The organism is Xanthomonas sp. LMG 12459 (genome assembly GCF_009192905.1).
Taxonomy (GTDB): Bacteria; Pseudomonadota; Gammaproteobacteria; order Xanthomonadales; family Xanthomonadaceae; genus Xanthomonas_A; species Xanthomonas_A sontii.
The window spans coordinates 1-56934 of record NZ_NSGT01000086.1 but is presented as its reverse complement, the minus strand read 5'-3'; the positions used below and the strand labels follow the sequence as shown (position 1 = coordinate 56934).

The following is a 56934-nucleotide window of genomic DNA, read 5'->3' as shown; positions in this document are numbered from 1 at the left end:
AGCGATTGCCCGAAGGCGATGCGATCGACCGCGATCGCCACCACCGGATAGATGAACGACAGCGCGCCGATCATTGCTGTGGGCAGTTTCTGGATGGCGCCGTACAGCAGCACGTACATCACCCCGGTGTTGACCACGCCGATCACGACCAGGTCCAGCCACTGGCCGGGACGGGCAGGCAAGGCATCGAAATGCACGAACGGCGCCAGCAACACGATGCCGATGCCCAGTTGCAGCAGCGCGAGCAGATGCGGCGGCGTGCCTTTCAGGTGCTTGGTGACGATCGACGACACCGCGTACAGAAACGCGGCACCGAGCGCCAGGGCGACGCCCTGCAGGTACTCGCCCGGCACCGCGAGCACCGCAGGCGCGATGCGCACCACGCCCACCAGACCGACGAACGCCACCGCCAGCCACCCCACGGTCGAGGCACTGATGCGCTCGCGGAACACGAGCGCGCCGAGCCCGACCAGCATGAACGGCTGCGTGTTGTAGACGGCGGTGGCCATCGAAATCGACGCGCGGCCGTAGGCGGCGAACAGCAGCAGCCAGTTGCCCACGATCGCGATCCCGCCGAGCAGCACCAGCGCCAGCATCCGCGGCGAGAACGCCTTGCGCCGCAACAGGCCCAGCGCCGCGCAGACGATGAGCAGCGTGGCCGCGCCGAACAGGCAGCGGAAGAACACCACGTTGAACGGCGACTGCCCCGACGACACCACCAGCCAGCCGATCGTGCCGGACATGAGCATGGCCACGACCATCTCGGCCGCACCACGGCGAATCTCGTTCGAGGCCATCCCGGTTCCTTTCAATGCTGCGAACAGCCGTCATTGTAGAAACCGCAATTCCGCGAAAATATGCTTAAAATTAGGCCAATTACGGAATTTACCTAAAAAATGAAGGCCACCATGCAAATCCGCCTTTCCCCTCCCGCCATCGCCCCACTCGACGCGATCGACCGCGCCATCCTGGCTGCATTGGCGCAAGACGCGCGCATGGCGACCAGCGAACTGGCCCGGCAGATCGGCCTGTCGGCCCCGGCGACCGCCGACCGCGTGCGCCGGCTGCAGCACCAGGGCGTGATCGCCGGATTCACGGTCGAGCTCGATCCGCGCGCGCTGGGCTACACCTTGCAGGCGATCGTGCGGGTCAAGCCGCTGCCGGGGCAGTTGCACCTGGTGGAGGAACTGCTGCAGCGCATCCCGGAATTCGTCGAGTGCGACAAGGTGACCGGCGAGGACTGCTTCATCTGCCGGCTGTACCTGCGCAACATCGCGCACCTGGACAACATCCTGGCAAAAGTCACCGATCGCGCCGAAACCAACTCCGCCATCGTGAAGTCGACCCCGGTGCCGCGACGGCTGCCGCCGCTGGCCGAGGACGCCTAGCGCGATGCGCTAGCCACGCGGCTTGCAACAGACCACACAGCGCCAGGGGCGAAGGCCGGCGTGCGCCCCTGGCGGGCAGAAAGCGACGAGCAGTGAACCGGCGCGCGCCGAAAGTGGCATCGCGGCGAGCCCAAAACGACGCCAGGAAGCCGCTTTCACGAATCCCCATTCCCGATTCCCCATTCCCGGCCGTCGATCAACTCTTGCGCCGCGCCTCCAGCAGATCCAGGTTGCGGATCAGCCGCCGCGCGATCTCGTCGGAGATCTTGCGCTGGCGGGTCAGCTTGAACAGTTCCTGGCGTTCGGCCTGCAGGCCGGCGTGCCGCAGCTGGCGCAGCACCGCGTCCAGGCGCCGCGCCTCCTCCGGATCGCTCTCCATCGCCTCGCCGTGATCGAGATGGCGCTGGTACAGCGCGCTGACCCGGTTGGCGGCCTCGTTGTAGAGGTCGGCGTGCTCGCTGTCCTGCACCAGGCGCTGGCGCAGCTTCTCCACCGCCGCCAGCGCCGCGCGCGAGGACTCGCGGCGGGCCAGGTCTTCCTCCAGGCGGTCGGTAGGCTCTTCCGGTAGCTCCAGGCCGCGCAGCAGCCGCGGCAGGCCGATGCTGGCGACCAGCAGCGAGGTGACGATCACCGCGCTGGCCAGGAAGATCGCCAGGTCGCGCGCCGGGAACGCGGCGCCGCCGGGCAGGGCCAGCGGCAGGGTCAGCACGCCGGCCAGGGTGATCGCGCCGCGCACGCCGGCCAGCGAGGTCGCCACCACGATCCGCCACGGCGGGCTCTGCCGGTCCTCGCCGCGACGGCGCGCCTTGAGCAGGGTCCAGCGCAGCGACAGCCACACCCACAGGAAGCGCAGCAACAGCAGGCCGACGTAGATCGCCAGCGCATAGGCAGGCAGCCACCACGGGTCCAGGTGGCCGGCTTCGTCCATGTTGTGCATGGCGCCCTGCACGATGCCCGGCAACTGCTCGCCGAGCAGCACGAACATGATGCCGTTGAGGGTGAACTGCACCATGTCCCACACCGCCGAGCGCTGCACGCGCATGCTGCCCGGGGCGCGGCCGCTCAGTTCCACGTAGCTCATGGCGATGCCGGCGGCGACCGCGGCGAGGATGCCCGAGGCGTTGATCGCCTCGGCCAGAAGGTAGGCGGCGAACGGCAGCAACAGGTTGACCAGGATCGCCGCGCCCGGCTCCTCGCCGACCTGGCGCCACACCCAGCGCTGCGCCAGGCTGGTGCCGACCACTACCGCGATGCCAGCGGCCACGCCGACCAGCGCCACCCACAGGAAGGTCAGCGAGGCATCGGCCAGCGAGAACGTGCCGGTGATCGCCGCAGCCACCGCGAACTGGAAACAGACCAGGCCGGAGGCGTCGTTGAGCAGCGACTCGCCTTCCAGGATGTGCATCAGCCGCTTGGGGATCGGCGCGCGCGCGGCGATCGAGGACACCGCGATCGGATCGGTCGGCGACACCACCGCGGCCAGCGCGAACGCCACCGCCAGCGGCATGGTCGGGATCATCCAGTGGATCAGGAAGCCGGCGCCGATCACGGTGAACACCACCAGGCCCAGCGCCAGCTCCAGGATCACGCCCTTGTCGCGGAACAGGCCCTGCTTGGGGATGCGCCAGCCATCCAGGAACAGCAGCGGCGGCAGGAACAGCAGGAAGAACAGCTCCGGCTCCAGCGCATAACCCTTCTTGAACACGCCGGCGATGATCGCGCCCAGGCCGATCTGCACCAGCGGCAACGGCAGCGAAAACGGCAGTACGCGCACCAGGTAGCCGCTGGCCACCACGGCCAGCAACATCGCCAAGACCACTTCGATCGAATGCATGCTCGTCCGGACGGCGGCGCCACGCCGGCGGCGCCGCCCATGAATGGGGGAGCCTGCAAGCAAAGCGCACCGCGGCGGCGATGTCCAGTGGGGCGGGCGGCGTCCAGGCTACTATCCGGCCACAGAGCCGGTGGCGGACACCGGCGCCTTTTCGCCGGAGACCGCATGCTCACCATCCAGGAACTCAACCGTTTCATCGACGAACACGCGGCGGAAGGCAGCATTCCGCGGATCTGGGAGCTGATCGGCGACCACTTCGTCCAGGCCCAGGCCGGCCTGCCGGCCGAGCACGCGATGGAGCGACGCGAGCTGTCCTTCCACGACCATGTGCGGCTGCTGGGTTATCTGTGCCTGCTGCTGGAGGGCGTGCCGGGCGATCTGGTGGAGATCGGGGTGTGGAAGGGCAAGTCGCTGGTGCTGATGAACGAGGTGTCTGGCCGCCAGCGCCGGGTGATCGGCATGGATCCGTTCGCGCTGCCGAATCAGTTCGAGGAGTTCAACCACTATCGGCAGCAGTTGCTGCCCAATGCGCGCTTCATCCGCGGCTATTCCGAATTCTGCGCCGAACATTTCTACGCCATGGAGCCGAAGGTGGCGCTGTTGCACATCGACGGCGGCCACACCGGGCGCAACGTGTTGCTGGATTTCCTGCTGTACGGGCCGAGCGTGGTCTCCGGCGGGTTCGTGGTGTTCGACGACTACGGCGACTGGGAATACTCGCCGGAGGTCGGTCCCGCGGTGGACCTGCTGCGCGCCGCCGGCTACTTCGGCGACTTCCATGTGCTCGGCTGCGCCCACGGCTTCGAGAACAGCTATGTGCTGCAGCGCCGCTGAGCCGACGCGCCTTGACCCTCCAGCGCGTGCCGGCAGCGCAAAGCGGCGTTCCGAGAACGTCATCGCCGGGATGATCCCGGCCAACCAACAGGACAAACATTTCCGACACACCGATCATCGATCCTGGACCCTGAGCCCGACAGCCACTCAGGGTGCGAACGTCGCGGCGCGTCCGAAGCTGCAGCCGCGCTCAACCATAACGGCATGGCAGATAGCATGCCGCCAATTCATCGCCGAGGCGGCCACCCATGAAAAACACAACCGCCAAATGGCGAAACCATGACTATCTGGCGAGCATCATCGACAGCATCGATTCGATCGCGGCTGGACGGCCGATCATTCGCGACGCTGATCTTTCCGGCATCAGCATCGGCCCATCTGCCATCCTGGAGCAGTTAAAAGCCGCAAATCTCTTCGAATCGAGGATCAGCAACACCGATCTGTCTTACTCGAAAATATCCGGAAGTGCGAACGATAGTTTCTTCATGAATGTCAGCTTCGAAAGTGCCAGCTTGAACGGAGCCCTTTTGTGCAGATCGGAAATAAAAAACTGCAACTTTTCAAAAAGCAAGCTTGCGATCAACATGGATGATGCGATCTGCGAAAAAACCGATTTCGTCAAAGCCAGGTTTTCCGGTGGATCTTGCGGAGTGGAGTACGGCGGCCGCCGGGTAAAATTCATGGACTGCGATTTTACCGGCGCTGTCTTTGACAGAGTCGAATTCAGAGCATCGACATTCATCAACTGCATCTTTGCCGATGCGAGATTCAAGAAATGCGACTTGCGTGGCGCCAGGTTTGAGGCTGGCGTTCTGCCATTGGCAGCCCAGTTTGAGGACATGGACATCCCTTCTCAGTGTCGGTGACCTCATCGGGGCAGGCCGACGATGAGGCCTGCCTGCACCCATACAGACCGTTCGCTGGAGCGCTGCCCGGCCTTGCGGCTGCACCACAGCGCGACAGTGCGCTCGCCTGAGCCGCCCTGGATGCGAGCGACGGTACCCGCCAGCCCCCCCCTGTTCATCATTATCTGGATGGCGTGATGCAACCGCGCCGGCGCAGGCCGCGTAAAGACAGGTGCACGGCCGACTGGCCGCGCATCCCTTTCAAGGAGCAAGCCCATGAAGATCCACTTGCTGTCCCTGGCCCTCGCCGGCCTCGTCTCCCTGCCCGCCATGGCCGCCCCCAGCCAGGCCGCGATGCACGACCACGCCGCGATGAGCGAAGCCAAGCCGAATCCGATGGTCGGCGGCGCGCCGATGTACGCCACCAAGGACATCATCGACAACGCGGTCAACTCCAAGGATCACACCACCCTGGTCGCCGCGGTCAAGGCCGCCGGCCTGGTGGACACGTTGAAGGGCGCCGGCCCGTTCACCGTGTTCGCACCGACCAACGCCGCCTTCGCCGCGTTGCCGGCCGGCACGGTGGACACGTTGCTCAAGCCGGAGAACAAGGAAAAGCTGACCCAGGTGCTGACCTACCACGTGGTCCCCGGCAAGCTCGATGCGGCGGCGCTGCTGGCGCAGATCAAGGCCGGCGGCGGCAGCGCCAAGCTGACCACCGTGCAGGGCGAAACGCTGATCGCCAAGACCCGCGGCGGCAAGGTCACGCTCACCGACAGCAAGGGCAATACCGCGCACGTCACCACCGCCGACGTGATGCAGAGCAACGGCGTGATCCATGTGGTGGACAAGGTTTTGATGCCGTAAGCACGCGTCGGGGGGTGCATTGGCATCGCGGGGGCGGCTACGGCCGTCCCCGTTTTGCACGCCCATGCAGCCAACAGCGACCGCGCGCCACGCCGACAACGCCCGGACCACGCGCACGAACCGTCAGTCGCCGGCACCGCCTGCGTGCGGCATCGGCACCTGCGCTGCCAGCACACGCAAGTCATCCACGAAGCCTTGATAGGCGGCCTCGCCCGCCTCGCCGCCGCGCTGGCGCAGCACCCACGACGGATGCACGGTAGCCAGCGCGCGGGTGCCCTCGTCCAGCGCCTGCCATTGCCCGCGCTGGGCCATCAGCTTGAAGCCGCTGCCCAGCACCGCGCGCGCCGCGGTCACGCCGAGGCACAGCACGATACGCGGGCGCACCCGCGCCAGTTCGCCGGCCAGCCACATCCGGCAGGCCTCGACATGGGCGCGCTCGGGATTGCGGTGCAGCCGCGCCTTGCCGCGCTGCTCGAAACGAAAATGCTTGACCGCGTTGGTCACGTACAGACTTGCACGTTCGACGCCCAGTTCCTGCAGCGCGCGATCGAACAAGCGCCCGGCCGGGCCGACGAAGGGACGCCCGCTCAGGTCCTCCTCGTCGCCGGGCTGCTCGCCCACCACCATCACCGCGGCATCCTGCGGACCTTCGCCGAACACGGTCTGGGTCGCCGGCTGCCACAGCGGACAGCGGCGGCAGTCGCGCGCCGCCGCGCGCAGCGCGTCGAGGCTGTCGTCGGCGGCCACCACCGGCGCCGGTGCCGGCGCGGGAATGCGCCGCCGCACCGGCTCGGGCGCGCGCTCGGCCATCTCGCGCACGCGCTGCCCGGCGTCGCGGATCAGCGTGGGCAGCAGTTGCGCTTCCGGCAGGTGCTTCCAGTATTTCTGCGGCATCTCCTGGCGCATCATCGTCGGGTTGAGCCGCGCCGGATTGAAGATGTTGGCGTAGTAGGTGCGCCACAGCGTGTCCTGCGCATCGTCGGCCGGCGCATCGGCGCGCTGCGCGCCGGCACCGAACTGCAGCGTCTCGCCGTCCCAGCGCACGCTGCGGTACGGGGTGAGGATCGCCCAGCGCATGCCGGCGAAACGGCGTGCGAAGAACGGCGCCACCCGATCGACGATGTGGTGCTCCGGCTCGAACCAGGCGATGTAGGCCTCCTGCTCGCCCGGCACCTCGCGGAAGCGCACGAACGCCTTCATCTTGTGGCTGTCGCGGCGCACCGCCTGCGCCCATTGCTGGGCGCGGTGCACATCGGCATCGGTGACCCGCTGCAGCAGCGCGCGCTCGCCGCCGGCGATGCGCCACAGCAGGCGGTACAGCAGCGCATGCCGCTGCGGATCGCGATGGCACAACACCGCACCGGCCAGCGCCAGGAAGTCGGCCGACACCCGCGGCGGCGGCACCTGCGTCGGCAACGTCGCGACGTCGGTCCCGACCAGCAGGCCGCCCTGCGCATCGCCGTCCCAGGCCAGCGTCTCCGGCGCCACCTGCGCACACCACGCCGCCCGCGCCACCGCCCGCCACGCCTCCAGGCTCCACGGCGGCACCACCTCAGCCTGGAACATGCCCCGCTCCACGCATCAGCTCACCGAAACGAATGCAGAACACGGCAACACAACCGCCAACACAGCATCCGCAACCATCGCCGCGCGTGCAGATGTTGCTGTTGCTGTTGCTGTTGCTGTTGCTCGTGATGTTGCTTTTAAAACTTCCCGCCTTAAAGCGAGCCGAGCACCGGAGTGGCGAGCGGCCGAAGAGGCGCCCTTGTTTGAGCGAAGCGAGTTTGGGCGCCGTGCCGCTCGCCGCGAGGAGCGCAGGGGACCGGTGCGGCCGTATCGCACCGGCTCGTGTCAGGCGGGAGCGGTTTTGGTGACTTTTGCCAAGACAAAAGTCACTCGCGCCCGTAGGCGCGAAAGCCTTTGATGTTGCAGTTGCAGTTGCAGTTGCAGTTGCCGTTGCAGCAAGCATGGCAACACCCCACCCCACCGCGTCAGTCAAACAAGCCCCCCTGCCGCGGTGCCGGCGCCAGTTGCGCACGCAGCCGCTGCGGATCGTCCAGCCGCTGCCGCGGATGGTGATCGAGCACACTGACGAACGGCAGCAACTTCTTCAGCGGCACTCTCAGCCGCGCCAGATCCTCGACCCGCAGCCGCGCATGCCGCCGCGCCAGCAGCAAGCGCTCGACGTTGCGGGTGCCCAGCCCCGGCACGCGCAACAACAGTTCGCGCGCGGCGGTATTGAGATCCACCGGGAATCGCTCCGGGTTGCGCAGCGCCCACGCCAGCTTGGGGTCCACGTCCAGATCGAGCATGCCGCTGGCCGCAGGCGGGGCGATCTCCTCCACCGAGAAATCGTAGAACCGCAGCAGCCAGTCGGCCTGGTACAGGCGGTGCTCGCGCTGCAGCGGCGGCGCCAGCAGCGGCAGCTTGGCCGAGGCGTCGGGAATCGGGCTGAACGCGGAGTAGTAGACCCGGCGCAGGCGATAGTTGCCGTAGAGATTGTGGCTGGTGTGCAGGATCGCGCGGTCGTCCGCGCCGTCGGCGCCGACGATCATCTGCGTGCTCTGCCCGGCCGGGGCGAAGCGCGGCGGCTTGGCGCGGACGCGGGTTTCGGCCTTGCGTGCTTCCTTGCTCTCCTCGATGCGCCAGCGCAATTCGCCCATCGCCGCACGGATGCCGCCGACGTTCTTCTCCGGCGCCAGTTGCGCCAGGCCGCGCTCGGTCGGCAACTCCACGTTGATGCTGAGCCGGTCGGCGTAGCGGCCGGCGGCGGCGAGCAGCTCCGGCGCCGCGTCGGGAATGGTCTTGAGATGGATGTAGCCGGCGAAGCGGTGCTCCTCGCGCAGCTGCCGCGCCACTTCCACCAGTTGCTCCATGGTGTAGTCGCTGTTGCGGATGATGCCGCTGGAGAGGAACAGGCCTTCGATGTAGTTGCGCTTGTAGAAATCCAGGGTCAGCTTGACCACTTCGGCCGGGGTGAAGCGCGCGCGGCGCACGTTGCTGGACACGCGGTTGACGCAGTACGCGCAGTCGAAGACGCAGAAGTTGGTCAGCAGGATCTTCAGCAGCGACACGCAGCGCCCGTCGGGCGTGTACGAATGGCAGATGCCCATGCCCTCGGTGCTGCCGATGCCGCCGCTGCGCAGCGAATGGCGCTTGTCGGCGCCGCTGGAGGCGCAGGACGCGTCGTACTTGGCCGCGTCGGCGAGCACGGCGAGTTTTTCGAGGGTATTCACCGGCCGACGATGCCGGGTCCGCGTCTCAAACGGTGAGACGCGGATGCGCTGCGGCCTTCACCGCGATGAATCGCTCAGGTCGATCTCCTGGCGTTCAGGTCGCCACGCGCGCCGCGGCGCCGTCGAAGCGGTAGATGTCCATCGCCAGCAGGCCGGCGTCGATCCCCGCATCGATGCGCTGCGCGCCCAGCCCGTCCGCGCCGGCCGCACCCATCGCCACATAGATCGGCAGCCAGTGCTCGTCGGTGGGATGCGCGCGCTCGGCGAACGGCGCCTGCCGGCGGTAGTCGAGCATCGCCGGCACGTCGTCGCGGCGCAACGCCTGCTCGGTCCATTCGATGAACGGACGCACGTAGGGCACTTCCTTGCCCTCGGCGTAGCGGCCGAAGTCGTGCAGGTTGTGGGTGATGCTGCCCGAGCCGATCACCAGCACGCCGTCCTCGCGCAGCGGCGCCAGTGCGCGGCCCAGGGCCAGATGGTGCTCCGGACCGAGTTCCGGCTGGATCGACAGCGGCACCACCGGGATGTCGGCCTGCGGGTACAGCAGCGACAGCGGCACCCACACGCCGTGGTCCAGCCCGCGGCGCTCGTCCAGCACCGGCGCCAGCCCGGCCTGCGCCAGCAGCTCGGCGACCTGCTGGGCCACGGCCGGCGCGCCCGGCGCCGGGTACTGCATCGCGTACAGCGCCTGCGGGAAGCCGCCGAAGTCGTGGATGGTCTGCGGCTGCGCCGCGGCGCCGACCAGCGGCCGCCGGCCCAGCCAGTGCGCCGAGGCCAGCACGATGGCGCGCGGCCGCGGCAGCGTCGCCGCCAGTTCGGCCAGCCGCGTGCCGACCAGGCCGGGCTGCAGCGCGGTCATCGGCGAACCGTGCGAGATGTACAGGGAAGGCAAACGCGCCATGGCAGGTCTCCACAGTGGGGGGCGGCACTGGCGCGCGCGGCCAGCGCCGGGCGTTCGTGCAGGCGACCAGGGTATTTCCGCCATCTGCGGGAATAAATTACCCTGCCGCCGACGATCCATTTCAGGAACCGAAACAATGGACACGCTGGAGGCGATGCGGGTCTTTGTCGCCGTGGTCGACCGCAACGGCTTCAACGCCGCCGCCGACGCGCTGGGCATTTCCACCGCCAGCGTCACCCGCCAGGTGGCGTGGCTGGAACAGCGCCTGGGCTCGCGCCTGCTCAACCGCACCACCCGCCGGGTCAGCCCGAGCAGTGTCGGCGCGGCGTATTACCAGCGCTGCCAGTTGCTGCTGGCCGAGTTCGACGACATGGAGGCGGCGGTCGGCGAGCAGGCGCTGACGCCCTCCGGCACGCTGCGGATCAACGCACCGTTCAGTTTCAGCGTCGCCCGGCTGGGTCCGCGCCTGGCCGGCTACAGCGCGCGCTATCCGCAGGTCGCCCTCGATCTGTCGCTGTCCGACCGCCTGGTGGACATCGTCGAGGAAGGCTACGACCTGGCGATCCGCATCACCCGCCAGGTGGCGCCCACCTTGATCGCGCGCAAGCTCGGCGAAGTGCAGGCGTTCCTGTGCGCGTCGCCGGACTACCTGGCGCGTGCCGGCACCCCGCAGCTGGCCGCCGACCTCGCCGGCCACGCCTTCCTCAGTTACAGCTACGTGCAGGACGACCTGACCCTGCACGGCCCCGACGGCGCGACCCAGGTGCGGGTGGCCGGCACCCTGCGCGCCAACTGCGGCGACGTGCTGCGCGAGGCGGCCATCGCCGGCATGGGCGTCACTGTGCAACCGGACTTCATGGCCGAAGCGGCGCTGGAGGACGGCCGCCTGGTGCGGGTGCTGCCCGACCATGAGATCGGGCCGATCGGCGTCTACGCGGTGTACGCCAGCCGCAGCCACCTGGCGCCGAAGGTGCGCAGCTTCATCGACTACCTGGTCGAAGTGGGCATCGATCGCACGATGCGCTCCCCGGCCGAGAGCTGAACCGCGGCGCGCGGACCGGACACAACATCCCGCCGATGGCGCTGATCGCGGCGGCCGCGCATGCGCACAATGCCCCCGCTTTTCCCCCTCACCTTCAGGAGTCCGCGTATGAGCAAGATCGCGATCGTCTACTTCAGCGGCTACGGCCACACCGTCAAGCAGGCCGAGGCCGTGCACGCCGGCGCCGCCAGCGTCGGCGAAGCCACGCTGTACCGCATCGACCAGGACGGCAACCTGCCCGACGGCGCCTGGGAGGCCATCGGCCAGGCCGACGCCATCGTCTACGGCAGCCCGACCTACATGGGCGGCCCGGCCTGGCAGTTCAAGAAATTCGCCGACGCCAGCTCCAAGCCGTGGTTCGCGCAGGCCTGGAAGGACAAGATCGCCGCCGGCTTCACCAACTCGGCCTCGGTCAACGGCGACAAGTTCGCCACCATCGAATACTTCTGGACCCTGGCCCAGCAGCACGGCCAGATCTGGGTCGGCACCGGCCTGCTGCCGTCCAACACCAAGGCGCACGGCCCGAACGACGTGAACTGGACCGCCGGCTCCGGCGGCGCGCTGGCGATTTCGCCGTCCGACGCCTCCCCGGACGAGGCGCCACGCAGCGGCGACCTGGAGACCGCGCGCCTGCTCGGCAAGCGTGTGGCCGAGTTCGCGGCCAAGCTCAAAGGCTGAGTCTGGCGGTGCCGCCCGCAAAGGGCGGCACCCTGCATCGCGATCGCAGCGGTCTCCGGGCGAGGCGATGCCCCTTCGGCGCCCGGCCTTGCCGGTCGGGCGCGTCTTCGAGGCAACAATGCCCTCGCGCTGCGGCGCTGCCGCGTGTTCTCTGCATCCCGATCTCGCCATGCACCGGCCCTCGGCCAGCGCCATCGCGCTACACCGTGCCACCCACTGGATGCGCCGCACGCAGATGATCGATGAACACCCGCAGCTTCGGCGGCAAGTGTTCGCGCGCCGGGTAGTAGATGTGCCAGCCGGCGAACGGCGCGTGCCAGTCGTCCAGCACCCGCTGCAAGCGGCCGGCGGCGACGTCGGCGGCCACCTGCCATTCGAACGCCTGGCCCAGGCCCAGCCCACGGCGCGCGGCGTCCAGGCCGACCGCGGTGTCGTTGACCACCAGCCGTCCGCTGACTTCGACCAGGAAATCGTGGCCGTCGCGGGTGAACTCCCAGGCCTGCAGGCGGCCATCGGTGCGGCGCCAGCGGATGCAGTCGTGCGCGGCCAGTTCGGCCGGCGTGCGCGGCACTCCATGCACAGCGAAATACGCCGGCGCGGCCACCACCGTCTGCCGCTGCGGCGGGCCCAGCGGCACCGCGATCATGTCGCGCGCCAGGCTCTCGCCCAGGCGGATGCCGGCATCGAAGCCGCCGGCGACGATGTCGGCCAGGGTCCGGTCCGAATACAGCTCCACGCTGACCTCCGGATAGCGGGCCAGGAACGCCGGCAGCTGCGGGCACACCAGTTGCTCGGCGGCCACCAGCGGCAGGTTGATGCGCAGCGTGCCGGCCGGGCGGTCGCGCAGGAAATCCAGGTCGGCGAAGGCCGCGTCGATCTGCGCCAGGCCCGGCGCCACCCGCTGCAGGAAGCGCTCGCCATGCTCGCTCAGGCCGACCCGGCGGGTGGTGCGGTTGAGCAGGCGTGCGCCCAGCTGCGCCTCCAGCGCGCGCAGCGTCTGCGACAGCGCCGAGGGCGAGACGCCCAGCTCGGCGGCAGCGCGGGTGAAGCTGCCATGGTGGGCGACGCGGACGAAGGCGACGACGGCGGACAGCGGCGGTGGACGGTGCATGGCGAACGGGCGGCAATGGAAGGGCGAACGCGGCGGGCGAACGGCCATTGTTTAGCACACCTTCAAAGCACATGTGGATTACCTGGATTTATCCGTTGCGACATGGCGCCTACAGTGCCCGCACCCTCACTCCGGAGACCGCCGCGATGGCCCTCGATCATTACCGCCTGCTCGGCCGTTCCGGCCTGCGCGTCAGCCCGCTGTGCCTGGGCACCATGACCTTCGGCGCCGACTGGGGCTGGGGCGCGGACGAAGCCGAGGCACGCCGCCTGTTCGACCTGTATGTCGATGCCGGCGGCAACTTCCTCGATACCGCCAACATCTACACCAACGGCAGCGCCGAGACCCTGCTCGGCCGCTTCGTCACCGGCCGCCGCGACCGCCTGGTGATCGCCAGCAAGTTCGCGCTCAATCCCTTCCCCGGCGACCCCAACGGCGGCGGCAACCACCGCAAGGCGCTGCTGCGCTCGGTCGACGCCAGCCTGGCGCGGCTGGGCACCGATTATCTGGACCTGCTGTACCTGCATGCCTGGGACGGCACCACCGGCATCGACGAGATCATGCGCGGTTTCGACGACTTGGTGCGCGCCGGCAAGATCCTCTACGCCGGCATCTCCGACACCCCCGCCTGGCAGGTGGCGCGCATGCAGACCCTGGCCGATCTGCGCGGCTGGACGCCGTTCGTCGCCCTGCAGATCGAATACTCGCTGGCGCAGCGCACGGTCGAGCGCGAACTGGTGCCGATGGCCGCGGCGCTGGGCATGTCGGTGCTGGCCTGGTCGCCGCTGGCGATGGGCGTGCTCACCGGCAAGTACGGCGCCGCCGATCTGGCACGGGTGCGCGCGGCGGCCTCGGGCGGCGCGCAGGTCGATGGCGTGGGCCGCGCCGAGGTCGCGCATTCGCAACGCACCTTCAACGAACACGCGCTGGCGGTCGCCGAGACGGTGGTGGCGCTGGCCACCGAGCTGCAGCGCTCGCCGGCGCAGGTGGCGCTGGCCTGGCTGCTGGCGCGCGGGGCGATGCCGATCGTCGGCGCGCGCAGCGTGGCGCAACTGCAGGACAACCTGGGCGCACTCACCCTGCACCTGGATGCCGAGGCGCTGCAGCGGCTGGATGCCGCCAGCGCGATCGAACTGGGCTTCCCGCACGACTTCCTGGCCTCGCCCAACCCGCAGGCGCTGCTGAGCGGCGGCACCCGCATCCAGCCGCGCTGAGCGCGGCGTCCTGCCCCTTCGCACACGAGCACCATTCCATGGCATCCATCGCGAACGCGTTGCCGAGCAACATGACCCTGGCCGAGGCCGAAGCGGCCGGCATCGCGCAGATCGCCGCGCTGATGGGCCCGCAGCAGGGCGCGGCGATCCGCGCCCTTGCCGACGACGCGGACACCGCGCTGAGCGGCCGCGGCGCCGCCATCGCCTTCGCCGAGATCTACCGCGCCGACAGCGCGCTGGACCTGAAGACCCGCGAACTGGTCACGGTGGCGGTGCTGGCCAGCCTGGGCCACGCCGCACCGCAGTTGCGCCTGCATCTGCGCGCCGCGCAGGCGGCAGGCGCCAGCCGCGCGGAGATCTTCGCCGTGCTCGACCAGTTGTACGCCTACGTCGGCTTCCCCTCCGCGCTCAATGCCCTGGCCGTCGCCCGCGACGCGCTGGGCACGTCCTCACCCTGAGCGAACCGCCCGGCGGCCACGCTTTCCCTCCCCTCCCCCTCAGGAGCATCCTCCATGCAAACCCGCACCCTCGGCCGCAACGGCCCCCGCGTCTCCGCCCTCGGCCTCGGCTGCATGGGCATGAGCGCGTTCTACGGCGGCCGCAGCGACGACGACGCCGCGATCGCGGTCATCCATGCCGCGATCGAGCACGGCGTCAGCCTCATCGACACCGCCGACATGTACGGCCCGCACACCAACGAAGTGCTGGTCGGCAAGGCACTGGCCGGGCGCCGCGACCAGGTCGTGCTGGCGACCAAGTTCGGCATCAAGCTCGACCCCAACGACCCGGCCGCACGCGGCATCGACGGCCGTCCGGAATACGTACAGTCGGCCTGCGAGGCCAGCCTGCGCCGGCTCGGCGTGGACCATATCGACCTGTACTACCAGCATCGGGTGGATCCGAACGTGCCGATCGAGGACACGGTCGGGGCGATGGCGCGGCTGGTGGAACAGGGCAAGGTGCGCTTCCTCGGCCTGTCCGAAGCCGCCGCGGCCACCATCCGCCGCGCGCACGCGGTGCATCCGATCACCGCGCTGCAGAGCGAGTACTCGCTGTGGTCGCGCGATCCGGAACACGACGGCGTGCTGGAGACGGTGCGCGAGCTGGGCATCGGCTTCGTGCCGTACTCGCCGCTGGGCCGCGGCTTCCTGACCGGGGCGATCCGTTCGCCGGAGGACTTCGAGGCCGACGACTACCGCCGCCATTCGCCGCGCTTCCAGGGCGAGAACTTCGACCGCAACCTGCAGCTGGTGGAGCGGGTACGTGAGCTGGCGCAGGCCAAGGGCGTGACCCCGGGGCAACTGGCGCTGGCCTGGGTGCTGGCGCAGGGCGAGGACCTGGTGCCGATCCCGGGCACCAAGCGCCTGGCCTACCTGGAAGAGAACCTGGGCGCGCTGCAGGTGAAGCTGAGCACCGAGGAGCTGGCGCAGATCGAGGCGATCTTCCCCGCCGACGCCGCCGCCGGCCATCGCTACCCGGCCGCCTCGCGCGGCGCCCTGCAGGGCTGAACCGCGCCCCCGGCCGCGACGCGGGTCGATTGCCCGCGCCGCGCCGGCCCCGCATGATGCGGGGGTGATCTCCTTCATCGTCCCCGCGCACGACGAAGCCGCCCTGATCGGCGACACGCTGGCCTCGCTGCATGTCGCCGCCCAGGCGCTGCGGCTGGACTGCGAGACGCTGGTGGTCGCCGATGCCTGCCGCGACGGCACCGCCGAGATCGCGCGCCGGCACGGCGCGCAGGTGCTGGAGGTGGAACTGCGGCACATCGCCGCCGTGCGCAATGCCGGCGCCGCCGCCAGCCGCGGCCGCCATCTGCTGTTCGTCGATGCCGACACCCGGGTCAACACCCCGCTGCTGGCCGCGGCGCTGCGCGCGCTCGGCACCGGTGCGGTCGGCGGCGGCGCGCAGGTGCGCCTGCTCGGCGACATCGCCTGGCACGAACGCCTGGCCCAGGCGCTGTTCGGCTGGCTGTTCCGCTGCACCGGCATCGCCCCCGGCTGCTTCCTGTTCTGCACGCGCAGCGCCTTCGTCGCCGCCGGCGGCTTCGACGAGCGCTACTACGCCGGCGAGGACGTGGCGCTGAGCCGCGCACTGGCGCGGCAGGGACGCTTCGTGATCCTGCGCGAGCCGGTGCACACCTCCGACCGCAAGCTGCGCAGCTTCAGCAAGCGCGAGCACCTGGGGCTGCTGTTGCGCCTGCTGCGCCGCGGCCGCAGCCTGCTGCGCTCGCGCGACGGCCTCGGCTTCTGGTACGGGCAGCGCCGCGGGCGCTAGCGCGCCGCCCATTTCCGCACAACAGATTGCGTCGGATCGGCAAAGCGGTTGCGCCCAACGCGGGCGACTTCCTACTCTCTGCAAATGCGCGAGAACGGCACCCTGGACATCAGGAACGCGGCAATGGCGGACCGGCAGGCGATCGTGACGCTGATGGCAGCACTGGACTACGCCGGAACCGAAGACTTCATCGAGGCCCGCCTGGCACAGCTCCTGGCGCATCCGGACGCGGCCTTGCTGGTGGCCGCCGCAGGAGACGACGTCCTGGGTGTGTTGTCGCTGCACTTTCTGCCGCAGTTGGCATTGGCCGGCGACATCTGCCGCATCAGCTATTTCTGCGTCGACGATCGTGCGCGCGGCGCCGGGGTGGGACAGCGTTTGCTGGCAGAGGGCGAGGCGCTGGCGCGGCAGCGCGGCTGCGACCGCCTGGAGGTGCACTGCCACAGCCGGCGGGAACGGGCGCACGCCTTCTATCGGCGGGAAGGCTTTGTCGAAGCGCCCACGTATTTCGCCAAGTCGCTGCGCGATTGAGGATTGTCTGAGGTCGCCAGCCGCAGACAGCGGCGCGATCTTCATAAGGGCGGTTGCCGGCGCCGAGCCGCTGGCAGTACGCTGCGCGCCCCTTGTGCGAGCTTTACGGATGAGCGTCCACACCAGCAGGCCCATCGCGCTGCGCATCCTCGGCACGGGCGAGTATCTGCCCGCGCAGCAGGTGCCGGCGGAGGTCTTCGACCGGCGCTGGGGCAAGCCCGCCGGCTGGACCCTGCGGCATACCGGGGTCGCCACGCGCCACTATGCGGGCGCCGACGAGCCGGCCACCGTCATGGGCGAACGCGCCGCGCGCGCGGCGCTGGACGCGGCGCAGCTGCAGGCGCACGAGATCGACTGCGTGATCAGCGCCTGCAGCCTGATGGAACAGGCGATCCCGTGCAGCGCGGCACTGCTGCATGCGCGGCTGGGCCTGCAGGGCAGCGGCATCCCCGCCTTCGACATCAACGCCACCTGCCTGAGCTTCGTCGCCGCGCTCGATCTGGCCGCCTGCGCGATCGCCGCCGGCCGCCATCGCCGCGTGCTGATCGTCTCCAGCGAGATCGCCAGCGTCGGCCTCAATCCGGACGATGCGGACACCGCACCGCTGTTCGGCGACGGTGCCGCCGCGGTGGTCGTCGGCGCCGACAGCGGCGACAGCAGTTCGCAATTGCTGTCGGCGCGCCTGGAAACCTATTCCGAAGGCATCGACCACTGCCGCGTGCGCGCCGGCGGCACCCGGCTGCGCCTGGATCACGGCGTCGAGGCATTGCGCGCCGGCTCGCAGTTCGAAATGAACGGGCGCGCCACCTACCGGCTGGCCGCGGCGAAGCTGCCCGGTTTCCTGCAGCGGCTGCTGGCGCAGGCCGGGGTCGAGCTGGCGCAGTTGCGGCGGATCGTGCCGCACCAGGCCAGCGCCAAGGCGCTGCGCCACCTGCGCGTGGCGCTGGGGCTGGCGCCGGATGCGCTGATCGAGGTGATCGGCCATCGCGGCAACCAGATGGCCGCGTCGATTCCCGGCGCCTTGCACCAGGCGATCGCCAGCGGCCGCATCGTCCGCGGCGACCTGATCGGCCTGGTCGGCTCCGGCGCCGGGCTGGCGTTCGGCGGCGCTGTGCTGCGTTACTGACATGGCCCGCGTCCTGGTCACCGGCGCGTCCGGCTTCATCGGCGCCTATATCGTGCGCGCCCTGGCCGATACCGGCGTAGCGGTGCGCGCCAGCGGTCGCGACGCCGCCAAGCTGGCGGCCTTCGCCGGCAATCCGCGGATCGAGGTCGTGCCCGCCGAGCTGTGTCGCGATGACCTGGCGCCGTTGCTGCGCGGCTGCGATGCGGTGATCCACTGCGCGGCGTTGTCTGCACCGTGGGCCAGCGCCGAGACCTTCCGCCTGGCCAACGTGGTCGCCACCGAACGCCTGCTCGCCGCCGCGCTCGCCGCGCGCGTGCGTCGCTTCGTGCACTTCAGTTCGCCCAGCATCTACTTCCGCTTCGCCGATCACTACCAGATCACCGAAGACTTCACCCCGCCGGCGCGCTGGATCGGCGGCTATCCGCAGACCAAGTGGGAAGCCGAGGAAAAGGTGCGCGCCGCCGCCGCGGCCGGACTGCCGGCGGTGGTGCTGCGCCCGCGCGCGGTGTTCGGCCATGGCGACAACGCGATCGTGCCGCGCTTGCTGGCGGTGGCGCAGCGCGGCTGGTTCCCGCTGGTCAACGGCGGCCGCGCGATGATCGATGTGTGCTGCGTGGAGAACGCGGTGACCGCGGCGCTGGCTGCGCTGCGCGCCGAGCACATCGGCGATGGCCGCGCCTACAACATCAGCAACGGTGTGCCGATCGCGGTGCGCGACCTGCTGACCGAGCTGTTCGCGGTGCTGCGCCTGCGCGTGCGGCTGCTGCTGGTGCCGCGCGGACCGGCGTTGGCACTGGCCACGCTCGGCGAGCAGATCGCGCTGCGCCGTCGCGGGCAGCCGGAGCCGCGGCTCAGCCGCTACGGTATCGGCGTGCTCGGTTATTCGCAGACGCTGGACATCGGCCGCGCCCGCCGCGAGCTCGGCTATGCGCCGGTGCTGTCGACCGAGGCCGGACTGGCCGCGCTGGGGCGGCCATGAGTGCGCCCCGGCTGCGCTGGCGGCTGTACGAGGCCGGCCACTGCACGCACCCCGAACGCGCTACGCGCCGCGGTGCGCCGCTGGCGCCGTGCCCGTTCCCGGCGCTGGCGGCCCTGCTGCAGCATCCGCAGCAGGGCGACCTGTTGTTCGACACCGGCTACGCCCGTCATTTCTTCGATGCCACCGCGCGCTTTCCCGAACGCCTGTACCGCTGGCTGACTCCCGTGCAATTGGCACCCGGGCAATCGCTGCGCGAACAACTCGCCCGCGACGGCGTGGATGCGGACCGCATCGGCTGGATCGTGCTGTCGCATTTCCATGGCGATCACGTCGGCGGCGTCGCCGATTTCCCGCAGGCGCGCCTGGCCTGCGCGCAACAGGCCTGGGACGATCTGCAGCGCCGCGGCCGGCTGGCCGCGCTGCGCGAAGGTTTCCTGCCGGCGCTGCTGCACGGCGCGCGCCCGCGCATGCACTGGATCGAGGCGCTGCCCGCGGCGCTGTCGCCCGCCGCACTGCGCGACTTCGGCACGCCGCGCGACCTGTTCGGCGACGGCAGCGTGCTGCTGGTGCCGCTGCCCGGGCATGCGCCTGGCCACTACGGCCTGTGGTTCGAGGACGCGCAGGGCCCGGTGTTCCTGATCGCCGATGCGGCCTGGTCCAGCGCCGCGCTCGCCGACGGCACGCCACCGCCGGCCCTGGTCACCCATCTGCTCGGCGAGCATCGCGTGTACCGCGACACCCTGGCGCGGCTGCATGCGCTGCGCCAGGCCGAGCCGGGCTTGCGCCTGGTGCCCTCGCATTGTCGGCAATGGCGGCCGGCACCGGCGGAGCACCCGCATGGCTGAGGCCCCCGGCGTGCTGATCACCGGCGCACGCGCGCCGGTCGCGCTGGACCTGGCGCGCCGCTTCGCCGCGCAGGGCTGGCGGGTGCACCTGGCCGACAGCGTCGCCAGCCGCATCTCCGGCTGGTCGCGCGCGGTGGCCGCGCATCACCGCGTCGCGCCCGCACGCGATGCGCCGCGCGCCTGGCTGGCCGATCTCAATGGCGTGCTCGCCCGCCAGCGCATCGACGTGCTGGTGCCGACCTGCGAGGAGGTGTTCTACCTGGCCCGCTACCGCGGCGCGCTGCCGGCGCAGTTGCACCTGCCACTACAGGACTTCGACACGCTGCGCACGCTGCACAGCAAGTACCACTTCATGGAACTGGCGCGCAGCCTGGACAGCGCCATCGACGTACCCGCCAGCGTGCGCGTGCGCAGCCTGGCGCAGGCGCGCGAATGGGCCGGCGACGCGCCGCTGGTATTGAAACCAGAATTCTCGCGATTCGGCGTGCATGTCCGGCTCTATCCGGACGGTGTGACCGCCGATGCCACGCCGCTGCCCGCGCAGGGCGACTGGGTCGCACAGCGCTACTGTGAGGGCGAGGAACGCTGCTCGTATGCGCTGGCGCGCGACGGCATGTTGCTGGCGCATGCGGTGTACCGCCCGCGCTATCGGCTGCGGCGCAGCTCCAGCTACTACTTCGACGCCGCACCGAACCCGCAGATCGAGCGCTTCACCGCGCAACTGGTGCAGGCGCTGCGCTTCACTGGGCAGATTTCCTTCGACTGGATGGTCTCCGCGCAAGGGCGCTGCAGCGTGATCGAATGCAATCCGCGCGCGACCAGCGGCCTGCACCTGTTCGCCGCGACCGATCCGCTGGTGGCCTTGCTGTGCGGCGACGCGGGCGCGGCGCCGGCGCCGTTGCGCCCGGCCGACGAGCGCGCGGCGATGCTGGGCATGCTGATGCTGGGCGTGGCGTTGCCGGCGGCGCTGGGCCAGGGCCGGCTGCGACAGTGGCGCCACGACTACGCGCGCGCCGAGGACGTACTGGCGCCGCGCGGCGACCGCTGGCCGCTGGTCGGCACGCTGTGCGACCTGGGCAGCCACGCGCGCCTGGCGCTGGCGCAGCGCTGCAGCGTGCGCGAGGCCGCCACCCGCGATACCGAATGGGACGGCGAAGCGCTGCCGCCGCCATGAGTACCGACAGCGCCGACGCCGCAGCCGCCGACTACGCCGCGAAGCTGCAACGCTTCGCCGCGCTGCACGCCGGCGGCGACGCGCAGCAGTTGGCCGACAACGCACATGCGCGCATCGAGGTATTGCAGGCGGGCGACCTGGCGCTGCCGGTGACGGTCGGCGAACGCCACCCCGGCAACGCCTGGGTGTGCTCGCCGCGCACCACCTATGCCGACTACGCCGCCGAAGAAGCCGCACGGCTGCTGCCGGGCACGCTGGCCGCGCCGGTGCGCGGCCTGTGCGGCGGCATCGGCGCGTGGCTGGACTGGGCACGGATCGACCGTGCGGTCACCCTCAACAACTGGCTGCTGTCCACCAACCTGTACCCGCCGCTGCCGCCGAGCGGCTTGCGCGCGTTGCTGGATGTCGCGCGCGCGCGCTGGCCCGACCACGCGCTGTGGTTCCGCTCGCTCAACGCGGTGGATACGCCGCAGTGGCTGCACGCGCTGCAGGCCGAAGGCTTCACCCTGATCGCCAGCCGCCAGGTCTACCTGTACGAGGACTGGCCGCGACTGCTGCGCCATCGCGACCTGGCCCGCGACCTCAAACTGGTCGAGCGCCGCGACCTGCAGCGCTGCGGCAACGACGCCATCGGCGAGGCCGACTATGCGCGCATCGCCGCGCTGTATGCGCAGCTGTATCTGGAGAAATATTCGCACTGCAATCCGGCCTACCACGCCGGCTTCCTGCGCGCCTGGCACCGCGCCGGGCTGCTGCGCTTCGACGGCTTCCGCGATGGCGACGGGCAACTGGTCTGCATCACCGGCCTGTTCGGCATCGGCGGCACCGTCACCGCCCCGATCGTCGGCTACGACCTGCACCTGCCGCAGCGGCTGGCGCTGTACCGCACCCTCACCGCCTGCGGCATCGACCATGCGCGACGGTATGGCCAGCGCCTCAACCAGAGCGCCGGCGCGGCCAGTTTCAAGCGCCAGCGCGGCGGCATGCCGGTCATCGAGTACAGCGCGGTCGATGCGCGCCACCTGCCGCTGCGGCGACGCCAGCCGATCGCCGCGCTCGGCGCCCTGACCCGGCACATCGGTGTCCCGCTGATGCGCCAGTACCGGCTATGAGGCCAGGCAGCGCCACGCCCGAAGGCGGGCCGTAATCGTTTTCAGCGTCGATCGCGCATGCCGCGTCGGCTGCCCGACACTGGCACTGGCATATACTTTGCTGCATCTGCAACACCTCATCGCCGCTGCGGCCCGGAACATCTGTGGAATGGATTGCGCATCTGGCCCATGCCGGCACCTTGCTGATCGTCAACGCATTGCTCGCGGCGGTGTCCTCGGCGATGTTCCTGGCGCTGTACGTCACCGGCCGCAAGGAACGGCACGCGCGCAGCCTGTTGCTGCTGACGCTGAGCTACGCCGTGTTCACCCTGGGCTTCGGCACCCTGCTGGCGCCGGCCTGGCACTACATGGAAGTCTGGGTCGCGCCCGCCGGCAACGTCACCCTCGACGTGGCCACCGCACTGACACTGGTGGCGGTAAACGCCTACCTGCGACGCCCACTGCTGCAGTGGACATTGCTGGTCCCGATCGCGCTGCTCTGCGCGCTGGAACTCTACAGCCTGCACTACACAGGCCTCGATCACCGCATCATGGTGATCTTCGGCGGCCTGGTGCGCGGCATGCTGACCCTGGCCACCGCGGTGGCGCTGTGGCGACACGCCGACAGCACCGTGCGCACGCCGGCGCGCTTCACGGCCGTCTTCCATTTCCTGTGGGCCGGCATGGTCGGGCTGCGGGTGGTCTGGTGGGCCTTCCATCCCGACGTCGATACCAGCTACGACCCGACCACCAACTTCGGCCTGCTCTCGCGCATCGTGCTGACCGCCAGCATCACCCCCGGCTTCCTGTGGATGCTGACCCGCGAAATGAACGCGGAACTGCGGCGGCACGCCTCGCAGGATCCACTCACCGGGGTCACCAACCGCCGGGTGATGTGGGAGCGCGGCGAGGCGGCGACCCTCGATGCCGCACGCAAGCGGGCGTCGATCGCGGTGCTGATGATCGACGTGGACCATTTCAAGGCGATCAACGACCGCTTCGGCCATGCGGTCGGCGACCAGGTGCTGGTCGCCATCGCGCAGACCCTGACGCAGCACATCCGCATGCCGGACCTGCTGGCGCGCATCGGCGGCGAGGAGTTCATGGTGCTGATTCCGCAGGGCGACGAGGCGTCGGTGCGCGATCTCGCCGAGCGCCTGCGGCGGCGCATCGAGCAGCAACAGATCGATGCTGCGCCGGAGGCGCCGCTGGTGTGCACGGTGAGCATCGGCTACTGCCTGTCGCCCGGGGCACAGGCGTCCTGGCAGACCCTGGTGCTGGCCGCCGACCAGGCGCTGTACGCGGCCAAGCGCGCCGGCCGCAACCGGGTCGCCGGCACCACCATCACATGAACGCGCGCGGCGCGCGGCACACCACGCGCGTGGCGCCGGCGGCATGAGCGCCTGGCATCCGTCCCTGTACCGGCAGTGGTTCGCCGTCGCCCCCGCCACGGCGTTGCGGCGCCAGCCGCTGGCGGTGTCGGTGATGGACCGGCATGCGGCGATCGCGCGTTGCGCCGATGGCGGCCTGCTGGCGCTGGAAGACCGCTGCCCGCACCGGCACGCGCCGCTGTCGGCCGGCTGCGCCACCGGCGACGGCCTGTCCTGCCCCTATCACGGCTGGCGCTTCGACCGCGCCGGCGCCCTGCGCGAGATCCCCGGCCTGCCGCCGGGGCAGGCGCCGCCGGCGGTGCGGGTCCGCGCCTTCGCCGCGCGCGAACACGACGGCCTGATCTGGCTGCGTCCCGATCCGGAAGGCGCGGACGCGCCCTCGCAACTGGTGCAGGCGCTGCAGCCGTCGGCGCGGCGCTTCCTGTGGCGCACGCGCTGGGATGCGCACGTGGTCGATGCACTGGAGAACTTCCTGGACCCGCTGCACACCCATCTTCTGCATCCGGGGCTGGTGCGGCGCGGCGGCGCGCGCACCGCCATGCGCGCCGAGCTGCGCCACACCGACGAAGGCTTCCACGTCGACTACCGCGGCGCCGCGGCGCAGAGCGGCTGGCTGTACCGGTTGTTCGAGTCGCCGCGCATCCTGGAACGCGCGCATTTCGCCGCGCCCGGCAGCGCGCAGATCGAGTACCGCTACGCGCGCGGCGGCCGCGTGCGGATCAGCCTGCACTTCACCCCGCTCGACGCGCGCAGCACCGACGTCTTCGCCAGCCTGCACGTGGAGGGGCGCTGGGCGCCGGCGTGGGCGGTGCGGCTGCTGGTGTGGCCGCTGCTGCGCCGGGTCGGCGAACAGGACCGACGCATGCTCGCGCTGCAGTCGCGCAACCTGCAGCGCTATCCGGGCGCGCGCGGTGCCTCCACCGCGCTGGACCTGGTGCGCGAACCGCTGCGGCGTTACTGGGACGGCGAGCCGCTGCCGGCACCGGGCAGCGGCCACGACGTGGAACTCATGCTGTGACCGCGCCGAGCCGCTGCAGCACATCCGCCAATGGGGCCGGACGCCCGAGCAGATAGCCCTGCACGCCGCCGCAGCCGTGCGCGCGCAACCAGCGCAGCTGCGCCTCGGTCTCCACTCCTTCGGCGACCACGTCCAGCCCCAGGCAATGGCCCAGAGTCAGCAGCGCCTGGCAGATCGAGGCGTTGCGTGGATCGCGGTCCACCTCGGCGACGAAGCTGCGATCGATCTTCAGCGTGTCCAGCGGCAGGTCGCGCAGATACGCCATGCTGGAGAAGCCGGTGCCGACGTCGTCCAGGGCCACGCGCACGCCCAGCGCGCGCAGTTGCCGCAGCACGTCGCCGGCCTGCTGCGGCTGCCGCATCAGGCTGCTCTCGGTCAGCTCCAACTGCAGGCCGTTGGCGGCCAGCCCGGCCTCGGCGCAGGCCTGCACCAGGTCGGCGACCAGATCGCCGTCGAAGAACTGCAGCGCCGACACGTTCACCGCCACCGGCAGGTCCGGCCATCCGTGCTCGACCAGGGCCCGACGCGCCCGCGCCGCCGCGCGCATCACCCAGCGCCCCAGCGGCAGGATCAGCCCGGTGTCCTCGCACAACTGGATGAACGCATCCGGCGCGATGAAACCGCCATCGGCCTGCGGCCAGCGGATCAGGGCTTCCAGTTCGCGCGGCGCGCCGCTGACGGCGTCCATGATCGGCTGGAAATACAGCTCGAACTCCTGGCGCTCGATCGCCTGCTGGATGCGCCCGGCCAGGCGCAGGCGTTCGCCGGTGCGCGCGGCCATGGCGCGGTCGAAGCGCACCAGGCTGCGGCCCTCTGCCTGCGCCGCATGCGCGGCCTGCGCGGCGCTGCCGATCGCCTCGTCGGCATCGGCGGCATCGTCCGGACACAGCGCCACGCCGATGTGCGCCTGCAGCTGCTGAGCGAATTCGCCGCCCTGCACCGGTGCGTACAGCGCCTCCTGCAGCGCCTGCAAGGCCAGCGGCAGCGCCTGCGGGTCCAGGATCGCCAGCACGAAGTCCTGCGCCGGCTGGTGCGCGCTCAGCCCGAAGCGCTCGCCGAGCGCGCGGATGCGCTCGGCCACTGCGCAACGCACTGCATCGCCGACGGCGCGGCCGAGGGTGTCGCCGATCAGGCCCAGGCCACGCACCTGCACGTAGGCGATGGCGTAGCCGCCACGCTGCGCGCGCAGGGCTTCGGCCAGCGCCCGCGGCTTGAGCAGGCCGGTGCTGAATTCGTGGCGTGCGAGATAGGCCAGTTCGCGTTCGTGGGCCAGGCGCTCGGTGACGTCCTCGGCCAGGATCAGCCGCGCCGGCACGCCGCCGAACTCCAGGTCGGCGCTGTGGATGCATACCGACAGCAGGCTGCCGTCCTTGCGCCGATGCGTCCACACGCTCGGCGCGTCGAAGCCCTCGCGCGGTTTGCGCACGTCCTGCAGCAAGCGCTCCGCGTCCTCCGCCGGGCGCAGGTCGCGCAGGTCCATCGCCAGGAATTCCTCGCGGCTGTAGCCGTACTGGCGCACCGCGGCCTGGTTCACTTCCAGGAAGCGCAGGCTGTCCACGGCGAACACCCAGTAAGGCAACGGATTGCGATCGAACACCAGGCGGAACTGGCGCTCGGCATCGAGCAGGCGCGCGTGTGCCGCCACCCGGTCGCTGACATCCTGCACCGCGCCGGTCATGCACACGCCCTCGCGGGTGTGCACCAGCGCGCCGCGTGCGGCCAGCCAGCGCAGGCGTCCATCGGGCAGGTGCATGCGATAGACGGTGTTGTAGTCCGCGCGCCCTTGCGCCGCGTCCTCGTACAGCTGCGTCACCCGTGCGCGATCCTCGTCGTGGATCCGCGCCAGGAACGCCTCGATGGGCAGTTGCATGCGCTGCAGGCCGAACATCGCGCCGGTCGGTTCGGACAGGCGCAGCACGCGCCGCGCGATGTCGACGCGCCAGGTGCCGATGCCGCCCATGCCGTGCGCCAGGCGCAGATCCTCGTCGCCACGCCGCAGGCGCTGCAGCAGGTGGCGTTGGCGACGCTCGGCGCGGCGCAGGCTGACCAGCAGATAGGCCAGGCCGAGCAGGTACAGCACGTACACCAGCGCCGCCGCCGCGACGAACCACCACCAGCCGGACAGCGTCTCGCGCAGCCCCACCCCGGCGACTGCCAGCAACGGATGCGCACCGCCGCCGCTCAGCGCCAGGATCCGCGGTGTCCCGTCGAAGACATCGCGGCGTACCCCCAGGGCGCCGCCGTGCGGCATCGGCTGCGCCAGCGCGATCGGCAGACGTGGCTGGCCGGCCGCGAGCGGACGGCTGGCGGCCAGCAGCACGCCCTGCGCGTCGGTCAGCGCGACGATGCCGTCGCGCCCGCTGTCGGTGCCCTGCACGATGCGTTGCAACGCGGCCACCCGCCATTGCGCCTCGACCCAGCCATCGGTGCCCCACGGGACCGCCACGCGCACCACCGCCTCGCCATCGGCCAGGCGCACTGGCGGACTCACGCAGACCCGGTCGCCGCAGCGCGCGCGCGGCATCCATGCGCGCAGTTGCGGATCGCCCGTGCCGCCGAAGCGGCGTTGGCCCTGCACATCCAGCAGGGCCACGTCGCGCAGTTCCGGGTGCCGCGCCTGCAGGCCGTGCAGCGAGGCGGCGATCAGCTCGGGCGCCCGCATCGGCGTCTCCGCCAGCAGCGCCTGCGCACTCAGGCCCTCGCCATGCAGGGCCTGGCCGAGATTGTCCAGTTGCAACTGCAGCAGGCGGTCGCTGCCGGTGGCCAGGGCCAGGCTCTGCCGCTGCGCTGCGGCCAGGCGGTTGTGGCGGTCCTGCGCCAGCACCAGCACCAGGCCGGCGGCCAGCAGCACCGCCAGCGCCACGCCCCAGGTCGCGATCGCCCGCAACGGCGCGCGCGTGACGCGACGCAGGCTGTGCCGAAAGCGACGGTCACGCTTCCTGTCGGCGAGCGGGTTCGGCGGCATCGAGGGTCGGGAGTGCGGCCTGGGATCGGCGATCTTGACCATCCGTGACGCGATACTGCGTTCAGCGATGCGGATAAATCATTCAGTCCGCTGCGGCCACTGCGCCAGTGCCTGCGTCGTCAGTCCCACCCGTCGGCACGCACGCGCGGCGATGCCATCGTGCAGTGCCACCCGGAACAGCGGCGCCACCTGCTGCAGCAACCAGGCCGGCACCGTCGGGCCGGTGCGCTGCAGCCGTGCCTGCCGCAGCAGGGCGCTGGCCCATGGCGGCAGCAAGGCCGCGCCGGCGCCCAGGAACAGTTCGCGCGACAGCCCCGGCGCCGGCACCGGCAGACGCAGCCCGGACAGCACCGCCAGCACCTCGCGCGAGCGCGCATCCACCCGCAGCAGCGGCCGCTGCCGCGCGAAATAGTCCAGCACCGCCGCCTCGCTGGCCGGGACGTCGCGCGCGCCCAGCGCTTCGGCGACGCGCCGGCCTTCGTCGTAATAGCGGTCGGCGATCGCCGCCGGCACCGCGCGGCAGTAGCGGCGGTAGCCCTGCAGGAAGCCGTAGGCCTCGGTCACGTGGACCCAGGTCAGCAGCGCCGGATCGTCGGCGGCGTAGGCGAGCCCGTCGGGCGTGTGGCCGCGCACCCGCGTGTGGATCGCACGCACACGGGCGATCTGGCGCTGCGCCGCGTCGGCGGGCGCGTAGCTGGTGGCGGCGACGAACTGGGTGGTGCGGCGCAGGCGCCCGACCAGATCCTCGCGAAAGTTGGAATGGTCGTAGACCCCGGCCAGCGCCAGCGGATGCAGGGTCTGCAGCAGCAGCGCACACAGCCCGCCGGCCAGCATCCCGGGAAACTCGGCATGGATGCGCCAGGTGACGCTGTCCGGACCGAACAGGCCCACATCGCCGAGCGGCTGGTCGTAGTCGATGGCGTCGCGCTCGCGCGGGAACGCGCCCAGCACCCAGCGGCGGATCTGCGCGGTGGCCGGAGCGGAGAGGGTGCGTAGCAGCGGGGGCATGCGCCGATGGTAGCGAAACCGGCGCGAGCGCCGTGCGATGGCGTATGGCGCGCCGCGGCCGCGCCGCATGTGCGACCGCAGCATGCACTTTGCGGCCGCTGTGCTAGAAAGAAGCTGCCTCAAGATCGCCAACCGACGTTCCGCGTCCGTCACCGCATCTGCAAGGAGCCCGTCATGCTCGCTCTGTTCAAAGGCTTGGGATTGCTGCTCGAGGACAACGCGCTGCACCAGCGCTCGTTTCCCGAACAGGTCGCGCACTGGCAACACAAGAGCGAGGCGCAGATCCGCGAAGAGGTCGCGTTGCTGGCCAAGGCCAAGCAGCAGTGGCTGGTGGCGTCGATCATCGGCTGGCAGGCGATCTCGCTGATCCTGCTCGGCGTGATCACCGCGCAGTTGTGGCAGCACGACTACCACCTGACGTTCTCGCGCATCGTCATCGTGGTCACCTCGTGGGTGGCGATCCTGTTCGTGATCTGGTTCATCGCCAACATGTTCGACCGCACCGCCGGCTTCGAGCGCTGGCTCACCGCGTTCAACAGCCGCGAACCGCTGTCGGCCGATGCCGACACCGTGGAGTGCGTGGCCGACGCGCTGAACATGGCGCGCAAGTATCCGGAGATCCTCGCCTACAAGCGCGAGGTGGTGGCCAACCGCGAACTGCGCCACGAGGACATCCGGATCATGCGCGAGATGGGCCGCATCCGCCTGCATGCCGAACTGGTCGCCTCGCTAATCCAGTTCGAAGGCACGCCGCCCGGCGGCCAGCCCGGCGTGTTCCGCGTCGCCGGCTGAGTCGGCCGCACACGCATCTCACGCGCGCCGTCTGCGATAGACGGCGCGCCCGCCGATCCGACATCACGCGCGGGCGCGACTCGGGCGCAACACGCGCACAGTCGGTCGTGATCCGCGCGTCCGACGGCGTGTGCGCTCAAGCCCGCGATCGCCGCAAGGGCGCAATGCCACGGCGATGCCAGCCCCCAGTCAAACCGCACCGACCCGACGCAGCCGGCGTCAGCCGACCGCGGTGACACAGGGCATTCCCAACGCCCGTTTCGCGAAATATAATCATTCTCGATTAGAACTTTCGCCCCACGCTCTCGATGACACTGCATCCCCTTTCGTGCGCCTGCCTGCTGGGCATGGCGCTGTCCCTGCCTGCGCACGCCGCCAGTGCCGACACCGCCTCGGACGCCGACAGCGGCGCCGATGCCGCACAGGCGACCGCCCTGCCCACGGTGCAGGTGCGCGCCGACGCGCAGAGCGGCTTCCGCGCCACCGGACCGGTGCAGGCCGACAAGTCGGATGCGCCGCTGGCGCAGACGCCGTTCTCGATCACCGTGGTGCCGCGCGCGCTGCTGGACAGCCAGCAGGCGCGCACCCTGTCCGATGCCCTGCACAACGTCTCCGGGGTCGTCGCCAACACCTACGGCCGGCGCGGCTGGGACGACCTGATCATCCGCGGCCAGACCGCCTCCGACGCGCTGTTCGTCGACGGCCTGCGCACCGCCGACAGCAACCGCGTGGCCGAGCAATTGTTCGGCGTGCAGCAGGTGGAGGTGCTGAAGGGCCCGGCCTCGCTGCTGTACGGACAGGTGCTGCCGGGCGGCCTGGTCAACCTGATCAGCAAGCGTCCCGGCGCCGAGCCGATGCGGCGGGTCGACCTGGGCGTGGGCAGCGACGGCCTGCGCCAGGGCAGCGTCGATCTCAACCAGCCGCTGTCGGCCGACGGCAAGGTGGCGCTGCGCCTCAATGCGCTGGCGATGAACAGCGACGACCCGACCGACCACGTGTACTTCCGCAGCCGCTGGATCGCCCCGTCGCTGTCGCTGGACCTGGGCCCGCGCACCGACTTCGTGCTGCTGACCAGCTATCAGGAACGCGACTACATCCGCCAGCAGGGCCTGCCCTGGGAAGGCAGCGCCGAACCCAACCGCAACGGCAGGATCGACCGCGCGCTGTTCACCGGCGAACCCGGGCAGCGGCCGTACCACAGCCATCAGAGCCGGATCGGCTACGTGCTCGATCACCGCTTCGACAATGGCTGGAGTCTGCACCACGCCGCGCGCTGGCAGAGCTTCGGTCTGGACGGTTTCCTGATCGCCAACAACGGCCTGGCCGCCAACCTGCGCACCCTGCGCCGTACCGCCACCCAGCAACAGTTCGACGGACGCACCTGGGTGCAGGACACCTACCTGCAGGGCGGCTTCGCCACCGGCACCTGGCAGCACACCGTCACCGCCGGCCTGGACGCGTTCAAGACCTGGGAATGGAACGTGCAGTCGACCTGCCGCGTCGGCAATCTCGACGTGTACGCGCCGGTCTACGGCAGCGCCGTGACCTGCCCGGCCCGCCCCACCCGCGACAACCTCAGCGTGGTGACCTCGGGCGGCCTGTACCTGCGCGACCGCATCCAGTTCGCGCCGGACTGGCAACTGCTGCTGGGCCTGCGCCACGACCGCAGCCGCAACCGCAGCGAGGACCGGCTGGCCGGCAGCGACACGCGCACCGACAACAGTGCCACGACGGGTTCGGCAGCGCTGATGTTCGACGCCGGTGGCGGGCTGCGCCCGTATGTCAGCGTCGCCACCTCGTTCTATCCCAACGTCGGCGTCGATGCGCAGGGCGCGCAGTTCGATCCCGAGCGCGGGCGCCAGGTGGAACTGGGCGTCAAGATGGAAGTCGGCAGCGGCACCAGCCTGAGCATGGCGCTGTACGACCTGCGCCGGCGCAACGTGCTGCAGACCGATCCGTTCAACGACGGCTACAGCATCGCCGTGGGCGAACAGCGCAGCCGCGGCCTGGAGCTCAACGCCGCCGCCGACCTGGGCAACGGGTTGAGCCTGTTCGGCGGCTACGCCTACACCGATGCCGTGGTCACCGACGACGGTGGCCAGCGTGTCAGCACGGTCGGCAGCCGCCTGAACAACGTGCCGCGGCATAGCGGTTCTGTGTGGCTGCAGTACACCGCCCACGGCGCGGCCGACGGCTGGAGCGTCAGCGGCGGCGCCCGCGCCGAAGGCGAGAAGACCGCCTACGGCCATCGCATTCCCGGCTACCTGGTGTTCGATGCCGGCCTGGGCTACCGCCAGGGCCATTGGCGCTACGCGCTGAACCTGAAGAACGCCTTCGACCGCGACTACTTCACCGGCGGCCTGCAGCGCGCGGTGGCTCTGGGCGACCCGCGCACGCTGTTGTTCTCGGTGGGCGTGGATTACTGAGTGGGTGCGCGTCGTTGCGCACGACGCGACGCCGTTCGTGCCAGCGTGCTGTGGGATCGCGGGACAGCGTCCTGTGGGAGCGGCTTCGGTCGCGACGCGAGAGGCCATCCGGCGGCTCCGTTGCAGAGGCGTCGGGACTGAAGTCCCTCCCACAACGGCAGCGATCCGATTGCGATAGTCGGATGCAAGGCGGATACGGCGACGCGATGCGTCGGTCGACCTCGCATCCGGGTCGCGGCTGAAGCCGCTCCGACGGTGCCGATCTTCGGACCGCAACGAGGCATCGCGCAGGAGCGGCGTCAGCCGCGACGCATGACGTCGTCCGACGGCTCTGCGGCAATGCCTCTCAACGGCTTCAGCCGCAACGCGCGACGTCCGACAGCTCCGCGGTAATGCCCGCGTGGGGGCGACTTCGGTCGCGACGCAAGACGCCATCCGGCAGTTCCATTGCAGACGCGTCGGGACTGCAGTCCCTCCCACAACAGCCGCGGCCATCGTGCATCGCTGGTTGTGTCGGAAGATCGTATCGACCAGCGTTCGCTATCGCCTCTCACTCGCGCCCGCAGGCCGACGCCGGTGCATCCGACACCACGCACTGGCGGAAGTCGCGTGGCAGCCCGGCGATCTCGCGGCGCTGACCGATCGGCAGATCGAAGGCCTGCAGCACGCGCGGATTGCAGGCAGCGCCATCGCCGCCGCTGACCTGCGGCGATGCCGTGCAGGCGGCGTAGACCTGGTAGTGGCAGCGCCCGCTGCGGCTGTCGATGCAACGGAACGTGGCCAGGCCACCGCGATACGTAGTGCGGCTGAAGAGCAGCGGCACGCCGCGTTCGCTGGCCTGCACCACGGTCTCGCGGCGGGCGCCCATGGACAGGTCGAGATCGGCATGTCCCTGGCAGCCGAACAGGCCGAGCAGGCACGACCACAGCACGGAGAGCAGACGCATGGCGGAGATTCCTTGTTCCAGTGCGAAGCGAGGGAATGCGCGGCTACATGCCGCGGAACAGGCTCATGTACGGCTGGCTGACGGTCAGGACCTCGTCGCGGTGGCGCAGCTTCAGCCGGCCCTTGCCGGTGTCGTCGCGCACCACCGAGGCCACCGCCTTGAGGTTGACGATGGTGGAGCGGTGGATCTGCCGGAACGCCGCCGGATCGAGCACGTCCAGCAGCTCGCGCAAGGAGGTGCGCAGCACCGCCTCGCCATCCCGGGTGAGCACCGTGGTGTACTTGCTGTCGGCCTGGAAATACAGCACGTCGTCGAGCAGGATCAGCCGCGTCTCGCGGCCGCTGCTGGCGGTGACCCAGGCCAGCGGTGGCGGCGCCGACGGCGCGACCGGGCGCTGCTGCAGACGCTGCAGCAGCGCGTCGAGCACCGCTGGATCCGGCCCCTGCGGCGCCCGTGCCTGCAGCCTCTGTACCGTGGCCTGCAGACGCTCGCGCACGATCGGCTTGAGCAGGTAGTCCACCGCGCCGTGCTCGAACGCATCGATGGCGTACTGGTCGTAGGCAGTGACGAACACCACCTGCGTGTGCGGGCTCAGTTCGCCCAGCGCGCGCGCCACCTCGATGCCGCTGAGCCCGGGCATGCGGATGTCCAGGAACGCCACCTGCGGGCGCAGCTCGGCCAGCCGTTCCAGCGCGCTGGCGCCGTCCTCGCACTCGGCGACGATGCGCAACTCCGGCCACACCTCGCCCAGCAGCGCGACCAGCGCATCGCGCAACAGGGTTTCGTCCTCGGCGACGATCGCGTCAGTCATGGTGCGCTCCCGTGTGCATCGCCACCGGCGCCGGCAGTGGCGGCGGCGGCGGCGTCGTCCCCGCCGGCCACGGCAGGGTGATGGTGGCGGCCACGCCGCTGGGGAAGTTGGAGACGATGGCGAAGCTCGCCGCGCCGGCATAGGTGAGGCGCAAGCGCTCGCGCAGATTCTTCAGGCCGATGCCGGTGCCGCTGGACTGGGTGTTGAAGCCCAGGCCGTCGTCGGCCACAGTCAGGGTGACGTGGTCGTCGACCGCGCGCGCCAGGATCCAGATGGTGCCGCCGCCGGGCTTGGGTTCCAGACCGTGCTTGATCGCGTTCTCCACCAGCGTCTGCAGCATCATCGACGGCAGCGGCAGCGTCTTCATCGTCTCCGGCACCTGCACCTGCAGTTGCAGGCGCGCGCCCATACGGATGCGCAGGATTTCCAGGTAGGCCTGGGTCCGCTCGAGTTCGTCGCCGAGCGAGCTCATCGCGTCCTCGGTGCTGGGCAGCGAACGCCGCAGGTACTGGATCAGATAGCCCAGCATCAGGTCGGCGCGCGGCGGATCGGTCCGCGCCAGCACCTGTGCACTGGCCAGCGTGTTGTAGAGGAAGTGCGGCTCGACCTGCGCGTGCAGCAGGTTCAGCCGCGCCACGGTCAGCTCCTGCTCGGTGGCGGCCTGTGTGGCGGCGGCCTGCTCGTCGCGGCGCAGCTCGGCCACGCGCCGCGCCAGCGCACGACCCAAGGCTTCGGCGTTCTCGTAGTTGCTGCCCTCGTCGACCGCGAACAGGTCGATCCAGGCGCTGGCATCCGGCTCCAGCAGCAGGGTCAGGCTGCTGGTGCCGGTGCCCGGGGTCACCGTCGCCACCACCTGGTTGCGCTTGACCGCGAAGCGCGCGGCCAGGTTCCAGCGCGACGGCGGGCGGCCGTTGTAGGGATCGATGCGACGCACCTTGGCGCGCACCTGCAGGCTGTCCAGCGTGCTTTCCACCTCTTCCACCCGTGGCAGCTCGCGCACCGCCGCATCCAGCAGTGCGAACGCCTCATGGGTGTCCAGCGGGATCTCGATCTGGCGCCGCTGGCGGCTGGCCAGGGTGCCCCAGTCAAGGCGCCCGGCGATCAGCCAGACCTTGCGCAGGTGGGTGATGCCGGCGATCAGCGCCGACAGCATCAACAGCATCGCCAACAGGCCGAACAGCCAGCCCGGTCCGGAATTCATACCGTAGAACAACCCGGCCCAGACGAAGGCGGCGACAACCACCGCCACTGCCCAGGCGCACAACAGGCGAACGAGGAAGAACAGGCTGGCGAGCATGGCGGCCGGGGACTGGGAAGTTCCGGCGAGGATAGCCGCGGCGTCGCACGGCGCCAGCGGCGTGCGACGAAACCGCCGCTGGCGAGGATGGGACCTGGCCTTGGCAGGACGAAACCGCAGCCCAGCCGCACGCCGAGGCGGCGGCGCCATTCCAGGCGACAGCGCGCCCTACAGCCGGCTCACGCTGCGGATGCGGATCTCGCTGCTGTCCACGCCGTGGCGTTGCGCCGCCTGCGCCCGCATGTGACACAGCAGCCGCTCCGGATCCAGCGGCGCCGGCTCGGCCCAGGTGTGCGCCAGGGTGCCCCAGGCCACGCGCTGGCCGAAACTGTAGGCCTCGTAGTCGGCCAGGTAGTGGCGCGCGCGCTCAGGTGCCGACGTGGACATCGCCTTCGTAGCCGTTGCAGCCCAGGTGTTCGAGCGCGATCGACAGCGCCAGCGCGTAGCCCTGCGCGCAGTAGCCGCCAACCTGGCCCAGCCGCTGCCCCGACGCCGCGCACAGGCAGGCTTCGCGGCGATCGCTGGCATCGTCGTGCACTTCCACGTAGGGCCGGCGCAGGTGCGCGACCGCGTCGGCGGTGATGGCGCTGTCCGAGCACGCGCCCGGATCCAGCAGCAGCATCTCCACCCCGGCCTGGTCGGCCTGGGCCAGTGCCTGCAGCAGTTCGCGCTCGCTGGCGCAGCCGCGCACGGCCAGGGTCTTGCCGGCGCGGCCGGCATGGGCGAGCAATTGCCGCATCACCGGTGGGGCGATGCGGGCCGGGCGGCCGCGATGGCCGGCCACGCAGTCCGGGCCACGGAGCAACAGGATCGACATGGCGGCGCCCTCAGTTGGCCAGCGCCGCGCGCGCGCCGAGCCGGCGCTGCGCCACGCCCAGGGCGATCGCGTAGCTGTCGGCGAGCGCACCGTTGGCGATCACCGTCAGCAACGGCATGTGCCGCGGATGCAGCAGCGGTTCCAGCGCCTGCGCGCTGGCATCGTGCACCTCGATGTACGGATGGCCCAGCGCATCCAGCGCCGCGCACAGCTGCGCGCCATGGTCGGCCAGCTCCGACGCCGGCAACTCACCGGAATCCAGCAGCACCAGCTCGGTGTCGTCGCACGCGCCTTGCTGCAGCCGCGCCACGATCTGCGCGGCATCGGCACAGGCCACCGGCACCACCTGCGCGGCATGGGAAGCGGCCAGACACTGCGCCGCGGCGATGGCCGACGCATCGCGATGCGGGCCCTGGATCAGCAGAATCGACATGGAACACATCCAACGGAAAGGACGTGGCGCAGTCTGCGCGCGCGCCGCGTAAGCGTTCCATGCCGATGGAGGGCGTGGGGCGTAAAGCTTGCGTAAGCCGGGAATCGGGAATGGAGAATGGAGAATGGAGAATCGTTGAGCGCAAGCCGGGAACGTTCAGCCAACGACACGCCGCTTTTCCGATTCCCCATTCCCCAATCCCCATTCCCGGCTTTATGCGATCATCCCCCGCTTCCCGCCGCCGCCGGACCCGCCATGACCCAAACCGCCCTGCGCCGCGATGTCGGCCCGTTCGCCCTGATGCTGACCGGCCTCGGTTCGATCATCGGTTCCGGTTGGCTGTTCGGCGCCTGGCGCGCCGCCGGGCTGGCCGGCCCCGGTGCGATCTGGGCCTGGGTGCTGGGCGCGGCGATCGTCACCACCATCGCCCTGGCCTATGCCGAGCTGGGCGCGATGTTCCCCGAGTCCGGCGGCATGGTCCGCTACAGCCACTATTCGCACGGTTCGCTGGTCGGCTTCATCGCCGGCTGGGCCAACTGGATCGCGATCGTGTCGGTGATCCCGGTGGAGGCCGAGGCCTCGGTGCAGTACATGGCCTCCTGGCCCTGGCAGTGGGCGCAGGATCTGTACGTGCAGCAGCCCGGCGGCGCTGGCGAGCTGTCGGTGCCCGGCCTGTGCATCGCCGCGGTGCTGGTGCTGGTGTATTTCCTGCTGAACTTCTGGAGCGTCAAGCTGTTCGCGCGCTCCAACAGCCTGATCACCGTGTTCAAGCTGGTGGTGCCGGCGCTGACCGGTGTGGCGTTGATCGCCAGCGGCTTCCACAGCGAGAACTTCAGCGTCGGCCTGCACGGCGGCAGCCACACCATCGACTTCGCCGCGGTGCTCACCGCGGTGGCCACCGCCGGCATCGTGTTCAGCTTCAACGGCTTCCAGAGTCCGGTGAACCTGGCCGGCGAGGCGCGCAATCCCGGGCGCAGCATCCCGTTCGCCGTGCTCGGCTCGATCGCGCTGGCCACGGTGGTCTACGTGCTGCTGCAGGTCGCCTATCTGGGCGCCGTGCCGCCGGACCTGCTGGCCAAGGCCGGCTGGCACGGCATCGACTTCCGCTCGCCGTTCGCGCAGCTGGCGATCATCGTCAACCTGCACTGGCTGGCGATGCTGCTGTACGTGGACGCCTTCGTCAGCCCCAGCGGCACCGGCATCACCTACACCGCCACCACCGCGCGGATGATCTACGGCATGGAGCGCAACGGCACCATGCCCAAGGTACTGGGCCGGATCCATCCGACCTGGGGCGTGCCGCGCCCGGCGATGTTCTTCAACCTGCTGGTGTCCTACCTGTTCCTGTTCTTCTTCCGCGGCTGGGGCACGCTGGCGGCGGTGATCTCGGTGGCGACGATCATTTCCTACCTGACAGGCCCGATCAGCGCCATGGCGCTGCGCAAGCACGCGCCGGAGATGCACCGACCGCTGCGCATCGCCGGCCTGCCGGTGCTGGCCGCCGCCGCCTTCGTGCTGGCCACCGAACTGCTGTACTGGGCGCGCTGGCCGCTGACCGGCGAGATCATCCTGCTGATGCTGGTGGCCCTGCCGGTGTACGCCTACTACCAGCAGCGCGACGGCTGGAAGGATTTCCGTCGGCACCTGCGCGGCGCCAGCTGGCTGATCGCCTATCTGCCGACCATCGCCCTGCTGTCGTGGGCCGGCAGCACCACCTTCGGCGGCCACGGCTACCTGTCCTACGGGCCGGACCTGGTGGTGGTCGGCGTGGTCGCGCTGGGCTTTTACTTCTGGGGCGTGCGCGCCGGCTGGCGCACCCCCTCGCTGCAACAGGCCAGCGGCGGCTGAGCCGCGGCGGCGCTCAGCCGCCGCGCAAAGTTTGCAGCGCGCGCGACAGCAACGTGGCGCCGCTGAAGCCGGCCAGCGCGCACAATCCTGCCGCGGCGGCCAGCGCACCGATCTCGGCGTGATCGCCGAACAGCGCGATCGCCGAGCCGATGCACGCTGCCGAGAACCCGGCGCCGACCAGACCGATGCGCAAATGCGCGCGCCAGCCGCGCAGATGCGGCCAGGCGCGTACTGCGACCAGGCCGGTCAGCAAGGCCGGCAAGACGCCGAACAGGTAGGAATACAGCGCGATCCCCAGCAGCATCAGCAGCCCGCCGCCGATGTCACCGAGGTGAGCGCCGCCCCAGAGCCACGCGACCGCCATCACCGGCAGCAAGACCGCCGCAGTCCCCAGCGGCGGCCCTACCAATGGGAACGCCACGGCCACGCCGAGGTAGACCAGCCAGCGCGGCAGCGGATCGCTCCCCGCGTCGGCGCCCATCGGATCGGCGCCTTCCGCGCCCGCACCCGGCGGCGGATCCGCAGCCGCCTGCGGCGCAGGCGGCACTGGGGCGTGACTCACTTGGCGGGCGCGGCTTGGCGCTGTGCGGCGCTGGCGTCGCGGGTGGCGCGGAACTCGGAGTCGCGGCTCCAGTTCGGCCACTGCGTCGAATTGGCGAGTTCCTCGCCCAGCGTGTACAGCACCTGCATGTCGCGCGCGGCGCCGGCGAAGGTCCAGTTCGGCTGCCATTCGTCGCCGGGCTGGTGGTAGCGCTTGGCGGTGTAGTCGTCCGAGGCGGCCTTGCCGGCCGCCACGCCGCCGTCCACCCAGTCCTGGCCGGCGGCGAAGGACAGCGCCGGCACGCCGCGCTTGGCGAAGGAGAAGTGATCCGAGCGGAAGAAGTAGCCGGCTTCCGGCTTCGGATCGGGCGTGTAGCGCAGGTCCCAGCCCTTGGCCACGCGCTTGAGGTCGTCGAGCAGTTCCAGCTTGGCGGTGCCGTAGATGCCGAAATCGCGCGACGGCCCGAACGGGCTCATGCCGTCCATGTTGATCACCGCCACCGTGCGCGCCAGCGGATACAGCGGCTTGGAGGCGTAGTACTCCGAGCCGAGCAGGCCCTTCTCCTCGGCGGTGACCGCCATGAACACCACCGAGCGCTGCGGCGCCGGGCCCTTGGCGAAGGCGCGGGCCAGTTCCAGCAGCGCGGCGACGCCGCTGGCGTTGTCCAGCGCGCCGTTGAAGATGCGGTCGCCCTTGGCGTCGGGTGCGCCCACGCCCAGGTGATCCCAGTGCGCGGTGTAGATGAGGGTGTCGTCCGGCCGGGTCTTGCCGGGCAGCCGCGCGACCACGTTGTGCGAGGTGATCACCTCCGACTTCACCGCGTAGTCGGCGTACAGGCGCTCGCCCTTCAGCTCCACCGGCTTGAAGTCGCGCGATTGCGCCTGCTTCTTCAGCGCATCGAAATCCAGCCCGGCGCGCTTGAACAGGTCCACCGCCAGGTCGCGCTGGATCCAGCCCTCCAGCTCCGGGTGCACCGACTTGGGATCGTCGCGGACCACGTCGAACATGCTGTTGGTGTTGGAGTTGGCGACGGTGGCCCAGCCGTAGGACGCCGGTGCGGTCTCGTGCACGATCAGCACGCCGGCCGCGCCCTGCCGCGCGCCTTCCTCGAACTTGTAGGTCCAGCGGCCGTAGTAGGTCATGCCCTTGCCGTCGAACGCGCCCTTGCCGGTTTCGAAATCGGGGTCGTTGATCAGCACCACCGCGATCTTGCCCTTCAGGTCCACGCCCTTGAAGTCGTCCCAGCCGCGCTCGGGCGCCTTGACGCCGTAGCCGACGAACACCAGCGGCGCGCCGTCCAGGGTCACCTGGCTGCTGCCGTCGAGCGCGGCGCGCACGGCGATCTGCTGGCCCTGGGTCAGGGCCTGGCGCTGGTCGCCGCTGGCGATGGCCAGCTGCGGGGTACCGACGATGTCGGCGCGGCGCAGCGGCACCGCCTGGGTCCACAGGCGCTTGCCGTCGCGCAGGTCGCCGCCGGGCTGCAGGCCGGCCGCCTGGAACTGCGCGCTGAGGTAGGCCACGGTCTTCTCCTCGCCCGCCGAGCCCGGGGCGCGGCCCTCGTAGGCGTCGGAGGCCAGTGTCTTGACGTCGGCGGACAAGCGCTTGGTGTCGAAGGTCGGTGCGGGCGGCGGTGCCGCCAGGCTGGCGCCGGACAGCGCAAGCGCCAGCAGGCTCACGATCGGTCGTTTCACGGAGTTCCCTCGGCAGACACAAAGAACCTCGAGTGTAGCGGCGCGGCCAGGCGATCGGCAGGGGCCGGGGCGGTTTGGGCGCGCGCGGTCGTTCGAGCGCTGATGTCATGGGGCGCGCCATCATCCCCGCGCATGCCGCGTGCCGCTGCGCGTGGGCGTAGCAGGGACGCGCGAGGAAATGGACGCTCGCCCGGGACTTCCGTGGCTCGAGCCCGCGGGCCGGCTGGCGCCCTGCGGCCGCAGGCCAGCACCGGCCGGGCCGCGGCAGCGCTCAGCGTCCGCGCAGCCGATCCAGCGCCAGCGAGAGCAGCATGGCGCCGACGCCCCCGGCAAGCACGCAAGATCCCAGCCAACTGCCGGGCTCGCGGAACGCGTCGCGGTGGCTGTTGATCCAGGCGATGAGCGCACCGACGCAGACGGCCGACATGGCGGCACCGATCACCCCCACCAGCAGATGCGCGCGCCAGCCACGCAGGCGGGGCCAGGCATAGGCGGCGAACAGGCCAGTCAACAGCCCCGGCAACGCGCCGAAGATGCAGGACATCAACGCCATGAGCAGGAGAAGCGGCAGCGCATCGCCGAAGCCGCCGGGCTGCCCCCACGTCCAGGAAAACGCCAACGGCAGACCGACGACCAGCGTGCCCAGGAGCGGCGCGACGATCGCGAACGCCAGCACCACGCCGCTGCGGACCAGCCAGCGCGGCGCCCCATTGCCCGGGGGCACGCCCTCCGGCTGCGCGCGCGCAGCGGTCGCGGTGTCCGCCGGGGCGACCGCCGCCGCAGCTTCGTCCATCCGTGCCGCCGCGGCCCCGGCGGCAACCGCCGGGGCAGGCGCCGGCGCTGCGGACGGCGGTAGCGGTTCCCGACTCACGCGCGCCGCGCTGCGCTGGCGCCGCGGCGCGCGCGGATGGCGGAATCGGGGCGCCAATGGGGCCACTGCACCGCGAAGGACAGGTTTGGACGTTGCACGAAGATCCCTCTCGGCAGGCATGAGCGGCCGAGTGTAGCGAGGCGGCCGCGGGACCGGCGAGGGCCGGGCACCCGCCAGACGTGCGCTGTCGCAAAAATTTATTGTGATAAACCGCTCAAATACGAACCTGAACATGCTCTAATGCCGCGCTCGCGCATCACGGGGCCGCGCCGATCCGGTGGCCACGCCGATCCGCGTGCCCCTCCCGGCCTCCACCCGAGCCGGGCGCGGCGTCCGTTGCCCCTACCCTCACTTGGGCCGCTCCGACTGCGGGGCCGGCCCGCTTCCGGAGACCTGCAGAGATGTCGATGTCCCCTCTCACCCGCATCACCCGTTGCGTGCTGGCCGCCGCGCTGCTGGCCGCCAGCGGTTCGGCCTGGAGTTACGCCGTCAGCAAAGGCACGGTGGTGGACGACCGCGGCAACGCGGTGCAGCTGCGTGGCGTCAACTGGTTCGGCTTCGAAGGCAGCGCGCACACCGTGCATGGCCTGTGGGCGCGCAACTGGAAGGACATGATCACGCAAATGCAGGGCCTGGGCTTCAATGCCGTGCGCCTGCCGTTCTGCCCGCAGACCCTGCGCGGCGTCGCGCCGACCAGCATCGACTACGGCCGCAACCCGGACCTGCAGGGCCTGAATTCGCTGCAGGTGCTGGACAAGGTGGTCAACGAGTTGAGCAGCCGCGGCATGTACGTGCTGCTGGACCACCACTCGCCCGATTGCCAGGGCATCTCCGAGCTCTGGTACACCGACTCCTACAGCGAGCAGCAGTGGCTCAGCGATCTGACGTTCGTGGCCAAGCGCTACGCGTCGGTGCCGGGCGTGATCGGCATCGACCTGAAGAACGAGCCGAACGGCCGCAACACCTGGGGCACCGGCAACCTCAAGACCGACTGGAACAAGGCGGTCGAGCGCGCCTCGGCGGCGGTGCTGAAGGTGGCGCCGAAGTGGCTGATCGTGGTCGAGGGCATCACCGACAACCCCACCTGCTCCAGCAGCTACGGCTACTGGTGGGGCGGCAACCTGGAACCGCTGACCTGCACCAAGCTCAACGTGCCGGCCAACCGCCTGCTGCTGTCGCCGCACGTGTACGGCCCGGACGTGAACTGGCAGCCCTACTTCGGCGACAGCAGCTTCCCGGCCAACATGCCGGCGATCTGGGAGCGCCAGTTCGGCCAGCTGACCCAGCTCGGTTACACCATGATGATCGGTGAGTTCGGCGGCAACGAAGGCCGCAACCAGGCGCAGGACCCGACCCTGCAGAAGGCGCTGATCGACTACCTGATCAAGAAGAACATCCGCAGCGGTTTCTACTGGGCCTGGAACCCGAACAGCCGCGACACCGGCGGCGTGCTCGACGACGACTGGACCACCGTGCGCACCGAGAAGATGACCGGGCTCAAGCGGCTGTGGGGCGACACCAGCGGCACCACGCCGACCCCGACGCCCACCCCGGAGCCGACGCCCACGCCGACCCCGGCCCCGGGCAGCGCCAGCTTCAGCACCAAGGTCATCGTCGACAGCGACTGGAACGCCGGCTACTGCGAACGCGTGCAGGTGACCAACAGCGGCAGCGCCACCGGCAACTGGGCGGTCACCCTGTCCATCAGCGGCACCGTCAACAACCTGTGGAACGCCACCTGGAAGCAGTCGGGCACCACCCTCAGCGCCAGCGGCGTGGACTGGAACAAGACCCTGGCCCCCGGCGCCACCGCCGAGTTCGGGTTCTGCGCCGCCCGCTGAAGACGGCGCCATCGCCCCGCGCAGCGCGCGGGGCTCAACCTCGACGGCAGCGTCCCACGACGCTGCCGTTGGCGTTTTCAGCAGGCGACGGCGCGCCCGTGGACATCACCACAGCTCCCGCGCGCAATCCGTGGACAAGCCCGTCTTCTGCAACGGCAGTCACGGCCGCCATGGCGGACACTGCCGATCATCGCCGCCAAGTATCCGCCCCCTTGGCCGGCGCACTCCGCACCGGCCACCCTCGGAGCATCGCGATGAACCGATCCCTGCATTCCCGCATTACCCGCTGCCTGCTGGCCGCGGCGCTCGTGGTCGCCAGCGGCTCGGCCTGGAGCTATGCCATCAACCAGGGCAAGGTGGTGGACGACGCCGGCAACGCCGTGCAATTGCGCGGCGTCAACTGGTTCGGTTTCGAGACCTCGCAGCACACCGTGCACGGTCTGTGGGCGCGCAACTGGAAGGACATGATCACGCAGATGCAGGGCCTGGGCTTCAACGCCGTGCGCCTGCCGTTCTGCCCGCAGACGCTGCAGGCGGTCTCGCCCGGCAGCATCGACTACAGCCGCAATCCGGACCTGCAGGGCCTGAACTCGCTGCAGCTGCTCGACAAGGTGATCAACGAACTCAGCAGCCGCGGCATGTACGTGCTGCTCGACCACCACACCCCGGACTGCAACGCGATCTCCGAACTCTGGTACACCGGCAGCTACAGCGAGCAGCAATGGCTGAATGATCTGAGCTTCGTCGCCAAGCGCTACGCGTCGGTACCGGGGGTGATCGGCCTGGATCTGAAGAACGAGCCGCACGGCGCCGCCACCTGGGGCAGCGGCAATGCCGCCACCGACTGGAACAAGGCCGCCGAACGCGCGTCGGCGGTGGTGCTGAACGCGGCGCCGAACTGGCTGATCGTGGTCGAAGGCATTTCCAACACGTCCACCTGCTCCAGCGACACCGCCCACTTCTGGGGCGAGAACCTGGAACCGCTGGCCTGCACCCCGCTGGCCATCCCGGCCAACCGCCTGCTGCTCGCCCCGCACGTGTACGGACCGGACGTCTACATGCAGCCGTACTTCAGCGCGTCCAACTTCCCGGCCAACATGCCGGCGATCTGGGAGCGGCACTTCGGCCAGTTCGCCCAGGCCGGCCACGCGCTGCTGCTGGGCGAGTTCGGCGGCAAGTACGGCCAGGGCAATCCGCTGGACGTGCAGTGGCAGAACGCGCTGGTCGACTACCTGATCGGCAAGGGCATCCACAGCGGCTTCTACTGGTCGTGGAATCCGAACAGCGGCGACACCGGCGGCATCCTCAACGACGACTGGAGCACGGTGCGCACCGACAAGGTGACCCTGCTGAAGAAGTTGTGGGACGGCGACGGCAGCAGCACGGGCGGTGGCGGCGGCAACGGCGGTGGTAACGGTGGGGGTGGTGGCGGTGTTGGCACCACGCCCACGCCACCGCCGTCCGGCAGCAGCTTCAGCACCAAGGTGCTGGTCGACAGCGACTGGAACGCCGGCTACTGCAACCGCGTGCAGGTGACCAACACCGGCGGCAGCAGCGGCGACTGGAGCGTCGCCCTGTCGATCAGCGGCACGGTCAACAACCTGTGGAACGCCACCTGGACCCAGTCGGGGACCACGCTCAGCGCCAGCGGCGTGGACTGGAACAAGACCCTGGCCCCCGGCGCCACCGCCGAGTTCGGCTTCTGCGCCGCACGCTGAGCGCGCCGCTGCGTCCCTGACGCCACCCGCACGGCCCTTCCCCCGCGCGGGCCGTGCGCGAGGCGGACCGCCCACGCGGCGCCGCGCGGTGTGCCATCAGTCACGTTCCCGCGGCCGCCGCCGCCCCTCTATGCTGGCGCACTGTCCACACTCAGGCCCGGCCCATGCTCCGTCCCTTGTCGCTGTTGATCTCCAGCATCCTCACCCTCGGCACCGGCGCCGCCCTGGTCGCCGCGCCGGCGGCCCTGGCCGCGGCCACGCCGGGCCAGGCGACCGCGCCGGAGATCGCCTACACCCGCTTCACCCTGCCCAACGGCCTGACCGTGGTGGTGCACGAGGACCACAAGGCGCCGGTGGTGGCGGTGAGCATCTGGTACCACATCGGCTCGGGCGACGAGCCGGCCGGCAAGACCGGCTTCGCGCACCTGTTCGAGCACCTGATGTTCTCCGGCTCGGAGAACCACAAGGGCACCTACTTCCAGCCGTTCGAGAAGGTCGGCGCCACCGACATGAACGGCACCACCTGGTTCGACCGCACCAACTACTTCGAGACCGTGCCGACCACCGCGCTGGACACCGCGCTGTGGATGGAATCGGACCGCATGGGCCACCTGCTCGGCGCGATCGGCCAGAAGGAACTGGACACCCAGCGCGGCGTGGTCCAGAACGAAAAGCGCCAGGGCCAGAACCGGCCCTACGGCCGCGTCGACGAAAACATCCTGGCCAACATCTTCCCGGCCAACCATCCGTACCAGCACGACACCATCGGCTCGATGGCCGACCTCGACGCGGCCTCGCTGGACGACGTCAAGCAGTGGTTCCACGACAACTACGGCGCCGCCAACACCACCCTGGTGCTGGCCGGCGACATCACCGTGGCGCAGGCCAAGGCCAAGGCCGAGCAGTACTTCGGCGACATCCCCGCCGGCCGCCCGGTGCCGCGCCAGCAGCCGTGGATCACCCCGCTGGCCAAGCAGACCCGCGGCGTGCAGCACGACCACGTCGCGCAGCCGCGCATCTACCGCACCTGGGTGGCGCCGCAACTGGGCACCGACGACGCGGTGCTGCTGGACCTGGCCACCACCGTGCTCGGCGGCGGCAAGACCAGCCGGCTGTACCAGCGCCTGGTCTACCGCGACAAGCTGGCCGACGACGTCTCCGCCGGCCTGCAGTCGTTCGCGCTGGCCAGCCAGCTGCAGATCACCGCCGACGTGAAGGAAGGCGTGGACCCGGCCAAGGTCGAGGCCGCCATCGCCGACGAACTGCAGAAGTTCCTCGCCGAAGGCCCCACCGCCGACGAACTGCAGCGCGCGCAGGTGGGCTACCGCGCCGGCTTCGTGCGCGGCCTGGAGAAGGTCGGCGGCTTCGGCGGCAAGGCCACCGTGCTGGCCGAGGGCCAGGTCTACCGCAACGATCCGGGCGCCTACAAGAAGGACCTGCAGCGCGCGCAGGACGCCACCGTCGCCAGCGTGCGCAAGGCCGCCGACACCTGGTTCGGCAAGGGCGACTACCTGCTGACCGTGCTGCCGGCGCCGGAAGGCTTCGATCCGGCGGCCGAGGACAAGGCGGTCAAGCCGCTGCCGGCGGCACCGGGCAAGCCCGCGCCGAAGCTGCCGGCCAAGGGCAACTACAGCGTCGGCAAGTCGCAGGTGGACCGCGCGGCCGGCGTGCCGGAGACCAGCCAGTTCCCGAGCCTGAGCTTCCCGCAGCTGCAACGCGGCAAGCTCAAGAACGGCATCGAGGTGGTGCTGGCCGAGCGCCACACCATCCCGGTCACGCAGATCCAGATGCTGTTCGATGCCGGTTACGCGACCGACCGCGGCAGCAAGCTCGGCACCGCCAACTTCACCGCGGCGCTGATGAACGAGAGCACCCGCAACCTGGATTCGGTGGACGTGGCGCAGCGCCGCCAGCGCCTGGGCGCGATGACCAGCGTGTCCTGCGAACTGGACAGCTGCGACGCCTCGCTCAACGCGCTCAACGACCAGTTGGCGCCGTCGCTGGAGCTGTTCGCCGACATCGTGCGCAACCCGGCGTTCAAGGCCGACGACATCGAGCGCATCCGCGGCCAGTGGCTGGCCTCGATCGCGCAGGAGAAGACCCAGCCGCAGGGCCTGGCGCTGCGCACCCTGCCGCCGCTGCTGTACGGCCCGACCCATCCGTACGGCGTGCCGCTCACCGGCACCGGCACCGAGGCGGCGATCAAGAGCCTGACCGCGGGCGACCTGAGCGCGTTCCAGAACAACTGGCTGCGTCCGGACAACGTGCGCATCCTGGTCGCCGGCGATACCACCCTGGACAAGATCATCCCGCAGCTGGATGCCGCCTTCGGCGACTGGCAGGCCCCGTCCGGCAAGCGCCCGACCAAGAGCCTGCCGCAGGTGGCCGCGCAGCCCAAGCCGCGCGTGTTCCTGATCAACCGCGACGACGCCCCGCAGTCGCTGATCCTGGCCGGCCTGCTGGCGCCCTCGACCAAGGCGCCGAACAACCTCGCCATCGGCGTGGCCAACGGCGCCTTCGGCGGCACCTTCACCTCGCGCCTGAACATGAACCTGCGCGAGGACAAGCGCTGGGCCTACGGCGCCAACAGCTTCATGATCGACGCGATCGGCCAGCGCCCGTTCCTGTTCTTCGCCCCGGTGCAGACCGACAAGACCGCCGAATCGGCCGCCGAGATCCTCAAGGAGGCCAAGGCCGTGGTCGGCGACAAGCCGCTGACCGCCGAGGAGATCGCCAAGATCAAGGAACAGCGCGTGCGCGCCCTGCCGGGCAGCTTCGAGACCACCGGTGCGGTGCTCGGCGCGATGGAAGGCATCGTCCAGTACGGCCGCCCGGACGACTACGTGCAGACGCTGAAGACGCGCCTGGAAGCGGTCGACCAGCCGGCGGCGGAAGCGGCGATCAAGGAGATCGTGGCGCCGCAGGCGATGACCTGGGTCATCGTCGGCGACCTCAAGCAGATCGAAGCGCCGGTGCGTGCGTTGAAGCTGGGCGAGGTGCAGGTGCTGGACAGCGACGGCCAGCCGGTCAAGGCGAAGGCCGCGGCCAAGCAGTAACGCCGCACACGCATGGCGGGGCTGCCCCGCCATGCGCCACGCGCCACGCGCCGACGCCAGCATGGGGCGTCGGCGCCATCGCAACGCATCGCCGTCGCGCGATGCGACATGCGACGACAGTGAGTGAACGCGCAGGTTGCGCTGCGGCGCAGCCTGCAGGCATCGATCTTCCCTCGCATGCGTGGGTCGCCGATGGGTCGCCAAGGCGGCGCGCCGCTCCTGTCCTTCACGGCGCCTGGCCGCAACGCTTGGTATCCGCAAGGCCTGTCCTGGCCTGCCACCGCCGATGCCGACCGCTTCTCCCCGCTGCGTCGTCGCTCCCCGCATCCGCGTCGGCTGCGCCGGCTGGTCGATCGCCAGCACGCAACGCGCCCTGGTCGGCGACGGCGCCAGCCAGTTGGCGCGCTATGCCACCCGCTTCAACGCGGTCGAGATCAACTCCACGTTCTACCGCGCCCACCGCGCCAGCACCTACCAGCGCTGGGCCGACAGCGTGCCGACGGAGTTCCGCTTTTCGGCCAAACTGCCACGCACCATCACCCACGACGCGCGCCTGTCCCGCGTGGCGCCACTGCTGCAGACCTTCCTCGGCGAGGTCGGCCATCTCGGCGACAGGCTCGGCTGCCTGCTGGTGCAACTGCCGCCAAGCCTGGCCTTCGATGCGCGCATCGCCAGCACGTTCTTCGCGATGCTGCGGCGCCGCTGGCACGGCGGCATTGCCTGCGAACCGCGCCATGCCAGTTGGTTCAGCGCGCGCGCCGAGGCACTGTGGCAGCGCCATCGCATCGCGCGCGTGGCCGCCGACCCGGCCCTCGACGCAAGCGCCGCGCAGCCGGCAGGCGCGGCGGCGCCGGCCTACTGGCGCTGGCATGGCGCGCCGCGCGTCTACTACAGCGACTACGCCGACGCCACGCTGCGCAACCTGGCCGAGCGCGTCCTCGCCACCACGCCGCACCCGCACGACGCCTGGGTGATCTTCGACAACACCGCGCTCGGCCACGCCCTCGACAACGCCGCCACGCTGCAGGCGCAGCTGCGCGCGCTCGGCGTCGGCGCCGCCGACTGATCGCCAACGCGTGGCCATCGACGCTTGGCGTGCGCCGCGTCACGCTTGCGCGCTTGTCCACGCGACCTCGCCACGCCCTGCGGTATGGTGCTGCGCCTCGCGATCCGCGCCAGACCCGACGCCGCCCCATGACCGATGAAGCCCAGCGCCAGCGTGTCCTCGACAGCTACCGCATCGTCGACAGCCTGCCCGAGGCCGCATACCAGGACATCGTGCAGATCGCCGCCGCGCTGTGCGACACGCCGATCGCGCTGCTGTCGCTGCTGGACCGCGACCGCCAATGGTTCAAGGCACGGATCGGCCTGGAGCTGCCGCAGACCGAGCGCAGCCAGGCGGTATGCGACCACGCCATCCGTGAGCCCGAGCACATGCTGGAAGTGCCCGACCTCGCCGACGACCCGCGCTTCGCCGACCTGCAGATGGTGCGCGGCGACACCGGCGCGCGCTTCTACGCCGGCATGCCGCTGGTCACCGAAGAAGGTGTCGCGCTGGGCACGGTCTGCGTGCTGGACACCGCGCCGCGCCAGCTCACCGAGACCCAGCGCGACGGTCTGCGCGCGCTGGCGCGCACCGCCATGCGCCTGCTCGACGAACGCCGCCGCGCGCTGCAGCGCGAACGCGAGGCGCTGCTGCAGGCGCATCCGGCCGCCAGCGTGGACGCCCCCGCCGACGGCCGCTACCGGGTGGTGATCCTGGAAGTGCAGGAACTGGCCGCGCTGGCCGAGCGGCAGAGCGAGCGCCTGCTGGGCAGCAGCCTGCAGCAGCTCGACCGCACCCTGGCCAGCTACGTGCACGACGGCGGCGCCGACACGGTGGACCGCGCCACCGAGCATGCCGAGTTCATCGTCATGCTGCATGGCGCCGATGCCGAGCAGAAACTGCGCGGCCTGCGCGAGATCGCCGCGCGGCAACAGGCGCTCGGGCTGACCGTGCTGGTCGGCGACGCCCAGGCCACGCGGGCGGACGAGCCGATCGGGCAGGTGTTCCTGCGCGCCGAGGCCGCGCTCAGCGCCGAGAAGGATCGCCAGCCGCCGCAGGCGCCCTGACCGGCGGGAGGACCGCCGACCGGCGCGCGTGGCGCGCCGGCAGCGCTGGTCGGCGCAGCGGGCGCGCACTCACGCGTACCGGCCCTGGCCGCGCGCTGGACGACCTACCGCCCCGATCCGGCAGGCGGCGCCACCCATCCGGCTGAAGAGGCCTCCCGGCCGCCGACCGGGCGACGGACACCCGCCCCGCCTCAGCGGCCCCGTTCTTGCATGCCCCCAGGCGTCGCGGTCTCTCACCGGTACGAGCCGGGCGGCGCGCGGCCGCCAGGGCAGGATCGGGTGGGCCACGCACCGGATCCGGCCGCGCGCCCCCGTCTCCGCTTCGGTCGTTTACCATGCCGCACGCATCCTGCTCTGGACCCGACATGAGCCATGCCGCTCCTCCCTGTTGCACCCCGCTGCTGAGCCTGTCGCTCGGCCTGTTGCTGGGCACCACCGACACCGCCATGGCGGAGGCCGCGCCCGCGACCACGCTGACCGCGCCGGCACCGCCGCCGCAGACGCCCGACCTGGCCTACCCGGAACTGTTCCAGGCGGTGCAGCAGCAGGAGTTGTTCGACGACCAGAAGCACTTCGTCGACGCGTTGCCGCTGCGCGACCCGGCGCTGATCAACGCCGACTATCTGGCGCAGCGCCAGCAGCCGGGCTTCGACCTGCGCCGTTTCGTCGCCGCCAACTTCGAGGAATCCGGCCCGGTGCAGACCGAGGCGATCCGCCAGGACACCGGCCTGCGCGAGCACATCGACGCGCTGTGGCCGCTGCTGGTGCGCCGCCAGGTCGACGTGCCGCCCTACAGCAGCCTGCTGTCGCTGCCGCACCCGTACGTCGTACCGGGCGGGCGCTTCCGCGAGGTCTACTACTGGGATTCCTACTTCACCATGCTCGGCCTGGTGGAGAGCGGCGAGCACGAACGCAGCCGGCAGATGCTGGACAACTTCGCCTACTTGATCGACACCTACGGGCACATCCCCAACGGCAACCGCACCTACTACCTGAGCCGCTCGCAGCCGCCGTTCTTCTCGCACATGGTGCAGTTGCAGGCCAAGGTGGAGGGCGATGACGCCTACGCGCGCTACCTGCCGCAGTTGCAGAAGGAATACGCGTACTGGATGGAAGGCGCGCAGACCCTGGCCCCGGGCAGCGCGCATGCGCACGTGGTGCGGCTGGCCGACGGCAGCCTGCTCAACCGCTATTGGGACGCCCGCGACACGCCGCGCCCGGAAGCCTGGCTGCACGACGTGCGCACCGCCGCCGAGGCCAAGGACCGCCCCGCCGCCGAGGTCTACCGCGACCTGCGCGCCGGCGCCGAGAGCGGCTGGGACTATTCCAGCCGCTGGCTCGGCGACCGCAAGACCCTGGCCAGCATCCGCACCACCGCCATCGTCCCGGTCGACCTGAACAGCCTGCTCTACCACCTGGAGAGCACCCTGGCCCTGGCCTGCGCCAAGAACCCCGGCGCGGCCGGCTGCGATACCGACTACGCGGCCCTGGCCAGCGCGCGCAAGACCGCGATCGACAAGCACCTGTGGAGCGATGCCGGCTACTACGCCGACTACGACTGGCAGCAGCGCCGGCTGCGCGACCAGGTCACCGCCGCGGCGCTGTACCCGCTGTTCGTCGGGGTCGCCTCGCCGGCACGGGCCAAGCGCAGCGCCGACACCGTGCAGGCGCAGTTGCTGCGCCCCGGCGGCGTGGCGACCACGCGCCTGCACACCGGCCAGCAGTGGGACGAACCCAACGGCTGGGCGCCGCTGCAGTGGATCGCCGTGGACGGCCTGCGCCGCTACAGCCAGGACGCGCTGGCGCAGCGCATCGGCAGCCGCTTCCTGGCGCGGGTGCAGGCGCTGTTCGCGCAGCAGCACAAGCTGGTGGAGAAGTACGGCGTGGACGCGCAGGCCAAGGGCGGCGGCGGCGGCGAGTACGCGCTGCAGGACGGCTTCGGCTGGACCAACGGCGTGACCCTGTTGCTGCTGGATCTGTATGCGGCGCCGGCCGCGGCGCCGACAGCGCCGCACGCGCAAGCAACGGCCGAAGCCGAGGCGGAGGCCGTCGCGCTCTGAGCCGCCGCGGGCGGTGGGCGCCGCCGCTATTGCGCGGGCGTCTCCACGGCCATCCCCATCGCGATGCGGTAGCGCTGGTACAGCGCCATCACCTTGTCGATGTACGCGCGGGTCTCCGCGTACGGCGGCACGCCGCCGTAGCGCGCCACCGCGCCGATGCCGGCGTTGTAGGCCGCCGCGGCCAGCACCCGATCGCCGGCGTAGCGGCGCAGCAACGCGCGCATGTAGCGGGCGCCGCCGTCGATGGACTGGTCGGCCGCGAACGGATCGCGCACGCCGTACTCCCTGGCGACCTCGGGCAACAGTTGCATCACCCCCTGCGCGCCCTTGGGCGAGACCGCGGCGGCATCGAAGCCGCTCTCGGCATGCGCGATCGCGCGCAGCCACGGCTCGTCGACCCCGGTGGCGCGCGCCGCGGCGCGGAACTGTTTGGCATGCGCCTGCAGTTGCGGCGCACCGAGCTTGCCCAGTCCGGGATGCGCCACCTCTCCCGGCGGCGTGACCGCAGTGAAGCGCAGATACGGCCGCGAGCCCGGCAGATTGCGCGTGGAGTAGACCAGTTGCCCGTCCTGCTCGCGCTCGTACAGGGTGCCGCTGAACACGCCGAGGTTGCCCCACAGATTGGGCGTGGCGATCGCCGCATCGTCCAGTTCCCTGGGGGTGCAGCGCGAACCCGGTTCCGGCGCGGTAGCCAGGCTGACCGTGCCGTCGCGCACGCAGCGGTACACCGTGCGCGCTGCCGCGTCGGCGACGACGCCACAGCACAGCAGCAGGCACAGCACGGCACGGGCAAGCGGCATCGGCGACACGCTCGGATGGGATGGGCGCGCATCATCGCGCAGCGCGCGTGGACGCAGGTGACGGCCTGTCGCCCGGCGCTGTTTCCGACACGTGTCTGGGAGCGGCTTCAGCCGCGACCAGGCTCCTGCACACCACGATGGCACCAGACTCCACGCGTCGGGACTGAAGTCCCTCCCACAGGGGCATGCGGCACGCTGGCTGGAACATCGTGGGCGGGTTTCTGGTCCCGATTGCTTCAGCGGCCGGATAGCGCACCGCCTTCGCTCGTCGCGCCTGAAGCCGTTCCTACAAGAACGTGCAGCACACGGCCTGGGCGCACCGTGGGAGGGACTTCAGTCCCGACTGCTGCCAAGGTCGAATCGCTCGCGGCTTCCGCTCTTCGCGCTTCAAGCAGCGACGACCATTGCATGCGTCCTCCGACCTGCACGCCCACCTACGGCGCACACGCCGCCAGCTTCTGATCGGCGTACCACAGCGCGCGCCGCGCCAGGTCGTAGGCGCTGTCGGCCTCGCGCGGCAGCAGTTGCTGCGCGCGAATCGGGTCGGCGCCCTTGGCCATGGCGGTTTCCACCTGCAGCAGCGCATCCAGGTGCTGCTGCACCGGCGCCAGCAGGCGCGCGCGCTGCGCCGCCGGGCAGGCGCCGCGACGTTGCTGCAGGTCGGCCAGGGCCTGGCGAATCCGCCGACTGGCTTCGCCATCCAACCCGGGCGCCTTTTCGAAGGCGATCGGCGCGGCCTTGTAGGCATCGCCGGTGGCCTCGCTGCCGAGGTCGCTGGCGCGCTCGTGCAGCGCCGGATTGAACCGCACGTCCGGCGGCGGTCGCGCCACCGCCGACTGATGGGTGTTCTTCGGCAACAGCTGCTTGATCGCCCGGTCGATGCCCTGCACGGCGACGTCGCCGAGGGTGCCGTCGCTGGCCCAATCCTTGTCGAAACGGGTCGACCGGTAGTCGATCGGGTTGGGCCGTTCGAGCAGGCGCCTGGACTTGGCCACGTCGCGCGGATTGAGCGTGCCCGGCGGCGTGCCCGGCGCCTGCGCGAACGGATCCACCGCCACGCCATCCGGCAGGCGCGGATGGCCGTCGCCGGTGTACAGCGTCGCCGCCATGCCGGTCGCGGCCGCGGCGGGCGCGCTCGGCGTCTGCGAGGGCGAAGACGGCGGCGCGGCGGCGCCGCGCGGCGGCCGTGCCCCGGCCGGCATGCGCGCGTCCACGGCCGGCGCGCGCGTGGACACCCGCGGCGGGTCAGGAACGCGCTGCGCGGGCTGCCGCGGCAGGAACACCAGGCGCAGCGCGTCCTCGGCCACGGCACGCGGCGGCGCCGACGGCGTGCCCCACAGCAGGCGTCCCAGCAAGGCCAGGATCATCGCCGTCGCCAGTGCCGCCCACAGCTGCAGCCATCGGTCTTGCGCAGGAAGGGGGGTCACGACGGTCGAGAATCCATGGGCAGGCGGCGAGGACGAATGTGGGGGACGGACCGGTACAGCGTGCCGCGAGTTCCGTTGCCGGCGCGTGCCGCCGCGCGCGGCAAGCGGCAACATGGCGTCACCGGCGCCCGCCCGGTGCACGCAAGGCCTTGTCGCGTCAGGGATTGCGTCGGCGCATGCGCAAAACGGCTAAGGTGACGCGCACCGACGGCGCGACAGCCGGCGTACATCCAACAGGCACCGACGCCCACCCTGCTGCAGGAGAACCGCATGATCCGACGCCTGGCCGCCGGCCTGCTCGGCGCCGTACTGGCACTGCCCGCGCACGCCGCGCCCTCGCACCTGGACAGCGTCCTTCGCGATGGCGTGCTGCGCGTGTGCACCACCGGCGACTACGCGCCCTACAGCCGCCTGCACAGCGACGGCACCTACGAAGGCATCGACATCGCCCTGGCGCAATCGCTGGCCGAGAGCCTGGAGGTCAAGCTGCAATGGGTGCCCACGCGCTGGCCGACCCTGCTGCCGGACCTGCGCGCCGACCGCTGCGACATCGCCGTCGGCGGCATCTCGGTATCGCTGCCGCGGCAGCGTCAGGCCTGGTTCAGTGCGGTGCTGGAGGTCGACGGCAAGATCCCGCTGGTGCGCTGCGCCGACCGCACGCGCTACCGCACCATCGCCCAGATCGACCGGCCCGAAGTGCGGGTGATCGAACCGCGCGGCGGCACCAACGAGGCGTTCGCCCGCCGCGAACTGCCGCATGCGCAACTGATCCTGTCCGACGACAACCCCACCATCTTCCGCGACCTGCGCGAGGGCCGCGCCGACGTCATGATCACCGACGCCTCCGAAGCGCGCTTCCAGCAGCGCCAGGTGCCTGGCCTGTGCGCGGTGGCGCCGGAGCGGCCGCTGCAGTACAGCGAGAAGGCGTTCCTGCTGCCGCGCGACGACACGGCCTGGAAGGCCTACGTCGACCAGTGGCTGCACCTGAGCAAGGCCAGCGGCGCCTATGCGCGGATCGTGGCCGCGTGGCTGGGCGATCCGGAGACAACGCGCTAGGCCTCCCGCCTGCCCGCGCGCAGCCGCTATGCTGCCGCGGCCGGCGGCGTTCGCCCCGGCATGGGGATTCAACAAGGAGAGAGCATGAAACTGCAATGGAAAACGCTCGCGCTGGTGAGCGTGATGTTGCTGGCCACCGGCTGCGCGACCAACAGCGTGGTGCACCAGAGCTACAAGGCGACCACCGCCGAAACCTACTGGTACCAGCTCACCGGCAACGACGACACCGACGCCGAGAGCCTGGCCATGTTCCGCCGCCAGCTCGACGCGCAACTGGACGCGGCGCACCTGCACGGCACGCAAGGTCAGGCCAATGCGCGCAAGATGACCATCGTCATCGATCACTACTACATGCGCAGCAACGGTGCGCGCTTCTGGGCCGGCATCATGGCCGGGCGCGACAAGATCAAGAGCCGCGTCACCGTCGCCGATGCCAACGGCAAGACCGCCGCGCAGTTCGACGTGGAATCGACCAACAGCACCGCCTGGGGCACCTCCGAAGGCCTGATCGAGCGCCACGCGCAGGAGATCGTCGCGCGGCTCAAGCAACTGCAGTAGTGCGTGCCGCCCGTGCAGGACGGCACCGGTCCTGCACGGGCGCCGAAGCGCACCAACGCGCTGCCTGCAGCACCTCGAATCGCTTGATCCGGCGACACGCAAGCCGGATGCGGCTTGCTCTGTAGGAGTCAAGTGTCATGCAACCGCGACGCGCGATGTGGTGTGCGTTCCGATGGCGCAATGCGTCGGGACTGAAGTCCCTTCCACAGTGCACCCGGCGGGCTCGCCGCAAGCCCCTGTGGGAGCGACTTCGGTCGCGACGAAGCTTTCCCGGTAACGCGCGTAGCGGCTGACGCCGCCCCTACGGGACGTGCCTCGGAGTGATGAGAGAGGCCCTTGGTCGATCAAGCGGCACGTCAGATGCACAAGGCGGCGCGCGCAGTGCCGGTACCGCTCAGCCGGCCAGACCCAGTTGTTCGGCCAGGTCGCTGCGCGGCGACCGCCCGTACAGCCGGCTGTATTCGCGACTGAACTGCGATGGGCTCTGGTAGCCGACGCGGTAGCCGGCCGCGCCCACGTCCATGCGTTCGACCACCATCAGCCGCCGCGCCTCGCGCAGGCGCAACTGCTTCTGGTACTGCAGCGGCGTCATCGCCGCGACCGCGCTGAAATGGTGATGCAGCGAGGACACGCTCATGTTGACCTGGCGCGCCAGATCCTCGATCCGCAGCGGTTCGGCGTAGTGCTGGCGCAACCAGGCGATGGCCTTGGCGATGCGGTTGCTGGGGCTGTCCTCCTGGGCGATGCGCAGCAGGTTCGGCCCGCACGGCCCGACCAGCAGGCGATACAGGATCTCCTGCTCGATCAGCGGCGCCATCGCCGCGATGTCGGCCGGGCGTTCCAGCAGCCGCAGCATGCGCAGCGTCGCGTCCAGCAGGTCCGGGCAGGCGGTGTTGACCGACACCCCGCGCGTGCGCTCGGCGCCCACCTGCGGCGGCAACGGAATGCGCTCGAGCAGTTCGCGCAGCCGGTCCGGCCGGATCGACATGCCCACGCCCAGCAGCGGCTGTTCCGGGCTGGCCTGGGTGATGCGCGAGACCACCGGCAGATCCAGCGTCACCAGCAGAAAGGTGCCCACGCCGTAGTGGTACTCCTCGTTGCCCAGGGTCAGGCATTTCTCGCCCTGCAGCACCAGCGCGAAGACCGGCCATTGCGCGGTATGCGTCTTCGGCGACGGCGCGGAGCGGTAGGAACAGAAGAAGCCGTCGATGGCGGTGTCGTGGTCGCCATCGGGGACGGCCAATCGGGCAACCAGGGCGGCCATTTCCTGGTAGCGGTGGGCGAGCGCGGTCATCGGCAAGGGCGCCGTAGCGTGCGGAGGAGGAAGGCAAGCTTGCACGATGCTGCGCCGGCGCGGACCACGGCGCGACGCGGCTTGCAGGATCGTACAAGAATTCCGTTGGATCGCGCTAACGCGCCCGCGGCGCGGGCCAGCATCCTGTGTCGGCCGGTTCCCGCACCGGCGCAGCATCGTGCAAGCT

At 70.5% G+C, this 56934-nt stretch carries 49 protein-coding genes (1 of these 49 only partly in view); 29 read left to right on the top strand and 20 right to left on the bottom strand.

The genetic code is table 11. The annotated features are described in order from the left end of the window. On the bottom strand, window positions 1–797 hold the 5' portion of the coding sequence (locus tag CEK65_RS17350; protein WP_152182500.1) for a DMT family transporter. 133 nt of this gene lie to the left of the window's left edge; only the first 797 of its 930 coding nucleotides appear in the window; its start codon is at window positions 795–797; the stop codon falls past the left edge of the window. A gap of 111 nt (window positions 798–908) precedes the next feature. Here CEK65_RS17350 and CEK65_RS17345 point away from each other — a divergent pair, with 111 nt between their 5' ends. Then, window positions 909–1388 carry an Lrp/AsnC family transcriptional regulator gene (locus tag CEK65_RS17345; protein WP_152182499.1) on the top strand — a complete coding sequence of 160 codons (480 nt, stop codon included), beginning with the start codon at window positions 909–911 and terminating at the stop codon, window positions 1386–1388. A 196-nt stretch (window positions 1389–1584) separates the two neighbouring features. Here the strand turns inward: CEK65_RS17345 and CEK65_RS17340 are convergent, their stop codons facing one another. Next, window positions 1585–3222, bottom strand: a complete 1638-nt coding sequence (locus CEK65_RS17340; protein WP_017907651.1) for a Na+/H+ antiporter — start codon at window positions 3220–3222, stop codon at window positions 1585–1587. Between the two features lie 165 nt (window positions 3223–3387). On the opposite strand from CEK65_RS17340, the gene CEK65_RS17335 reads away from it, so the two are divergent. The 3 genes from CEK65_RS17335 (at window position 3388) to CEK65_RS17325 (ending at window position 5768) form a co-directional block, all read left to right on the top strand. Beyond that, window positions 3388–4056, top strand: a complete 669-nt coding sequence (locus CEK65_RS17335) for a class I SAM-dependent methyltransferase (protein WP_152182498.1) — start codon at window positions 3388–3390, stop codon at window positions 4054–4056. Window positions 4057–4304: 248 nt separating this feature from the next. Beyond that, window positions 4305–4922: a pentapeptide repeat-containing protein gene (locus CEK65_RS17330; protein WP_226980628.1), complete on the top strand. Its 618-nt coding sequence runs from the start codon at window positions 4305–4307 to the stop codon at window positions 4920–4922. 255 nt (window positions 4923–5177) lie between these two features. Beyond that, entirely contained in the window at window positions 5178–5768 is a 591-nt protein-coding gene (locus CEK65_RS17325; protein WP_017911977.1) for a fasciclin domain-containing protein, read from the top strand. A gap of 123 nt (window positions 5769–5891) precedes the next feature. Here the strand turns inward: CEK65_RS17325 and CEK65_RS17320 are convergent, their stop codons facing one another. The 3 genes from CEK65_RS17320 to CEK65_RS17305 all read right to left on the bottom strand — a co-directional run bounded on the left by CEK65_RS17320 (window position 5892) and on the right by CEK65_RS17305 (window position 9905). Beyond that, window positions 5892–7334, bottom strand: coding sequence for a UdgX family uracil-DNA binding protein (locus tag CEK65_RS17320; RefSeq protein WP_152182497.1), 1443 nt, complete (start codon window positions 7332–7334; stop codon window positions 5892–5894). 425 nt (window positions 7335–7759) lie between these two features. Continuing rightward, a complete protein-coding gene (locus CEK65_RS17310) occupies window positions 7760–9004 on the bottom strand; it encodes a putative DNA modification/repair radical SAM protein (protein WP_150411035.1) in 1245 nt (414 codons plus the stop codon). 94 nt (window positions 9005–9098) lie between these two features. After that, the gene (locus CEK65_RS17305; protein WP_043093431.1) at window positions 9099–9905 is read right to left on the bottom strand and encodes a class III extradiol ring-cleavage dioxygenase; all 807 of its coding nucleotides are present in this window, start codon (window positions 9903–9905) and stop codon (window positions 9099–9101) included. Between the two features lie 136 nt (window positions 9906–10041). Between CEK65_RS17305 and CEK65_RS17300 the strand changes: the two genes are divergently transcribed. Then, complete coding sequence (locus CEK65_RS17300; RefSeq protein ID WP_017909607.1) at window positions 10042–10947, top strand: LysR family transcriptional regulator; 906 nt, start codon at window positions 10042–10044, stop codon at window positions 10945–10947. Window positions 10948–11055: 108 nt separating this feature from the next. Continuing rightward, window positions 11056–11625, top strand: a complete 570-nt coding sequence (locus CEK65_RS17295; RefSeq protein ID WP_010343649.1) for a flavodoxin family protein — start codon at window positions 11056–11058, stop codon at window positions 11623–11625. A gap of 199 nt (window positions 11626–11824) precedes the next feature. On the opposite strand, the gene CEK65_RS17290 is transcribed toward CEK65_RS17295, so the two are convergent. Further along, a complete protein-coding gene (locus tag CEK65_RS17290) occupies window positions 11825–12736 on the bottom strand; it encodes a LysR family transcriptional regulator (protein ID WP_152182495.1) in 912 nt (303 codons plus the stop codon). Window positions 12737–12882: 146 nt separating this feature from the next. On the opposite strand from CEK65_RS17290, the gene CEK65_RS17285 reads away from it, so the two are divergent. The 12 genes from CEK65_RS17285 to CEK65_RS17230 all read left to right on the top strand — a co-directional run bounded on the left by CEK65_RS17285 (window position 12883) and on the right by CEK65_RS17230 (window position 24379). Beyond that, window positions 12883–13950, top strand: coding sequence for an aldo/keto reductase (locus CEK65_RS17285; protein ID WP_152182494.1), 1068 nt, complete (start codon window positions 12883–12885; stop codon window positions 13948–13950). A gap of 38 nt (window positions 13951–13988) precedes the next feature. Then, window positions 13989–14408, top strand: coding sequence for a carboxymuconolactone decarboxylase family protein (locus tag CEK65_RS17280; RefSeq protein ID WP_017916625.1), 420 nt, complete (start codon window positions 13989–13991; stop codon window positions 14406–14408). A gap of 54 nt (window positions 14409–14462) precedes the next feature. Beyond that, entirely contained in the window at window positions 14463–15458 is a 996-nt protein-coding gene (locus CEK65_RS17275) for an aldo/keto reductase (RefSeq protein WP_152182493.1), read from the top strand. 64 nt (window positions 15459–15522) lie between these two features. Next, window positions 15523–16224, top strand: a complete 702-nt coding sequence (locus CEK65_RS17270; RefSeq protein WP_017909600.1) for a glycosyltransferase — start codon at window positions 15523–15525, stop codon at window positions 16222–16224. An 84-nt stretch (window positions 16225–16308) separates the two neighbouring features. Further along, the gene (locus CEK65_RS17265) at window positions 16309–16755 is read left to right on the top strand and encodes a GNAT family N-acetyltransferase (RefSeq protein WP_226980627.1); all 447 of its coding nucleotides are present in this window, start codon (window positions 16309–16311) and stop codon (window positions 16753–16755) included. Between the two features lie 109 nt (window positions 16756–16864). Beyond that, window positions 16865–17881, top strand: a complete 1017-nt coding sequence (locus CEK65_RS17260; protein ID WP_152182492.1) for a 3-oxoacyl-[acyl-carrier-protein] synthase III C-terminal domain-containing protein — start codon at window positions 16865–16867, stop codon at window positions 17879–17881. 1 nt (window position 17882) lies between these two features. Beyond that, window positions 17883–18860, top strand: a complete 978-nt coding sequence (locus CEK65_RS17255; protein ID WP_152182491.1) for an NAD-dependent epimerase/dehydratase family protein — start codon at window positions 17883–17885, stop codon at window positions 18858–18860. Beyond that, the gene (locus CEK65_RS17250) at window positions 18857–19705 is read left to right on the top strand and encodes an MBL fold metallo-hydrolase (protein ID WP_152182490.1); all 849 of its coding nucleotides are present in this window, start codon (window positions 18857–18859) and stop codon (window positions 19703–19705) included. The genes CEK65_RS17255 and CEK65_RS17250 overlap by 4 nt, the downstream gene beginning before the upstream one ends. Next, a complete protein-coding gene (locus CEK65_RS17245) occupies window positions 19698–20879 on the top strand; it encodes an ATP-grasp domain-containing protein (RefSeq protein ID WP_152182489.1) in 1182 nt (393 codons plus the stop codon). The genes CEK65_RS17250 and CEK65_RS17245 overlap by 8 nt, the downstream gene beginning before the upstream one ends. Then, window positions 20876–21991 carry a hypothetical protein gene (locus tag CEK65_RS17240; RefSeq protein WP_152182488.1) on the top strand — a complete coding sequence of 372 codons (1116 nt, stop codon included), beginning with the start codon at window positions 20876–20878 and terminating at the stop codon, window positions 21989–21991. Before CEK65_RS17245 ends, CEK65_RS17240 begins: the two co-directional genes overlap by 4 nt. Window positions 21992–22134: 143 nt before the next feature. Then, on the top strand, window positions 22135–23322 hold the full coding sequence (locus CEK65_RS17235) for a GGDEF domain-containing protein (protein ID WP_152182487.1): 1188 nt from the start codon (window positions 22135–22137) through the stop codon (window positions 23320–23322). 43 nt (window positions 23323–23365) lie between these two features. After that, entirely contained in the window at window positions 23366–24379 is a 1014-nt protein-coding gene (locus CEK65_RS17230) for a Rieske 2Fe-2S domain-containing protein (protein ID WP_152182486.1), read from the top strand. Here CEK65_RS17230 and CEK65_RS17225 read toward each other — a convergent pair. Further along, window positions 24369–27266, bottom strand: coding sequence for an EAL domain-containing protein (locus tag CEK65_RS17225; protein ID WP_152182485.1), 2898 nt, complete (start codon window positions 27264–27266; stop codon window positions 24369–24371). The genes CEK65_RS17230 and CEK65_RS17225 overlap by 11 nt on opposite strands. 156 nt (window positions 27267–27422) lie before the next feature. Further along, window positions 27423–28352 carry an oxygenase MpaB family protein gene (locus CEK65_RS17220; protein WP_152182484.1) on the bottom strand — a complete coding sequence of 310 codons (930 nt, stop codon included), beginning with the start codon at window positions 28350–28352 and terminating at the stop codon, window positions 27423–27425. Between the two features lie 6 nt (window positions 28353–28358). On the opposite strand from CEK65_RS17220, the gene CEK65_RS17215 reads away from it, so the two are divergent. Beyond that, window positions 28359–29144 carry a hypothetical protein gene (locus CEK65_RS17215; RefSeq protein WP_226980626.1) on the top strand — a complete coding sequence of 262 codons (786 nt, stop codon included), beginning with the start codon at window positions 28359–28361 and terminating at the stop codon, window positions 29142–29144. A 308-nt stretch (window positions 29145–29452) separates the two neighbouring features. Beyond that, window positions 29453–31570, top strand: coding sequence for a TonB-dependent siderophore receptor (locus CEK65_RS17210; RefSeq protein ID WP_152182483.1), 2118 nt, complete (start codon window positions 29453–29455; stop codon window positions 31568–31570). A 550-nt stretch (window positions 31571–32120) separates the two neighbouring features. Here the strand turns inward: CEK65_RS17210 and CEK65_RS17205 are convergent. From CEK65_RS17205 to CEK65_RS17180, 6 genes are all read right to left on the bottom strand, one after another. Next, window positions 32121–32516, bottom strand: coding sequence for a hypothetical protein (locus CEK65_RS17205; protein WP_152182482.1), 396 nt, complete (start codon window positions 32514–32516; stop codon window positions 32121–32123). A 43-nt stretch (window positions 32517–32559) separates the two neighbouring features. Then, window positions 32560–33327, bottom strand: coding sequence for a LytTR family DNA-binding domain-containing protein (locus tag CEK65_RS17200; protein ID WP_152182481.1), 768 nt, complete (start codon window positions 33325–33327; stop codon window positions 32560–32562). Then, window positions 33320–34624: a histidine kinase gene (locus tag CEK65_RS17195; RefSeq protein ID WP_152182480.1), complete on the bottom strand. Its 1305-nt coding sequence runs from the start codon at window positions 34622–34624 to the stop codon at window positions 33320–33322. Before CEK65_RS17195 ends, CEK65_RS17200 begins: the two co-directional genes overlap by 8 nt. A 168-nt stretch (window positions 34625–34792) precedes the next feature. Further along, entirely contained in the window at window positions 34793–35011 is a 219-nt protein-coding gene (locus tag CEK65_RS17190) for a hypothetical protein (protein ID WP_017913865.1), read from the bottom strand. Next, window positions 34992–35441: a type II 3-dehydroquinate dehydratase gene (locus CEK65_RS17185; protein WP_152182479.1), complete on the bottom strand. Its 450-nt coding sequence runs from the start codon at window positions 35439–35441 to the stop codon at window positions 34992–34994. The genes CEK65_RS17190 and CEK65_RS17185 overlap by 20 nt, the downstream gene beginning before the upstream one ends. Before the next feature lie 10 nt (window positions 35442–35451). Next, window positions 35452–35874: a hypothetical protein gene (locus CEK65_RS17180; RefSeq protein WP_017908519.1), complete on the bottom strand. Its 423-nt coding sequence runs from the start codon at window positions 35872–35874 to the stop codon at window positions 35452–35454. A 255-nt stretch (window positions 35875–36129) separates the two neighbouring features. Here CEK65_RS17180 and CEK65_RS17175 point away from each other — a divergent pair, with 255 nt between their 5' ends. Continuing rightward, the gene (locus tag CEK65_RS17175; RefSeq protein ID WP_017908520.1) at window positions 36130–37722 is read left to right on the top strand and encodes an APC family permease; all 1593 of its coding nucleotides are present in this window, start codon (window positions 36130–36132) and stop codon (window positions 37720–37722) included. A 13-nt stretch (window positions 37723–37735) separates the two neighbouring features. Here CEK65_RS17175 and CEK65_RS17170 read toward each other — a convergent pair whose 3' ends face one another. The 3 genes from CEK65_RS17170 to CEK65_RS17160 form a co-directional block, all read right to left on the bottom strand. Further along, entirely contained in the window at window positions 37736–38203 is a 468-nt protein-coding gene (locus tag CEK65_RS17170) for a hypothetical protein (protein WP_152182478.1), read from the bottom strand. A gap of 77 nt (window positions 38204–38280) precedes the next feature. Continuing rightward, complete coding sequence (locus tag CEK65_RS17165; RefSeq protein WP_026143885.1) at window positions 38281–39954, bottom strand: M28 family metallopeptidase; 1674 nt, start codon at window positions 39952–39954, stop codon at window positions 38281–38283. A 271-nt stretch (window positions 39955–40225) separates the two neighbouring features. Next, window positions 40226–40747: a hypothetical protein gene (locus tag CEK65_RS17160; RefSeq protein ID WP_226980625.1), complete on the bottom strand. Its 522-nt coding sequence runs from the start codon at window positions 40745–40747 to the stop codon at window positions 40226–40228. Window positions 40748–41226: 479 nt separating this feature from the next. On the opposite strand from CEK65_RS17160, the gene CEK65_RS17155 reads away from it, so the two are divergent. The 6 genes from CEK65_RS17155 to treA all read left to right on the top strand — a co-directional run bounded on the left by CEK65_RS17155 (window position 41227) and on the right by treA (window position 51612). Next, window positions 41227–42666, top strand: a complete 1440-nt coding sequence (locus tag CEK65_RS17155) for a glycoside hydrolase family 5 protein (RefSeq protein ID WP_193314823.1) — start codon at window positions 41227–41229, stop codon at window positions 42664–42666. Window positions 42667–42920: 254 nt separating this feature from the next. After that, entirely contained in the window at window positions 42921–44384 is a 1464-nt protein-coding gene (locus CEK65_RS17150) for a glycoside hydrolase family 5 protein (protein WP_152182477.1), read from the top strand. 164 nt (window positions 44385–44548) lie between these two features. After that, window positions 44549–47440, top strand: coding sequence for a pitrilysin family protein (locus tag CEK65_RS17145; protein WP_152182476.1), 2892 nt, complete (start codon window positions 44549–44551; stop codon window positions 47438–47440). Between the two features lie 286 nt (window positions 47441–47726). Further along, window positions 47727–48506 carry a DUF72 domain-containing protein gene (locus CEK65_RS17140; RefSeq protein ID WP_152182475.1) on the top strand — a complete coding sequence of 260 codons (780 nt, stop codon included), beginning with the start codon at window positions 47727–47729 and terminating at the stop codon, window positions 48504–48506. A gap of 128 nt (window positions 48507–48634) precedes the next feature. Further along, window positions 48635–49552: a GAF domain-containing protein gene (locus CEK65_RS17135; protein WP_150411337.1), complete on the top strand. Its 918-nt coding sequence runs from the start codon at window positions 48635–48637 to the stop codon at window positions 49550–49552. Between the two features lie 365 nt (window positions 49553–49917). After that, on the top strand, window positions 49918–51612 hold the full coding sequence (treA, locus tag CEK65_RS17130) for an alpha,alpha-trehalase TreA (protein WP_152182474.1): 1695 nt from the start codon (window positions 49918–49920) through the stop codon (window positions 51610–51612). 26 nt (window positions 51613–51638) lie between these two features. On the opposite strand, the gene CEK65_RS17125 is transcribed toward treA, so the two are convergent. Both CEK65_RS17125 and CEK65_RS17120 read right to left on the bottom strand, forming a co-directional pair. Next, window positions 51639–52412, bottom strand: coding sequence for a lytic transglycosylase domain-containing protein (locus CEK65_RS17125; protein ID WP_152182473.1), 774 nt, complete (start codon window positions 52410–52412; stop codon window positions 51639–51641). A 434-nt stretch (window positions 52413–52846) separates the two neighbouring features. Continuing rightward, complete coding sequence (locus CEK65_RS17120) at window positions 52847–53839, bottom strand: hypothetical protein (RefSeq protein ID WP_226980624.1); 993 nt, start codon at window positions 53837–53839, stop codon at window positions 52847–52849. 270 nt (window positions 53840–54109) lie between these two features. On the opposite strand from CEK65_RS17120, the gene CEK65_RS17115 reads away from it, so the two are divergent. Both CEK65_RS17115 and CEK65_RS17110 read left to right on the top strand, forming a co-directional pair. Beyond that, window positions 54110–54895: a transporter substrate-binding domain-containing protein gene (locus tag CEK65_RS17115; protein WP_152182472.1), complete on the top strand. Its 786-nt coding sequence runs from the start codon at window positions 54110–54112 to the stop codon at window positions 54893–54895. Between the two features lie 84 nt (window positions 54896–54979). Beyond that, window positions 54980–55453, top strand: coding sequence for a DUF4410 domain-containing protein (locus CEK65_RS17110; RefSeq protein WP_152182471.1), 474 nt, complete (start codon window positions 54980–54982; stop codon window positions 55451–55453). Window positions 55454–55847: 394 nt separating this feature from the next. On the opposite strand, the gene CEK65_RS17105 is transcribed toward CEK65_RS17110, so the two are convergent. Beyond that, the gene (locus CEK65_RS17105) at window positions 55848–56747 is read right to left on the bottom strand and encodes an AraC family transcriptional regulator (RefSeq protein ID WP_152182470.1); all 900 of its coding nucleotides are present in this window, start codon (window positions 56745–56747) and stop codon (window positions 55848–55850) included. Window positions 56748–56934 lie beyond the last annotated feature (187 nt).

Bases quoted from the DNA above. Each gene is read 5' to 3' on its own strand.
- CEK65_RS17135 (WP_150411337.1), top strand. From the start codon at position 48,635: ATGACCGATGAAGCCCAGCGCCAGCGTGTCCTCGACAGCTACCGCATC.
- CEK65_RS17335 (WP_152182498.1), top strand. From the start codon at position 3,388: ATGCTCACCATCCAGGAACTCAACCGTTTCATCGACGAACACGCGGCG.
- CEK65_RS17280 (WP_017916625.1), top strand. From the start codon at position 13,989: ATGGCATCCATCGCGAACGCGTTGCCGAGCAACATGACCCTGGCCGAG.
- CEK65_RS17265 (WP_226980627.1), top strand. From the start codon at position 16,309: ATGCGCGAGAACGGCACCCTGGACATCAGGAACGCGGCAATGGCGGAC.
- CEK65_RS17150 (WP_152182477.1), top strand. From the start codon at position 42,921: ATGAACCGATCCCTGCATTCCCGCATTACCCGCTGCCTGCTGGCCGCG.
- CEK65_RS17125 (WP_152182473.1), bottom strand. From the start codon at position 52,412: ATGCCGCTTGCCCGTGCCGTGCTGTGCCTGCTGCTGTGCTGTGGCGTC.
- CEK65_RS17205 (WP_152182482.1), bottom strand. From the start codon at position 32,516: ATGCGTCTGCTCTCCGTGCTGTGGTCGTGCCTGCTCGGCCTGTTCGGC.
- CEK65_RS17215 (WP_226980626.1), top strand. From the start codon at position 28,359: ATGGTAGCGAAACCGGCGCGAGCGCCGTGCGATGGCGTATGGCGCGCC.
- CEK65_RS17290 (WP_152182495.1), bottom strand. From the start codon at position 12,736: ATGCACCGTCCACCGCCGCTGTCCGCCGTCGTCGCCTTCGTCCGCGTC.
- CEK65_RS17180 (WP_017908519.1), bottom strand. From the start codon at position 35,874: ATGTCGATTCTGCTGATCCAGGGCCCGCATCGCGATGCGTCGGCCATC.
- CEK65_RS17140 (WP_152182475.1), top strand. From the start codon at position 47,727: ATGCCGACCGCTTCTCCCCGCTGCGTCGTCGCTCCCCGCATCCGCGTC.
- CEK65_RS17105 (WP_152182470.1), bottom strand. From the start codon at position 56,747: ATGACCGCGCTCGCCCACCGCTACCAGGAAATGGCCGCCCTGGTTGCC.
- CEK65_RS17260 (WP_152182492.1), top strand. From the start codon at position 16,865: ATGAGCGTCCACACCAGCAGGCCCATCGCGCTGCGCATCCTCGGCACG.
- CEK65_RS17230 (WP_152182486.1), top strand. From the start codon at position 23,366: ATGAGCGCCTGGCATCCGTCCCTGTACCGGCAGTGGTTCGCCGTCGCC.
- CEK65_RS17245 (WP_152182489.1), top strand. From the start codon at position 19,698: ATGGCTGAGGCCCCCGGCGTGCTGATCACCGGCGCACGCGCGCCGGTC.
- CEK65_RS17250 (WP_152182490.1), top strand. From the start codon at position 18,857: ATGAGTGCGCCCCGGCTGCGCTGGCGGCTGTACGAGGCCGGCCACTGC.
- CEK65_RS17200 (WP_152182481.1), bottom strand. From the start codon at position 33,327: ATGACTGACGCGATCGTCGCCGAGGACGAAACCCTGTTGCGCGATGCG.
- CEK65_RS17275 (WP_152182493.1), top strand. From the start codon at position 14,463: ATGCAAACCCGCACCCTCGGCCGCAACGGCCCCCGCGTCTCCGCCCTC.
- CEK65_RS17115 (WP_152182472.1), top strand. From the start codon at position 54,110: ATGATCCGACGCCTGGCCGCCGGCCTGCTCGGCGCCGTACTGGCACTG.
- CEK65_RS17340 (WP_017907651.1), bottom strand. From the start codon at position 3,222: ATGCATTCGATCGAAGTGGTCTTGGCGATGTTGCTGGCCGTGGTGGCC.
- CEK65_RS17170 (WP_152182478.1), bottom strand. From the start codon at position 38,203: ATGGGCGCCGACGCGGGGAGCGATCCGCTGCCGCGCTGGCTGGTCTAC.
- CEK65_RS17145 (WP_152182476.1), top strand. From the start codon at position 44,549: ATGCTCCGTCCCTTGTCGCTGTTGATCTCCAGCATCCTCACCCTCGGC.
- CEK65_RS17240 (WP_152182488.1), top strand. From the start codon at position 20,876: ATGAGTACCGACAGCGCCGACGCCGCAGCCGCCGACTACGCCGCGAAG.
- CEK65_RS17300 (WP_017909607.1), top strand. From the start codon at position 10,042: ATGGACACGCTGGAGGCGATGCGGGTCTTTGTCGCCGTGGTCGACCGC.
- CEK65_RS17175 (WP_017908520.1), top strand. From the start codon at position 36,130: ATGACCCAAACCGCCCTGCGCCGCGATGTCGGCCCGTTCGCCCTGATG.
- treA (WP_152182474.1), top strand. From the start codon at position 49,918: ATGAGCCATGCCGCTCCTCCCTGTTGCACCCCGCTGCTGAGCCTGTCG.
- CEK65_RS17210 (WP_152182483.1), top strand. From the start codon at position 29,453: ATGACACTGCATCCCCTTTCGTGCGCCTGCCTGCTGGGCATGGCGCTG.
- CEK65_RS17295 (WP_010343649.1), top strand. From the start codon at position 11,056: ATGAGCAAGATCGCGATCGTCTACTTCAGCGGCTACGGCCACACCGTC.
- CEK65_RS17255 (WP_152182491.1), top strand. From the start codon at position 17,883: ATGGCCCGCGTCCTGGTCACCGGCGCGTCCGGCTTCATCGGCGCCTAT.
- CEK65_RS17185 (WP_152182479.1), bottom strand. From the start codon at position 35,441: ATGTCGATCCTGTTGCTCCGTGGCCCGGACTGCGTGGCCGGCCATCGC.
- CEK65_RS17305 (WP_043093431.1), bottom strand. From the start codon at position 9,905: ATGGCGCGTTTGCCTTCCCTGTACATCTCGCACGGTTCGCCGATGACC.
- CEK65_RS17160 (WP_226980625.1), bottom strand. From the start codon at position 40,747: ATGGACGAAGCTGCGGCGGCGGTCGCCCCGGCGGACACCGCGACCGCT.
- CEK65_RS17320 (WP_152182497.1), bottom strand. From the start codon at position 7,334: ATGTTCCAGGCTGAGGTGGTGCCGCCGTGGAGCCTGGAGGCGTGGCGG.
- CEK65_RS17155 (WP_193314823.1), top strand. From the start codon at position 41,227: ATGTCGATGTCCCCTCTCACCCGCATCACCCGTTGCGTGCTGGCCGCC.
- CEK65_RS17190 (WP_017913865.1), bottom strand. From the start codon at position 35,011: ATGTCCACGTCGGCACCTGAGCGCGCGCGCCACTACCTGGCCGACTAC.
- CEK65_RS17110 (WP_152182471.1), top strand. From the start codon at position 54,980: ATGAAACTGCAATGGAAAACGCTCGCGCTGGTGAGCGTGATGTTGCTG.
- CEK65_RS17330 (WP_226980628.1), top strand. From the start codon at position 4,305: ATGAAAAACACAACCGCCAAATGGCGAAACCATGACTATCTGGCGAGC.
- CEK65_RS17220 (WP_152182484.1), bottom strand. From the start codon at position 28,352: ATGCCCCCGCTGCTACGCACCCTCTCCGCTCCGGCCACCGCGCAGATC.
- CEK65_RS17325 (WP_017911977.1), top strand. From the start codon at position 5,178: ATGAAGATCCACTTGCTGTCCCTGGCCCTCGCCGGCCTCGTCTCCCTG.
- CEK65_RS17285 (WP_152182494.1), top strand. From the start codon at position 12,883: ATGGCCCTCGATCATTACCGCCTGCTCGGCCGTTCCGGCCTGCGCGTC.
- CEK65_RS17345 (WP_152182499.1), top strand. From the start codon at position 909: ATGCAAATCCGCCTTTCCCCTCCCGCCATCGCCCCACTCGACGCGATC.
- CEK65_RS17195 (WP_152182480.1), bottom strand. From the start codon at position 34,624: ATGCTCGCCAGCCTGTTCTTCCTCGTTCGCCTGTTGTGCGCCTGGGCA.